The sequence below is a fragment of the Pseudomonas sp. GM41(2012) genome (assembly GCF_000282315.2).
In the GTDB taxonomy this organism is placed as follows: Bacteria; Pseudomonadota; Gammaproteobacteria; order Pseudomonadales; family Pseudomonadaceae; genus Aquipseudomonas.
Genome location: NZ_AKJN02000004.1, coordinates 1 through 52206, shown reverse-complemented (window position 1 = coordinate 52206; position 52206 = coordinate 1). Strand labels below are relative to the sequence as shown.

Sequence of the window (52206 nt, the reverse complement as noted above, 5' to 3'; positions counted from 1 at the left end):
AGAACGTCGTGAGACAGTTCGGTCCCTATCTGCCGTGGACGTTTGAGATTTGAGAGGGGCTGCTCCTAGTACGAGAGGACCGGAGTGGACGAACCTCTGGTGTTCCGGTTGTCACGCCAGTGGCATTGCCGGGTAGCTATGTTCGGAATAGATAACCGCTGAAAGCATCTAAGCGGGAAACTAGCCTCAAGATGAGATCTCACTGGGACCTTGAGTCCCCTGAAGGGCCGTCGAAGACTACGACGTTGATAGGTTGGGTGTGTAAGCGCTGTGAGGCGTTGAGCTAACCAATACTAATTGCCCGTGAGGCTTGACCATATAACACCCAAGCAATTTGACTACTCGAAAGAGCATCAGATTGCGGTGTGTGAAGACGAAATGAACCGAAAGTTCGAATCTCACAAAACACCGAAAGCTGTCACATACCCAATTTGCTGAAGCGAAGCCAACTGGCTACGACTCAGTACCCGAATTTCTTGACGACCATAGAGCATTGGAACCACCTGATCCCATCCCGAACTCAGCAGTGAAACGATGCATCGCCGATGGTAGTGTGGGGTTTCCCCATGTGAGAGTAGGTCATCGTCAAGATTAAATTCCGAAACCCCTATCTGCGTATGCAGGTAGGGGTTTTGTTTTAGTAGAAGTCACCCATTTTGCTGGCACGTTACTCTGTAACGGGCTGGTCACAGAATTTCTTGACGACCATAGAGCATTGGAACCACCTGATCCCATCCCGAACTCAGCAGTGAAACGATGCATCGCCGATGGTAGTGTGGGGTTTCCCCATGTGAGAGTAGGTCATCGTCAAGATTGAATTCCGAAACCCCTGTCTGCTAACGCAGACAGGGGTTTTGTCGTTCTGGGGTCGCTAAATGTTCAGAAACGTACGCGCAGCCACGTGTTGAGCCAACCGTGATGGCTACTGTAAAGCGCCTGTACTGCAAACTCAGGTGAGGACATGAACGCGAACAACTGTCATCACAAAAAGACTGAGCCGGAGCTCTGGCACACCGTTCGGCGGGTATTTGGCAGGAATGCCGACCATTTCCTACAAACGCCTAAGTTTTCTCCGGTTTGTGCCGACAGCCTGATGAGACATGCGTGCACCAAAGTAGAGCGGCCCCAGAGTCCTGCCTGCGCTGTTACATGGAATGTTGCAACCCGGAACGCATCCCCACTTTTTGCATAAGAAGTCCCATGAAATGAATCTCAAATTCAGCCATAAAATCCTGCTGGCCGCCTCCGGCGTCGTGGTGCTGGCTTTTGCGTTGTTCACTTTGTACAACGACTATCTGCAGCGAAACACCATCCGTCAAAACCTTGAATCGAGCGTCCAGCAGGCCGGTGACTTGACCGCCAGCAGCGTGCAGAACTGGATGAGCGGCCGCGTGCTGGTGCTGGAAAACCTCGCGCAAAACGTCGCCCATCAAGGCGCCAATGCCGACCTCCCGGGGCTGGTCAGTCAACCGGCCCTGACCTCGAACTTCCAGTTCACCTACGTGGGCCAGGCCAACGGTGTGTTTACTCAGCGCCCGGACGCGAAGATGCCTGACGGTTACGATCCGCGTCAGCGCCCCTGGTACAAACAGGCCGTGGCTGCCGACAAGACCATGCTGACCCCGCCTTACATGGCCGCCGTCGGTGGCCTGGTGGTGACCATCGCCCTGCCGGTGAAAAAGAACGGCGAGTTGCTCGGTGTGGTCGGTGGTGACCTGAGCCTGGAAACGCTGGTGAAGATCATCAACTCGGTGGACTTCGGTGGTATCGGCCACGCATTCCTGGTCAGCGCCGACGGTCAGGTGATCGTCAGCCCGGATAAAGATCAGGTGATGAAAAACCTGAAGGACATCTACCCGAACGCCGGGGTGCGCATCGAGAAGGGTAATCAGGAAGTCACCCTGAACAAGCAGGACCGTATCCTTTCGTTCACGCCGGTCAGTGGTTTGCCGAATGCCGAGTGGTACATCGGTCTGTCGATCGACAAGGACAAGGCCTACGCCCCACTCAGCCAGTTCCGCACTTCTGCGCTGATTGCGATGTTCATCGCCGTCACGGCCATTGCCGTGCTGCTGAGCCTGCTGATCAACGTGCTGATGCGTCCGCTGACCACCATGGGCCGTGCGATGCAGGACATCGCTCAAGGCGAGGGCGACCTGACTCGACGTCTGGCCGTGGAAAGCAAAGATGAATTCGGTGAGCTGGGCGGTGCGTTCAATCAGTTCGTGGAGCGAATTCACGCGTCGATTTCCGAAGTGTCGTCGGCCACTCGCCAGGTTCACGAGCTGTCGCAACGGGTGATGGCTTCGTCGAATGCCTCGATCGTCGGTTCCGACGAGCAAAGCGCCCGCACCAACAGCGTGGCCGCGGCGATCAACCAGTTGGGCGCCGCCACCCAGGAAATCGCCCGCAACGCCGCCGATGCTTCCCAGCACGCCAGCGGCGCGAGCGAGCAGGCCGATGACGGTCGTCAGGTGGTGGAGAAAACCATTCTGGCGATGACCGAGTTGTCGCAGAAAATCAGCCTGTCCTGCACGCAGATCGAAACCCTGAACGCCAGCACCGACAACATCGGGCACATCCTGGATGTGATCAAAGGCATCTCCCAGCAGACCAACTTGCTCGCGCTCAACGCGGCCATTGAAGCGGCCCGCGCTGGTGAAGCCGGTCGTGGTTTTGCGGTGGTGGCGGACGAGGTGCGTAACCTCGCTCACCGTACTCAGGAATCGGCGGAGGAGATCCACAAGATGATCACCTCGCTGCAGATCGGTTCTCGCGAAGCGGTGACCACGATGAACGCCAGTCAGGTCTCCAGCGAGCAGAGCGTCGAAGTGGCGAACCAGGCCGGTCTGCGTCTGGTCAGCGTGACCCAGCGCATCGGCGAAATCGACGGCATGAACCAGTCGGTGGCCGCGGCGACCGAAGAGCAGACGGCGGTCGTGGAAACCCTCAACGTCGACGTTAACCAGATCAACCTGCTGAACCAGCAGAGTGTGGCCAACCTCAATGAAACGTTGAAGGATTGCGATGCGTTGTCCCTGCAGGCGAACCGGTTGAAGCAGTTGGTCGACAGCTTCAAAATCTGATCGAACGATGCAAAAGAAGCCCGCTGTGGAGTCATCCACAGCGGGTTTTTTCATGCCTTACGCAAACAGCTTCAACACATTGTTCATCGCGTCATCGGCAAAGCCCTGCACGAAATCCTTGAACCCCGGCAATGCCTCGGCACCTCCCTGTGCAGGTTCAGCGATGATGGTCCAGGTCGCTCGGGATTTGCCCGTGCCCAGCGGTTCGACACTCATCGCCGCCCACAAATTGGCCACGCCCAAGGTGTTGTAAATCGTGGTCCAGGTCATGTTCAGCGCCTGGTCATCCCGGGAGTTGAGTTGCTCGACCACCAGGTTGCCGTCCTTGAAGAATTTCTTGCGCAGGGACGACACGCCTTCGCCGGTCATCTCGATGTGCGACAGCGCCGGAATGAATTGATCGAAGCCGGCAAAGTTACCGACCACTGCCCAGACCTTCTTGGCATCGGCTGGCACTTCCACCGAGGACACCACGTGGCAGCCTTGAGGGTTTTTGATCAGGGTATCGGGTTGTAGGGTTTTCATGGTTTTGCTCCGGTTGAGTGATTCAGATGAAGTTGATTTCTTTGAGGTAGTCGCAGCCGCGACGCAGCAGCGCCGGGGATTTTTCCGGGTAATGCGCGCCCATCTGCCGCACGCCCGCCTGGGCGTTGGCGTGGCCGATCATTGAGATGTCGCCGATGTCTTCCTCGAAGCCGTTGAGGTAGAAACCGAGCACGCCGAACAACGCGTTGTCGCTGTCGACCCGACCCAGTTGCTGCTGCCAGTCGGCGACGCTGACCATGGAAAACTCCCGACCCGCCTCACGGAATGACGCGACGTAGTTGTCCCAGCTCAGAGGCTCGGGGTTGTGCAGGTTGAACACCGCTTTTTCGGCTGAATAACGGCTGGCATGGAAGGCGATGAACCGGGCGAGAAAGTCCACCGGCATCAGATCGAAATTCAGCGCGAACTCAGGCACCTGGCCGAGCTGGATCGAGCCTTTGAGCATCAGCATCAAGCGATTCTTGTGCGGCTGGCAGACACCGGTGAGGCTGTTGAAACTGATGTTGCCGGGGCGATAGAGATTGACCCGTACGCCACGTTCGCGAGCGCGTTCGAGGATTCGTTCGCCAACCCATTTGGACAGGTTGTAGCCGTTCTTGATGTAGATCGGCGGGGTCTGCGCGGCGGGCAATTCCAGTACCCGGCCATCGGTGGAAATCGTGCTGGAAGCCGACAGCGTCGAGACGAAATTGAAGATCTTTTTGCTGCGCCCTTCGCACAACCGAAGGCACTCGAAAATCGGCTCGACGTTGTCCCGCGCCAGCGACTCGTAATCGAGTACGTGATTGACGTTGGCGGCGTTGTGCACCAACGCGCCGAACTGCCGATCCAGTCGCTCGTAAACATCCGCTTCGAGCCCCAATGACGGACGCGTAATGTCTGCCGCATAAACCCGCACCCGACTCAGGTCCAGATGCTCCAGACGGTTTTCCCGCAGAGCATGGGCAAACCGCTCGGCCGCCGATTGCCCACCGCCATCGCGCACCAGGCAGGCGACTTCGCTGGCGCCCCAGGCGAGCAATGCTTCAACGATGTGCACGCCCACAAAGCTGTTGGCGCCGGTAACGATCACCTTGTGCACATCGCCCATGCGGTTGACTGGCAACGGCTGGATATCCAGTTCGCGGAAGGCATCGGCCAAGGCCTTTTCGCTCAATACTTCTTCGGTGCCGGAACCGCGCACCAAGGTCGCCAGCTTGGCAATGGTCGGCAATTCGATGAAGCGGTTGATCGAGATGCTGCGACCAAATTCTTCACGCAAACGTAAAAGCATGCGCGACAGCAGGATCGAGTGGCCGCCCAGATTGAAGAAACTTTCGTCGGTGGAAATGTCGCTGGCCGGCAGCTCCAGCAGCTCGGCCCAGATCTCCAGCAGCAGCGCCTCGTCGGCACTGACGGGCAAGCGCCGTAGCGTGTTTTCGGACACATTCACGGGCATTGCCAGCAGCGCCTTGCGGTCGACCTTACCGTTGCTGGCGAACGGCATGCTCGCAAGTTCGGTCCAGGCGGTAGGCTGCATGTAATCCGGTAGAAACTGTGTCGCGTGAGCCTTCAGGGCTTCGCGAGCGGTGCCGGGTTGATCCTCCTGAGGCTGCGCGAGGAAGGCCAGAATCCGTCGATGGCTGTCGATGACCACCGCCACCTGGCGGTACAACTGACTGTCGCGCAGGCAGCGTTCGATCTCTTCCGGCTCGACGCGAAAGCCGCGAATCTTCACCTGATTATCCCGCCGTCCGCACAGCTCGATGCCGTCGCCAGTCCACTTCGCCATGTCGCCGGTGCGGTAGGCGCGCAGGCTCTGGCCATTCGGCAGGCTCAGGTTCAGATAACGTTCAGCGGTCTGCTGCGGGTTGTTCAGATAGCCCAGGCACACGCCCGGTCCGACGATGTACAACTCACCGACGGTTTGATCGGCCACCGGTTGAAAATCCTCATCGAGAATCAGCACCTGACTGTTAGCAATAGGCGCGCCGAGGGTGCGGTTGCTGTCGCCGGTGCGCAGTTGCCGCGCGGTGATCAACACCGTCGCTTCGGTCGGGCCATAGAGGTTGTAGAGGTTGCCCTGACGGGTGAGTTGCTCGATGACGTAGGGTTCGCAGACATCGCCGCCGGTCATCACGTGATCGAGGCAGTGCAATTGATCCAGCGGCAGGATGCTCAACAACGCTGGCGGCAAAAAGGCGTGGCTCAGTTGTTGATGGCGGATCAGTTCGACCAGTTGCAACGGATCGCGGCGCTGATCGTCGCCGGGCACGATCAGTTCGGCGCCCTGGAGCAGGGTCGGGAAGATATCGATCAGCGACGAGTCGAAACTCAACGACGAAAACTGCAGCACCCGACTCTGCTCGCTCAGTTGCACATAGTCGGCGTACCACGCGGTGAAGTGCGCGAGGTTGGCCTGGCTGAGCAACACGCCTTTGGGATGGCCGGTGGTGCCCGAGGTATAGAGCGCCATGCACGGCGCCTCTGGATCGGGTCGTTGGCGCATCAAGGGTTGATCGAGATCCACATCGCCAATGTCGATGCTGCTGATGTCGAGTCCCGGCATTTGCGCCGCGAGCGGATGTTCACCGTCATGCAGCAGCAACACTGCCCCGGCGTTTTCCAGAATGTACTGCTGACGTTGCAGGGGATGGCTCGGCTCCAGCGGCAGGTACACCGCGCCACTGCCAAGAATCGCCAGAATCCCCGCATACAACGCGCTGCATTTTGGCAGGCAGATCCCGATCACCAACGGCCCCTGATGCTGCGCGAGCAACGGCTGCAAACGCTGCTGGATGACGCGGCTGTGGGCGTGCAATTGCCGATAGCTCAGGGACTTGCCGGCAATGTTCAGCGCGGGTCGTTCGGCACACTGGATAAAGCGCCGCTCAAGTCGCTCGATCATCGGGATTTGACTGAGCTCCAGCAGCGCGGGCGCCGCCGTGAGGTTGAGCCGATGGAAGAACGCCAGGTTCTCCAGATAGAGCAGGTTTTCCACGTGCTCGAAGCGAGCGGGAACGGTAGGGGCGGCCAGCAGAAAATAGTCGGCATCGCGAGAGTAGCGACTGACCAGCAGCGCCACGTGATCGACCAGTTCTGCCACTGCCCGCAGGCGCAATGCCTGACCGTTGCCCGAAGGTTCGTCGGTGATCGGCACGCGAGTGAACAGTTGCGAACCGTAGGTGCACAGCAAGTCCAGCGGCGGCAGGCCAGAAACTCCAGGCACACCGATACCCAGTTGCAGCGTCAGTCGCGGTGCATCGCCGACGTCTTGAACAGGCAGGCTGGCGTCGTCGATCAGCAAATCAGCGTTACCCAACGGCTGCTCGTCGACGGCCGTCACTCGCACCAAAGAGTGACCGTGTTGTTCAAGTTCCAGCGCCAGGTCGGTCAGGGCCTGGCTTTGTCCAATGAGCAGAATGTCGAGACGTCTCATGATGGGCTCCTCGTTAAACCAGGTAATCGCTGAGGGCGTCTTGAACGCACGGCGAATCGAGCAGCGAACTGCTGCGGAAAAACCGCACGATGTTGGCGACCAGCGGGTGATGGCGATTGATCGGGAAGGCCAGCCCCGACACTTCGCTCTTGAGGGCGTGGCGTGCGGCGTCGCTGATCTGCAAGGACTCGATCAGGCGAAAGTCGAACGACTTCTGGATGTCGTTGGTCAGGTAATGGCCGATGAACACCGGCAGGATGTGCGCGATGCATTGGCGGTCGTCTTCGCTCGCGGTGTGCCAGTAGATGCGCACCAGCCGCGCCCAGAACCCGGAGTGGCGACCTTCGTCGAGCAAGTGGTCGGCCATCAGGCCCTTGATCGACTGCTTGACCGTGTCGTCCTTGGCGAACGCTGCAACATCGCCGGTCACGGTGTTCTCGGCAATGGCCACGCAGATCAATTCCACGGCGCTACGCAGGTGTTCCGGTGCGAGCGCCACGGCCGCAGGAATGGCTCGGCTGAGTTCGATTGCGTCCGGCAGTTCGATGGGCGTGATGCCGGTCATGGCGACGGTCTGTTGCATGAAATCCATTGCCACCAGCGCGTGGTAATCCTCGTCCACCACCACGGTCATGGCGTCGTAGCGGCAGGCGAACGGGAAGGCCACGGCGAAGCGATTCTTGGCGATGCTACGGGCCGTCTTGTCGACGATTTCGGTTTCGAAAATCACCACGTCGTTGATGAATTTGTAGAGCGTCTGCACCAGCGCAAAGTCGCGCTGCTCCGGGCATTCACGCAGGAAGGTTTCGCTCAGCACCAACGGTTGGCGGCTCAACGGGTAGATCAGTTTGTCGTCGTTCTCCAGCACACGCCGGGGGCGGGTACGGATGGTCGCGCGGCTTTCCCAGGCGTCGGCGAAGGATTGGTAGTCGGCGGCGTTCATGCGTTCACCTCGGCAACCGGTTCGCTCATGCTCAGGCGCAGGCCGTCCCACAAGGCTATGCGGCTTTCCACCGCAGCGAGGGCGCTGGCGTAGACGTCTTCTTCGCGTTGCGCATCGCCATCGACCAGCCGGGCGAGGAGTTTTTCAGCGGCGGGGCCGTGGTCTTCGGAATCGACTTCGATGTGCCGTTCGAGGTAGTAACGGAAGGTCGGCGCCTGTTCGATGCCGATGCCCCAGTCATCAAGAATTCGCTGGAACATCTGTGGGATGACGCTCTCGCGACCATGCAGGAATGCCGCCGCAACGCTGTGCCCCGGCGCATGCAACGCGGTGTGCAACGTGTTGCGCACGAACTGCGCTGCCGCCGGATCGACGTCCACGCTTTGCAGCGCCACGTCGTAACTCACGCCTTCTTTTTGCAGCGCGACGAAGCGTTCGACCACTGCCGTGCTGGCGCCGACTTCGCGCATGGCATCCAGGTATAACTCGAAATGGCTGTAGTGACCCTGGGCTGGGCGATCATCGGATTCTTCACCCAGCACAATTTCATTGATCAGCCGCGCCGCTTGCGGGTCACTTGGCGGTAACCAGGGCAGTTGCACGCAGGTGAGCTCCTGTTGCAGACGTTTGGTCAGCGACATGAAATCCCACACCGCAAAGACATGGGTTTCCATGAAACGTTGAAGCACCGACAGCGAATGAATTTCGGAGAAGATCGGATGTGCACTAAGTTCTGCTTTCTTCTGGTTGAGACGGTCTTTAGTCGGTTTCATGGGCGAGCCTCTAAGTGAATTGGATATGCCGTTGCGTTTTAATGAATAAGCGATCGTTAGTTAAAGCTTTCTGCTGGCGAGCAGAGGCCTCAAGTGAATTGATATGGGTAAGTTGCAATGCGTCGTTAAGTGACGGCCTGGCGCCTGTATTCAAGGCGGCGGAGAAAAACTAATACATGAATAAAGTGTCGGGCAAGTTATTTTTATATTATTTGAAAGTTCAACTTTCTCGCGCGCGAAAAGTTCCAATAAAACTTTTGATTTGAGTTTTATTTGGATGTAGTTACTCCTTCCGGCTTATATAAGTCAGAATTAAAATGAAGAGTGAATGCCTCACTCGAAGCAACTTTCTAACTGAGTCGTTGAAGTGAATTGAGGGGGCGGAAGTTGACTGGGATCAACGTCGGTTCTTCCTTTCCCGTGGCAAGACTCCTTCCGTAGGTTCTTGGTGCGGGGACTGCTCCGCCATTGCGGTGCGTCGCCCGTTCATTGTTCGTTGGCAGGCCAAGAGTGAGCGTAAATCACGACAGCCGCCATCACCGGCGCGTCATCGACTCGGAGTCATTGTTGGTCTTGAGAGGGGGAAATCTTAGGGCAGGGCTTTGGAGAGGGGCGTCGCACAGCGCGGCAAGCGAGAACGAGCAGTTCGATCTGCTCGCTCAGGTTTACCGGCGTAGTTTACCTGGAGGTTTTCTTGTTCAGCGCTTCGGGGCTGTTGAGGTAGCGTGTGATGACCTCGACGCCCCGGTTAAGGTGCTGTTCGAGCAACTTCACCGCGCGCTCGACGTCCCGGTCTTCGACGGCCAGCAAGAGCGCCCGGTGGTCTTCCTGGGACAGTTTGCCCAGGCCCATGGCTTCCAGGTTGAAGCGCAGGAAGCGCTCCTCTTCGTTCAATCCGTCTTCCACCAGCCTCAACAGCCGTTGGTTCGGCGCCTTGCAGTACAGCGCCATGTGGAAGAGCCGATTGAGTCGGCCGATTTCGGTGTAGTTGTTTTGCGTTTCCAGTTCGTCGATGTAGCGGGCAGCCTGTTCGAGATCCTCATCAACGAGTAACGGGATCGACAGGCGCAACGCTTCGGATTCCAGCAGGATCCGCAGCGCATAGGTTTCCACGGCATCGCCCTGAACCAGCGGTGCGACCACTGCACCTTTATGGGCGATGACGTTGAGCAGCGCCTGGGCTTCGAGCTGGCGCAAGGCTTCGCGCACCGGCATGCGGCTGACACCGAAAAGATCGGCCAAATCTTGCTGACGCAGGGCGGTGCCGCAGGGAATGCGACCGTCGAGAATGGCCGAACGCAGCGTTTCTTCGATCACCGAGCGTGCCAGGTGAGCGGGAATCGGCCCGTTGACCTTGATGCTGTTCAGAGGATTGGGCTTCTGTGTCACAACTACGCACCCTGTTTGAGTGAAATAAATTTGGATCCAAGGGGACACTAGTGACTGCCTGACAGGTTGTCAAACGGACAAAAAGTCGCCCTGACGTGGCCGCGATGTTTTTTATGGCGCCTGCCATACAAAGTTTAGCGCGCCAGCAGTGATCTCACCGTGCCATTGTCTTTTATCGGGCTTACCTGCACCATCGACCGATTTCCACCTGCCTGATCTGGATGCCTCGCATTGGCGGTACGTTTCGCGATCCCTCGGACTTTGCGCTGGCTGTGCTGCGCGTTGCTGCTGGCCGGCATTATGCTGGGCGGGCTGCATGCCGATTGGGATTTTTCGCTGATCAGCCGTCGCGCGCAGGCATTGTACGGGCCATTGGGCGAAGGACAGCCACGCATTGATGCCTGGCAGCACTTATTGGTAACGCAAAAGCAAGTTGGCGAGCTCGAACAGCTTAAAGTGGTCAACCAGTTCTTCAACAAACAGATGCGTTACGAGGAAGACATCGACCTGTGGCACGAGGTCGATTATTGGGAAACACCCATCGAGGCCCTTTGGAAGGGCGCCGGCGATTGCGAAGATTACGCGATCGCCAAGTATTTCAGCCTGCGTCATCTCGGCGTCGCCAGTGACAAGCTGCGTATTACTTACGTCAAGGCCTTGCGCCTGAATCGGGCGCACATGGTGTTGACCTACTACTCAAGCCCCGAGGCCATGCCGCTGGTACTCGACAGCCTGATCGATGCGATCAAACCGGCCAGCCAGCGAACCGATTTGCTGCCGGTCTACTCTTTTAATGCCGAAGGGTTGTGGTTGCCGGGCGCCAAGGGCAACAAGAAAGTCGGTGATACCAAACGCCTGTCTCGTTGGCAGGATGTGTTGAAGAAAATGCAGGCCGAAGGTTTCCCGGTCGAGACGACTAACTAGGAGCACGCGCTCAGATGTCCTTGTTCAAACAGCTGTTGATCGCTATTTGTCTGTTCCTGGTGATCGCCTTCACCGGTAGCTTCGTGGTCAGCCTGGAAAGCTCGCGCACCCAATACGTCAATCAGCTGCGCTCCCACGCCCAGGATGCCGCGACGGCATTGGCGCTGTCCCTGACACCTAACATCGACGACCCTGCGATGGTCGAGTTGCTGGTCAGTTCGATCTTCGACAGCGGTTATTACGCGAGCATCCGCGTGGTCGACCTCAAGACCGATCAGACGCTCGTCGAGCGCAGCGGCATTCCAGCGGTGAACAATGTACCGGACTGGTTCGTCAAAATGATCGGGCTGGAAGCGGCCGGTGGTGATGCCCTCGTCAGCCGTGGCTGGGAGCAGGCGGCGCGGGTCGAGGTGGTCAGCCACCCGATGTTCGCGTTGGCCAAGCTCTGGCAGAGCGCGCTGGGCAGTCTTGGCTGGTTGCTGATCTGCGGTGCGGTGAGCGCGGTGCTGGGCGCGCTGTTGTTGCGCCGGCAACTGAAGCCGCTGGATTACATGGTCAAGCAATCCCACGCCATCGCTCGCCGCGAGTTCCTCAGCCTGCCGCAACTGCCGCGCACGCCGGAACTGCGTCGAGTCGTGCAGGCCATGAACCAGATGGTCGAGAAGCTTAAGGCGCTGTTCCAGGAACAGGCCGAACGCAGTGAAAAACTGCGGGCCGAGTCCTATCAGGACAACCTGACAGGGCTGGCCAACCGTCGTTATTTCGAGATGCAATTGAACGCCCGAGTGAGCAATCCGGAGCAGGCGAGTTCCGGTTATTTGCTGCTATTGCGGGTCAGCGACCTGGCCGGATTGAACCAGCGGTTGGGCGGTCAACGCACTGACCAGTTGTTGAAAGCGGTTGGCGAGCAGTTGTCCCGAGAGTGCGCCAAATACCCGGAAACCCTGAACCTCGTGACGCGGATTCGCGGCGGTGAGTTCGCCGTGCTGGCGCCGGGGCTGGTGCGCGAAGAAGCGCTGCAACTGGCACAGAACCTCGACAGTGCCTTGGCGAGCCTGCACGCGACGGGCGCCACCGACGTGGCCTCGGTGGCCTCGATCGGGCTGGCGCCGTTTGTGTATGGCGACTCCCCGCAAGCGGTGCTCGGGTTGGGCGATCAGGCGTTGGCTCAGGCAGAAGGCCAGGGCGATTCGAGCTGGGTCTGCCTCGATCACAGCGCGTCGGCCAGCGTCGGCGATGACCATCATGCCTGGCATAAACTGCTGGATCAGGCGTTGAACCTGCGGCGTTTCGAGCTGTATTTCCAGCCGGTGGTGGCCGCCCAGGACACGCAGTTGGTGCTGCATTACAAGGTGCTGTCGCGTTTGATCGACGATGAGGGCCAGACCATTCCCGCCGGGCGCTTCCTGCCGTGGCTCGAGCGCTTTGGCTGGACCGCACGGTTGGACCGTCTGATGTTGGAGCTGGTGCTTGAGCAGATGGCCGGCCATGAAAAGTCGCTGGCGCTGAACCTGTCTTCAGCGACGCTGGCCGATCCGCAGGCATTGAATAAAGTCTTCGAAATCCTGCGTGAGCATTCGGATCTCGGGGAGCGATTGACCCTGGAAATCGGTGAGGAGCAGTTGCCGGAGCAAGTCATGCTGGAAGAGCTGACGCGACGTCTGCACGAACTCGGGTTCTCCCTGAGCCTGCAACGCTTTGGCGGGCGCTTCAGCATGATCGGCAACCTGGCGCGGCTTGGGTTGGCGTATCTGAAGATCGACGGCAGTTACATCCGGGCGATTGATCAGGAGAGCGACAAGCGCCTGTTCATCGAGGCGATTCAGCGGGCGGCGCACAGCATCGATTTGCCGTTGATTGCCGAGCGGGTCGAGACGGAAGGGGAGTTGATGGTGATTCGCGAGATGGGGTTGTATGGGGTTCAGGGGCAATTGTTTGGTGAGCCGAAGCCTTGGCAGTAAGGCTTTATAGCTGAGTCGTCAATCAGTCCGCCTTCGCGAGCAAGCCCGCTCCCACATTAGATCTTCAGCGAACACAACATGTGTGAGCAGCCGAGATTCAATGTGGGAGCGGGCTTGCTCGCGAAGGCGTCCGAACAGACAACAACAATGGGGGCCTTAGATCAACCCCGTCTCATCATCATCGATCAATTGACTCAATCCGCCCAACGCCTCACGGGCCTGGTTCCGGTCCATCAGCTTGGCTTGTGCGGCCGGCGGCAGGTCGGTGACGCGGATCACGCCTTTGCTGGTCAGCACCTGGATCAAGTCGTCGAGTACCCGGATCATTTCCAGGTCGCTCTGCTTGAGCTGTTTGAGGCTGGTTTCCACTACTTCATGGGCATACCAGGCCTGGATTTCATGGTGGTCGGCCGGCAGTGTTTCCGTGGCCTCGGCGTAGGCCGTGGCTTCCACGCGCACTAACTGACCTTGCGCATCGCGTTGCACGTAGAACATTGAACATCCCTCGGAAATGGACCCGCATCATGCTGTCAGCAGCATAGGCCAACTGAACGCGAGTATGCGGTGCGGCGACGAAATCGTCACCGGGGTGATGGACGCAAACGTGACGGCCGCCCCATAAGGGCGGCCGCTTTTCGTTGGATCAGCTGTTGTTGTGATCGATTTTGATGGTCGGGTCACTGCCGGCAATCAACGAGTTGATGTTGGCGCTGGACCAGTTGTTGCCTTCCAGTTTGATCGTCACATCGGGTTGCGCCGCTGCAGCGTCGGCGCCGTTGAACTTGCCGGCGGAGCTGACTTGCAGGGACGAAACGCCATCCACGGTGGTGATCTTCAGGAAGTTGTCGATGGTGCTGCCGGTTTCGCCCTGCAGCAGATCGCGCAAGTCGATGCGATCACCCTCGCTGGCCTTGAAGTCCTTGATCACGTCGCTGCCAGTGTCGCCGGCCTTCCAGACGAAGGTGTCGGCACCTGAGCCGCCGATCAGAATATCGTTGCCCTGACCGCCCATCAGCGAATCGTTACCGTTGCCACCGAGCAGGATGTCATTGCCCTTGCCGGCGTCGAGAAGGTCGTTGCCACCCTGGCCGAAGAGAATGTCATTGCCGGCACCGCCCAGCAGCGAGTCATTACCGTCATGCGCCCCGGATACATCGAACGCGGTGTAGTGCTCGGTGATGAACTGGTGCACGTTGCTGGTGGTGACTTTGCTGACGTCCACGCCGGTTTGCTGGGCGACGAACGCCTGCATGGCCTGATAACCCTCACCGGCGACACCGTTGAAGCTCACCAGATCGCCGAACAGGATGTCGTTGCCGTCGCCGCCATTGACCGTGTCGGAACCTGGTTGCGTCGCTTCGGTGTGACCGATGATCGAGTTGGCCAGGTTACTCGGATCAATGTTGGTTTGCGGCGTATGGTCCGAGTCGTACGGTCTCAGGTCGGCAAGGGTGACGCCCTTGTTCAGACCAATGGCTTCAACGTTGGACACATTGCTCAGCAGCGCGAAGCTGGAGGCGGAGTTGTCGATAATCGTCTGATCACTGCCGCTGCCCGTCGTGTAGGACAACTCGTAAGTACCATCGCCCTGCGCGTGAACGGTACCCACCTCACTGGCTTTCCAGTTCTTGGAGCCGTTTAAGGTGTACAGCGTCGCGTTCCCGTCACTGTCGATGGTCAGTTTGTGAGTACTGTCGATTGTCGTGGAGAAGGTATCTCCCGGCTTGTAATTGCGGGTGTTCACCACGTCATCGAGCTTCACGCTGCCGTACAGCGTCGGGTTGGGCTGCTCGCCACTCTGGTAGTAGTTCGGCTGGCCGTCGGTGATGAAGTACGTGAGGTTCTTCGCCCCGGTGTTGGCCACGGCGGCAGCGCTCTGGAACCAGTTGGCCGTGGTTTTGAACACATCTTCGTAGTTGGTCACACCGCCGGACGACATCGAGTCCAGTACCGATTTAAGCAAGGTCAGGGCGTTCGGATCGTTCAGGTTGACCGATACCGATTTGTTGACCTGGGTATCGAAGTCCACCAGGAAGATATTCACCGTCCCCGAGTTGCCGCCCATGCTCTGCTTGAGGGTGTTGAACACCGAGGTCAACGAGTCCTTGGCTGAGTTGATCGACGACGCGCTCATACTGCCCGAAGTGTCGACCATGAACGCAATGTTGTAATTGGTACCCGGCACCACGGTCAGCCCGCCGATGTCGGCGACCATGATGTCGTTGCCGTCAGTGCCGGTGATGGTGTCGTCAGCCGACGTGGCGGTGGTGGCGTTGTAGATCGCCGGGTAAACCGTGACCGGGATCGTCGCGGTACTTTGCGCCGAACCGCCGAGTGACTCGGTGGAGGTCGAGGTCACGGTCAGGTTGAACTGGCCATTGTAGTAAGGCGGCGGAGTGACGGTCAGGGTGCCAAGGTTCCAGCCCGTAACGTTGGCTTCGCCGGACGTCGCGCTGGCGGTGAACGTGTGGCCGGCGCCATCGGTCAGTACCGAGCCCGCTGGAATCCCGCTGATTTTCACGCTCAGGCTTTCGGAGCCGTCGATGTCAGTCAGGGCCGTCTTGATCGCGGACAGGTGAACGCTGGTGCCTTCCGCGGCCTCATTGAGTTTGTAGCCTTCGTAGTAGCCTTCGCCGCTGGTGCCGTGCAAATCGGACACCGTCACGCCGGACGCGGCAAGGTCTGCCACGCCGGTGTACAGCGGCACGCCGGCGCTGCTCAGGTCGACCGCTGCACTGCCGTTGACCGACAGGTTGACGTCATAGCTACCCGGGCCGCTCTGGTTGTGGTGGTAAATGTCCAGGGTGTAATAACCGCTGGTGATCGGGGTGAACGAACCGTTCAGTGTGCCGCCCGCGCCCCACGTCGTGGCCGCCACGTTTTTACCGCCGATGGTCACCAAAAGGCTGTCATCGCCGGTGCCGCTGAAGGTGTAAGTCTTGCCGGCTTCGAGGTAGATCAGGCCGGAGGTTTTCGAAGCCGTGCCAGCCGTGACGCTGCCGTCGGACTGCACGTTGGTCACCGTGTCGCTGGAGTTTGGTTTGCCTGCGCCGTCGATGACACTTTTCAGGGTGCCGGTGGCTGCGCCGCTGCCATCGGTGCCGAGCGGCAGGCCGGTCCAGACTTCCTTGATCAGGCCTGTGGATTTGACGCTGTTGTCGGTAACACTCAGGGACGGAGCGTCGGCCACGGGCGTGATGTCGACTTTGATTGTGCCGGTGTTGCCCAGCAGCGAGCCGTCGGTTGGCTGGAATTTGATCTGTGCGTAGTCGGCCTTGATGTTACCCAGGCCGGGGTTGTAGCCGTCGCTGCCGGATTCATTGGTATCAGGCAGGAAGCGCAACTTGCCAGCGTCGATGTCAGCCTTGCTGAACGTCTGGTTGTTCGTAACATCGGTCCAGGTCTTGCCGTCGGTGGCCAGGAATTGCAATTTGCCTTCGCCCGGCAGCTGGGTGATTTTCACGCCGAGGTTGGTGGCGGCGCTGTCGACATCACTGACGCCGAAGGTCGACCAGCCGAGGATCAGCGGCGTATCTTCGGTGCCGGTGACGTTAACCGGTGCGGCGATCGGTGCGTCGTTCACGCCGACCACGTTGACGGTGGTGGTCGCGGTGTTGGAGTAGTTGCTGCCATCAGTGACCGTCACGGTGATGATCCGCGGCACGCTGCTCGGATCCTCACTGTTGTTGGTGAAGCTGATGTTCTTGATCTGTTGCATGTAGTCGGCGAGCGTCGCGTTGCCGGACAGTGTCAGCGTGACCGTGCCATTCGTGCTGTTGGCATTGATGGTGATGCCGTTGACGCTAAGGCCCAGGTTCAGAGCATCGCCATCTTGACGGTTGGTCAGCACGATCGTCGCGCCGGTCAGCAGGGTGCTGTCCGGGTCGGTGATTTTCAGATCGGTGTCGCCGATCGATACGCCCTGGCCGGTGGTGCCTTCGGTGAAGGTCACGTTGTAGTTGGCACCCGTGGCGCCGCTGGAGTTGTTGGCGTCCAGGTCGAGGACCGGTGGTGCATCGTTGTCGATGATCGAGGTGCTGACGCTGCCGTTGGAAGCACTGATCGCCAGGTTTTCGAAGTTGCCGCCGGTGGCCGAGTCGATCTTGACCACGAAGTTTTCAGTGCCTTCGGTGAACCTGTCGTCCAGGGTTGCGACGTTGAAGCTCGCACTGCTGCCGCCCGCCGGGATCTTCACGGTGTACACACCGGTGAAGTCCGAACCGTCGGCGGCGGTGCCGCTGTAGACGATTTTCAGGGTGACTTCGGTCTGCGCCGGGTTAGTCAGGCTGACGGTGTAGCTGGCGGCCTGGCCTTCGGTTACCGAGGTGCTGCCGGTGATGCTGACTTCGGTCTTATCGAAGGTGTCGGTGACGTTGGTCTCTGCCGGAACAGTACTCGGCACCAGATTCTCGAAGTTGCCGCCGGTGGCCGTGCTGATCGTGGCGCTGACTTTGCCGGCGTCGATGTAGGCATCGTCTTTCGGCGCATCGACGGTGACGGAACCGCTGGTGGCGTTGGCGGCGATGGTGATCACTGCACCGTTGCTCAGGGTGACGGTCACGGGCGTGCCGGCCGCGTGGGTCAGGTTTGCGGTGTAGACGATCGAGCCGCCTTCAGCGACCGAGTTGCTGGCGCTCAGCGTCAGATTGGTCGTGTCGGTGGTGTCTGTCACGGTGGTGCTGACCGGCGTTTTGTCGGCGACCAGGTTTTCGTAGTTGCCGCCGCTGACGTTGGTGATCGAGTTGGTCAGTGGAGCGTGACCGATCAACGCGTCGTTGGGAGCGAGGGTGCTCACGGTGCCGGTGGTTTGCCCGACTGCGATGGTGATGGTCTGACCGTTGGCCAAAGACACAGTCACTGGCGAACCGGTTACCGGCGCGCCGACGGTCGCGGTGTAGGTGACGGTGCCACCTTCAGTGGCCGACTCGGTGGCTTTCAGGGTCACGGTCGACGTGTCGAGGGTGTCGGTGACGTTGGTCACTGCCGCCGCCGGGTCTTTGACCAGGTTTTCGAAGTTGCCACCGCTGGCGTCCTTGATGGTCGCTTCGATTTTACCGGCGTCTTTGTAGACGTCATCGGCAGGCGCCTTGACGGTCACGGAACCGCTGGTAGCGTTGGCGGCGATGGTGATCACCGCGCCGTTGCTCAGGGTGACGGTGACCGGCGTACCGGCCGCATGGGACAGGTTTGCGGTGTAAACGATCGAACCACCTTCAGCCACCGACTCAGTCGCGCTGAGGCTGAGGGTGGTGGTGTCAGGCGTATCGGTAATCGAGGTGTTCGCCGGCTTGCTGTCGACTTCCAGCTTCTCGTAATTACCGCCCTTCGCATCATCAATCTTGACGCTCAGCGAACCGCCGCCGACGAGGGCATCGTTCGGTGCGGTGAAGTTCACGCTGGCGCTGCTGGCGCCAACCGGAATGGTGATGGTCTGGCCGTTAGACAAGGTCACGACGACCGGTGAACCGGTGACTTCAGCAGACACAGACGCGGTGTAAACCACGGTGCCGCCTTCGGCCACAGAGTCATTGGCGGTCAGGCTGACTGTCGAAGTGTTGATCGTATCGGTCACCTCAGTGACTGCCGCCGCCGGGCTGGTCACCAGGTTTTCGAAGTTGCCGCCGGTAGCGTCCTTGATGGTCGCTTCGATTTTACCGGCGTCTTTGTAGACGTCATCGGCAGGCGCCTTGACGGTCACGGAACCGCTGGTAGCGTCGGCCGCGATGGTGATCACCGCGCCGTTGCTCAGAGTGACGGTCACGGGAGTGCCGGCCGCATGGGTCAGGTTCGCGGTGTAGACAATCGAACCACCTTCAGCCACCGAGTCAGTCGCGCTGAGGCTAACCGTCGTGGTGTCTGTCGTATCGGTAATCGAGGTATCCGCCGGCTTGCCGTTAACTTCCAGCTTCTCGAAGTTGCCGCCCTTCGCATCATCAATCTTGACGCTCAGCGAACCGCCGCCGACGAGGGCATCGTTCGGTGCGGTGAAGTTCACGCTGGCGCTGCTGGCGCCAACCGGAATGGTGATGGTCTGGCCGTTAGACAAGGTCACGACGACCGGTGAACCGGTGACTTCAGCAGACACAGACGCGGTGTAAACCACGGTGCCGCCTTCGGCCACAGAGTCATTGGCGGTCAGGCTGACTGTCGAGGTGTTGATCGTATCGGTCACCTCAGTGACTGCCGCCGCCGGGCTGGTCACCAGGTTTTCGAAGTTGCCGCCGGTAGCGTCCTTGATGGTCGCTTCGATTTTACCGGCGTCTTTGTAGACGTCATCGGCAGGCGCCTTGACGGTCACGGAACCGCTGGTAGCGTCGGCCGCGATGGTGATCACCGCGCCGTTGCTCAGGGTGACGGTCACGGGAGTGCCGGCCGCATGGGTCAGGTTCGCGGTGTAGACAATCGAACCACCTTCAGCCACCGAGTCAGTCGCGCTGAGGCTAACCGTCGTGGTGTCTGTCGTATCGGTAATCGAGGTATCCGCCGGCTTGCCGTTAACTTCCAGCTTCTCGAAGTTGCCGCCCTTGGCGTCGTCGATTTTGACGCTCAGCGAACCGCCGCCGGCCAGTGCATCGTTCGGTGCGGTGAAGTTCACGCTGGCGCTGCTGGCGCCAACCGGAATGGTGATGGTCTGGCCGTTGGACAAGGTCACGACGACCGGCGATCCAGTGACTTCAGCAGACACGGACACGGTGTAAACCACGGTGCCGCCTTCGGCCACAGTGCCGTTGGCGGTCAGGCTGACCGTCGAGGTGTCGAGCGTGTCGGTCACCTCGGTCACTGCCGGAACAGTGCTCGGGACCAGGTTCTCGAAGTTGCCGCCGCTGGCGTCCTTGATAGTCGCTTCAACTTTGCCCGCGTCTTTGTAGACGTCGTCTTTCGGCGCATCGACGGTGACGGAACCGCTGGTGGCGTTGGCCGCGATGGTGATCACGGCGCCGTTGCTCAGGGTGACGGTGACCGGCGAGCCCGCCGCGTGGGTCAGGTTCGCGGTGTAGACAATCGAACCACCTTCAGCCACCGACTCAGTCGCGCTGAGGCTAACCGTCGTGGTGTCAGCGGTGTCCGTCACTTTGGTCACGACGGCCGAGCGATCGGTATCCAGTTTTTCGAAGTTGCCGCCAGTGCTGTCCGCGATCGCGGCCGTGACGGGCGACGCGCCGGTGTAGACGTCATTCGGCACGGTGTATGGCGCCGAACCGCTGGACTCGCCGGCCTTGATGTTGATCACCAGACCGTTGTTCAGCGTTACGGTCATGGCGGTGTCGGCCGGATGGCTCAACGTGGCGGTGTAAACAATCTGGCCACCTTCGCCGACGGTGCTCACATCGGCACTGAGCTTCAGCGTTGTGGTGTCGGTGGTGTCATTGACGGTGGTGGTGTGAGTGGTTTTGCTGACGTCGAGCTTCTCGAAGTTGCCGCCGTCGGTGCTGGCGATGCCAACGGTGATCTTGCTGCCGTCCTTGTAAACGTCATCGGCCGGAGCCTGGACTGTGATGAAACCCGACTTGTCGCCGGCCTTGATCACGACGCTCTCGCCATTGCTCAGTTTGACCGTCATGTCAGTGCCGGCGGCGTTGCTGAGGTTAACGGTGTAGGTGATCGTGCCGCCCTCGACCACGTAGTCGCTGGCGGTCATGGTCACTTGGGTGGTGTCCACGGTATCGCTGACAGAGGTGTCCGCCGATTTGCCATCGATTGCCAGTTTTTCGAAGTTACCGCCCTTCGCATCGTCGATTTTGACGCTCAGGGAGCCGCCACCGGCGAGGGCATCGTTCGGCGCAACAAAGTTCACGCTGGCACTGCTCGAACCGACCGGAATGGTGATGGTCTGGCCGTTGGACAAGGTCACGACCACCGGCGAACCGGTGACTTCAGCAGACACGGAGGCGGTGTAAACCACGGTGCCGCCTTCGGCCACAGTGCCGTTGGCGGTCAGGCTGACGGTCGACGTATTGATCGTGTCAGTGACTTCCGTCACCGCCGCCGTCGGGCTGGTCACCAGGTTTTCGAAGTTGCCGCCGCTGGCGTCCTTGATGGTCGCTTCGATTTTACCGGCGTCTTTGTAGACGTCATCGGCAGGCGCCTTGACGGTCACGGAACCGCTGGTGGCGTTGGCGGCGATGGTGATCACGGCACCGTTCGACAGGTTCACGGTCACGGGCGTGCCGGCCGCATGGGTCAGGTTCGCGGTGTAGACAATCGAACCGCCTTCAGCCACCGAGCCTGTAGCGCTCAGGCTCAGGGTGGTGGTGTCTTTGACGTCGGTTACCGACGTGACTGCCGGGGTTTGATTCGCCACCAGGTTTTCGTAGTTGCCACCGGTGGTGCCGTCGATTTTCACGCTCAGCGAACCGCCGCCGGCGAGGGCATCGTTCGGCGCGGTGAAGTTCACGCTGGCACTGCTCGATCCAACCGGAATGGTGATGCTCTGGCCGTTGGACAAGGTCACGACGACCGGCGAACCGGTGACTGGCGCGGTGACGGAGGCGGTGTAAACCACAGTGCCGCCTTCGGCCACAGTACCGTTGGCGGTCAGGCTGACCGTCGAGGTGTCGAGCGTGTCGGTCACCTCGGTCACTGCCGGAACAGTGCTCGGGACCAGGTTTTCGAAGTTTCCGCCGCTGGCATCCTTGATAGTCGCTTCAACTTTGCCCGCGTCTTTGTAGACGTCGTCTTTCGGTGCGGCAACGCTGACATGGCCGGACATTGCATCCTTGAGGATGGTGATGGTCGCGCCGTTGCTCAGCTTCACGGTCATGTTGCTGCCGGCGGCCTGGGACAGGGTCGCGGTGTAGACGATTTGGCCGCCTTCCTGCACCGAGCCGCTAGCGCTCAAGGTCAGGCTGGTAGTGTCAGCAGTGTCGGTGACTTTGGTGACGACGGTAGAGGGAACGGTGTTCAGTTTTTCGAAGTTGCCGCCGGTAGCCTCTTTGATCGAGGTATGGATGTCCGCTGCGCCGATGTAGACGTTATTCGGTACGGTGAAAGACGCCGAACCGCTGGACTCGCCGGCCTTGATGTTGATCACCAGACCGTTGCTCAGGGTCACGGTCATCGCCGTGTCCGCTGGGTGGCTCAGGGTCGCGGTGTAGTTGATCTGACCACCTTCGCCGACGGTGCCCACGTCTGCGCTGAGTTTCAGCGTGGTGGCGTCGATCGTATCTTTGACGGTCGTGGTGTGCGCGGCTTTGTTGACGTCGAGCTTCTCGAAGTCGCCGCCGCTGGTGCTATCGATGCGGACGGTGATTTCGCTGCCGTCCTTGTAGACGTCATCGGCCGGTGCAGGAACGGTAATGGAGCCCGACTTGTCGCCGGCCTTGATCACGATGCTTTCGCCGTTGCTCAACTTGACCGTCATGTCGCTGCCGGCCGCATTCGTCAGGTTGGCGGTGTAGGTGATGTTACCGCCTTCAAGCACCTGACCGCTGGCGGTCATGGTCACTTTGGTTGTGTCCAGGGTGTCGCTGATGGCGGTTGAGGTCGGGGTCTTGTCGGCGACCAGATTCTCGTAGTTGCCACCGGTTACATCCTTGATGGCGTTGGTCAGCGGTTCGTGGCCGACCAATGCATCATTCGGGGCTTTAACGGTGATCGAGGCAGTGCTTTCACCGACCGGAATGGTGATTTTTTCACCGTTGGCCAGGGTAACGACCACGTCCTTTCCGGTGACCTTCGAGGTCACGGAAGCGGTGTACACCACGTTGCCGCCTTCGGCTGCGGTGAGCGTTGCCTTCAGGCTGACTGTCGAAGTATCGAGGGTGTCAGTCACCGCAGTGACTGCCGCCGTCGGGCTGGTCACCAGGTTCTCGAAGTTACCGCCGCTGGCGTCCTTGATGGTCGCTTCGATTTTGCCGGCGTCTTTGTAGACGTCATCGGCAGGCGCCTTGACGGTCACGGAACCGCTGGTAGCGTCGGCCGCGATGGTGATCACGGCGCCGTTGCTCAGGGTGACGGTCACTGGCGTGCCGGCCGCATGGGTCAGGTTCGCGGTGTAGACAATCGAACCACCTTCAGCCACGGACTCAGTCGCGCTGAGGCTAACCGTCGTGGTGTCCACCGTATCGGTAATCGAGGTGTCCGCCGGCTTGCCGTTAACTTCCAGCTTCTCGTAATTGCCGCCCTTGGCGTCGTCGATTTTGACGCTCAGCGAACCCCCGCCGGCCAGTGCATCGTTCGGTGCGGTGAAGTTCACGCTGGCGCTGCTGGCGCCAACCGGAATGGTGATGGTCTGGCCGTTGGAAAGGGTCACCACCACGGGCGATCCGGTGACTTCAGCAGACACGGACGCGGTGTAAACCACGGTGCCGCCTTCGGCCACAGAGTCATTGGCGGTCAGGCTGACCGTCGAGGTGTTGATCGTGTCGGTCACCTCAGTGACTGCCGCCGTCGGGCTGGTCACCAGGTTTTCGAAGTTGCCGCCGCTGGCGTCCTTGATGGTCGCTTCGATTTTGCCGGCGTCTTTGTAGACGTCATCGGCAGGCGCCTTGACGGTCACGGAACCGCTGGTAGCGTCGGCCGCGATGGTGATCACGGCGCCGTTGCTCAGGGTGACGGTCACTGGCGTGCCGGCCGCATGGGTCAGGTTCGCGGTGTAGACAATCGAACCACCTTCAGCCACCGACTCAGTCGCGCTGAGGCTAACCGTCGTGGTGTCCACCGTATCGGTAATCGAGGTGTCCGCCGGCTTGCCGTTAACTTCCAGCTTCTCGTAATTGCCGCCCTTGGCGTCGTCGATTTTGACGCTCAGCGAACCGCCGCCGGCCAGTGCATCGTTCGGTGCGGTGAAGTTCACGCTGGCGCTGCTGGCGCCAACCGGAATGGTGATGGTCTGGCCGTTGGAAAGGGTCACCACCACGGGCGATCCGGTGACTTCAGCAGACACGGACGCGGTGTAAACCACGGTGCCGCCTTCGGCCACAGAGTCATTGGCGGTCAGGCTGACCGTCGAGGTGTTGATCGTGTCGGTCACCTCAGTGACTGCCGCCGTCGGGCTGGTCACCAGGTTTTCGAAGTTGCCGCCGCTGGCGTCCTTGATGGTCGCTTCGATTTTGCCGGCGTCTTTGTAGACGTCATCGGCAGGCGCCTTGACGGTCACGGAACCGCTGGTAGCGTCGGCCGCGATGGTGATCACGGCGCCGTTGCTCAGGGTGACGGTCACTGGCGTGCCGGCCGCATGGGTCAGGTTCGCGGTGTAGACAATCGAACCACCTTCAGCCACCGACTCAGTCGCGCTGAGGCTAACCGTCGTGGTGTCCACCGTATCGGTAATCGAGGTGTCCGCCGGCTTGCCGTTAACTTCCAGCTTCTCGTAATTGCCGCCCTTGGCGTCGTCGATTTTGACGCTCAGCGAACCCCCGCCGGCCAGTGCATCGTTCGGTGCGGTGAAGTTCACGCTGGCGCTGCTGGCGCCAACCGGAATGGTGATGGTCTGGCCGTTGGAAAGGGTCACCACCACGGGCGAACCGGTGACTTCAGCAGACACGGACGCGGTGTAAACCACGGTGCCGCCTTCGGCCACAGAGTCATTGGCGGTCAGGCTGACCGTCGAGGTGTTGATCGTGTCGGTCACCTCAGTGACTGCCGCCGTCGGGCTGGTCACCAGGTTTTCGAAGTTGCCGCCGCTGGCGTCCTTGATGGTCGCTTCGATTTTGCCGGCGTCTTTGTAGACGTCATCGGCAGGCGCCTTGACGGTCACGGAACCGCTGGTAGCGTCTGCCGCGATGGTGATCACCGCACCGTTGCTCAGGGTGACGGTCACGGGCGTGCCGGCCGCATGGGTCAGGTTCGCGGTGTAGACAATCGAACCGCCTTCAGCCACCGACTCAGTCGCGCTGAGGCTAACCGTCGTGGTGTCTGTCGTATCGGTAATCGAGGTGTTCGCCGGCTTGCTGTCGACTTCCAGCTTCTCGTAATTACCACCTGTGGTGCCGTCGATTTTCACGCTCAGCGAACCGCCGCCGGCGAGGGCATCGTTCGGCGCGGTGAAGTTCACGCTGGCGCTGCTGGCGCCTACCGGAATGGTGATGGTCTGGCCGTTGGACAAGGTCACGACAACCGGCGAACCGGTCACTGGCGCGTTGACCGAAGCGGTGTACACCACGGTGCCGCCTTCAGCCACAGTGCTGTTGGCCGTCAGACTGACTGTCGACGTATTGAGGGTGTCGGTCACGTCGGTAACCGCTGGTGTCTTGTCGGCCACCAGGTTCTCGAAGTTGCCGCCGGCAGTTTTGGTGATGCTGGCTTCGACTTTGCCGGCGTCTTTGTAGACGTCATCCTTCGGTGCGGCGAAATTCACCGAACCGGTGGTGGCGCCCTTGGCAATGTGGATCACCGCGCCGTTGTTCAACGTCACGGTCATGGCGGAGCCAGCGGCATTGGTCAGGGTCGCGGTGTAGACGATCGAACCGCCCTCGGCGACCGAACCGGTGGCGCTCAGGCTCAGGCCGGTGGTGTCTGCCGAATCGGTGACGGTGGTCACCGCCGGCGAATGGTCGGTGATGACTTTTTCGAAGTTGCCGCCGCTCTGGCTGGCAATCGTAGCCTGGACTTTGCCGCCGTCGATGTACGGGGTATTGGCCGGCGCAGCGAAGTTGACCGAACCAGTGGTGGCGCCGGCGGCGATGTTGATCACGGCGCCGTTGCTCAATTTCACGGTCATGGCCGTGTCTGTCGGGTTGCTCAGGGTCGCGGTGTAGGTGATCTGGCCACCTTCGCTGACGGTATCGCTGGCCGACAGCGACAGAGCCGTTGAGTCGACCGTGTCTTTGACGGTGGTGGTCACTGACGCTTTGCTGATGTCGAGTTTTTCGAAGTTGCCACCGCTGGCATCCGTCATCGTTACGGAGAGCTTGCCGGCATCTTTGTAGACGTCATCGCTTGGCGCCGCGATGGTCACCGAACCGGTGGTTTTTCCGGCGTCGATGGTGATGGTTTCGCCGTTGCTCAGCTTGACGGTCACCGGCGTTTGCGCGGCGTTGGTCAGGGTCGCGGTGTAGGTGATGTGCGAACCTTCGAGCACCGACTTTTCAGCGCTGAGGGTCAGGTGCGTTGTGTTGATGGTGTCCGCTACGTTGGTCACGGCCGGGGTCGGGCTGGTGACCAGGTTTTCGAAGTTGCCGCCGGTGGCGTCCTTGATGGTGGCTTCGACTTTGCCGGCATCTTTGTAGACGTCGTCGACCGGTGCCTTGACGGTCACGGAACCGCTGGTGGCGTCGGCGGCGATGGTGATCACCGCGCCGTTGCTCAAGGTGACGGTCACTGGCGTGCCGGCAGCGTTGGTCAGGTTCGCGGTGTAAACAATCGAGCCGCCTTCAGCAACCGAATCAGTCGCGCTCAGGCTGATAGTCGTGGTGTCAGCTTTATCAGAAACCGAGGTGTCAGCCGACTTGCCGTCCACGTCCAGTTTCTCGTAGTTACCGCCCTTCGCATCATCAATCTTGACGCTCAGCGAACCGCCGCCCGCCAAGGCATCGTTCGGTGCGGTGAAGTTCACGCTGGCGCTGCTCGAACCGACCGGAATGGTGATGGTTTGACCGTTGGACAAGGTCACCACCACTGGAGAACCGGTCACTGGCGCGGTGACGGAGGCGGTGTAAACCACGGTGCCGCCTTCGACCACAGTGCCGTTGGCCGTCAGGCTGACTGTCGACGTATTGATCGTGTCAGTCACTTCAGTGACCGCGGCCGCTGGGCTGGTAACCAGGTTTTCGAAGTTGCCGCCGTTGGCTTCCTTAATGGTGACTTCAACTTTGCCGGCATCTTTATAAACATCATCGTCCGGTGCCGGGACGCTCACGCTGCCAGTGGTCGCGCCGGCCGCGATGGTGATCACCGCGCCGTTGCTCAAGGTGACGGTCACGGGCGTGCCGGCCGCGTTGGTCAGGGTCGCGGTGTACAGAATCTGACCGCCCTCGGCCACTTCGGGGGACGCCGAGAGGCTCAGGCCGGTGTCATCCTTGGAATCGGTGATGGTGGTCAGCGCCGGCTCGGTGCTTGGGGTCAGCTGCTCGAAATTGCCACCGGTGGTCCCGGTGATGGTGGTGCTGACAGTGCTGCCGTTGTTGTAGACGTCGTTGGCCGCCGTATCGACGGTCACGCTGCCGGTGGTCTTGCCCGCTTCGATGGTGATGACCGAGCCATTGCTCAAGGTGACGGTCACTGGCGTACCGGCCGTATTGGTCAGGGTGGCGGTGTAGGTGATCTGGCCGCCTTCGACGACGGTACCGGTGGCGGTGAGGCTCAGGCCGGTGTTGTCTTTCGAATCGGTGATGGTGGTCAGCGCTGGCTCGGTGCTTGGGGTCAGCTGCTCGAAATTGCCACCGGTGGTCCCGGTGATGGTGGTGCTGACAGTGCTGCCGTTGTTGTAGACGTCATTGGCTGCAGTATCGACGGTCACGCTGCCGGTGGTCTTGCCCGCTTCGATGGTGATGACCGAGCCATTGCTCAAGGTCACGGTCATCGGCGTGCCGGCCGGGTTGGTCAGGGTGGCGGTGTAGGTGATCTGGCCGCCTTCGACGACGGTACCGGTGGCGGTGAGACTCAGGCCGGTGTTGTCGACCGAGTCGGTAATGGTGGTAATCGCCGGCGTGGTGCTCGGTACCAGGTTCTCGAAGTTACCACCGGTAGCGCCAGTGATCGTGGTGCTGACGGTACTGCCGTTCTGATAAACATCATTGACCGGGGTGTCGACGTTCACGCTGCCTGTGGTTTTGCCGGCTTCGATGGTGATGGTCGAGCCGTTGGACAGAGTGACAGTGACCGGTGTTTGAGCCGGGTTGGTCAGGGTTGCGGTGTAAGTGATCTGGCCGCCTTCGGTGACCGTCGAACCTGCCGTCAGGGTGACGGTGGTGGTGTTCGGGGAGTCGGTGATGGTGGTCACGGCCGGGGCCGGGTTAGGCACCAGGTTCTCAAAATTGCCGCCGGTAGCGCCGGTAATGGTGGTGGTGACCGTGCTGCCGTTGTTATAGACATCGTTGGCCGGTGTCGGCACGTTCACGCTGCCGGTCGTGTTGCCGGCATCGATGGTGATGATCGAGCCGTTGGACAGCGTGATGGTGACCGGTGTCTGCGCCGGGTTGGTCAATGTCGCGGTGTAGGTGATCTGGCCGCCTTCGGTAACGTTGGCGCCGGCAGTCAAGGTGACCGTGGTGGTATCGACGGTGTCGGTGACCTGGGTCACGGCCGGGGTTGTCGGCGGGGTGACGATGATGCCGCTGCCGCCCGTGGTGCCGGTGACGGTCACGTTGATCTGGGTCGGGTCGTTATAAACAGAATCGTTCGGAGCAAGCGGAACGCTGACGGTGCCGGTGGTCTGGCCTGCTGCAATCACGATCACCGAGCCATTGGACAGGGTAATGGTCAGGTCGGTCAGCGGAGCCTGGGTCAACGTGGCGGTGTAAACCAGTACGCCACCGGCCTCGGTGATGGTCGGCGTGGCGCTCAAGGTCAGGTTCGATTCGCGCTGCACGTTGGCGCTGGTATCGGCGGTCTGGCCGCCGATGGTGTTCTGTGCTGCCAACGCGGCAGTGCCGATGCCCGCGGTCGGGAAACCAATGGTCGGGTCGACCCGGCCAGCGGTTGCATCCAGCATCACGAAGCTATGGCCGCCACCTGCCGCGCCGCCTGTGCCGGCAGCTGTCGGGCCGGCTGCGGTGGCTTCAAGGTCTGTGGTCGGGTCGGCGCCGGCAACGATGGCTTGCTGCAGTTCTTCAACCGATGGCGCGGCTTGTGCAGTGGCTTGTGCCAGGTCAGCGCTGGAGTCCGGATCGCTGCCGCTCCACTGAGTGTCGCGGCCCAGGTCCAGGGTCCGGCCGTCAGCCAGTTCAAGCGTAACGGCGCCCGCCGCGCCGGTGTCTACCTGATCGCCGACAAACAACCGATCGCCTTCAACGAGTACGCGGCGAATGCCCTCTGGGGACACAGCGAAAACCTGACCGACAATGCTTTTGACGATGGCCACAACACTGCTCATTGAAGACTCTCCGGGTGTCGCATTCAGTTGACTTCCATGTACCTGGCGGCGTGTTTGCCAAACAGTCTGGACGTTCTTTCAAGATATTAGGCACAACTTTGACGCGGTCATTCGTCAATAAATTGGCTATATTTTTTCGCTATAAACTTTATGCCAAACTATTGACCTTCTGCATGCCATCCTAAACACTCGCATCCGTAATGTCACATTGATATTTAAGTGCTGGCCCGTGCCAGAGAGTTTGATCCAGTTCCAAAATACAACTTTCCGACATACGGTCATTCCGGATGTCATCATCCGATGCAGCGGCACGTTCTGCAGTGATTCAAGACAAGTAAATCCTGGAAACTCCAACCATGCGTTTGCACCTGCTCAAGGCTTTACCCTTCGCCCTTGCCGCCAGTTTTGTTCAGGCGCAGTCCCTTCCAGAAGCCATGCAACAGGCACTGGATGTCCATCCGGAGATCCAGGCAGGGGTTAACAGTCGATTGGCCGCGGATTATCAGTTAAAGGCAGCAAAAGGGGGATACCTCCCACGGGTCGATCTGCTGGGCGGTTATGGTCGCGAAGGCACTGACAACGTCACCACGCGTGCCGCCGCCAACAACAATCACTGGGAAACCCTGAATCGCAGCGAGTCGAGCGTGCGGTTGTCGCAAATGGTGTTTGACGGTTTTGCGACGTCGAGTGAAGTGGGGCGTCAACAAGCCACCGTTAATTCACGCGCCTACTCGTTGCTGGGCACCTCCGAACGCACCGCGCTCACCGTCGCCCAGGTGTATCTCGACGTGCTGACCCGCCGTGAGTTCGTGCGCCTGGCGACCGACAACCTGAAGAACCACGAACGGACTTTCGACCAGATCAAACTGCGCACCCAGCGTGGCGTGGGCAGCGGCGCCGACCTTGATCAGGCCGAAGCGCGCATGGCCCAGGCCCGCAACAACCTGATCACTGAACAGACCAACCTGGCTGACGCCGAGACCAACTTCCTCAGCGCCGTCGGCCAGATGCCCGATCAGTTGGAGCGTCCTTCCGATTTCATGGCGCTGTTGCCGGCCAACCTGAATGAAGCCCGGGCGCAGATGCTGGAAAACAGCCCGATCCTGCGTTCCGCCGAATCCGACATCGTCGCTGCCGAGAAACAGTACGCAGCGGCCAAGTCGACCTTCTACCCGCGCTTCGACGCCGAGTTGGGTCGCACCGTCGATAACGATATCGACGGCCAGAACGGTCACAGCAATGAATGGCAGGCCATGTTGCGCATGCGCTTCAATCTGTATGCCGGTGGCAGCAACAAGGCTGATCTGGAATCCAAGTCCTACCTGTCCAACCAGGCACTGGATATTCGCAACAACGCCTTGCGCGTATTGAACGAAGAGCTGGGCCTGGCCTGGAATGCCTTGAACAATGCCAATGCCCAAGTGCCGATCGCCCAGCAATATGTCGATCACAGCACCCGCGTACGCACCGCCTATCAGAAGCAGTTCAGTCTCGGCGAGCGCACCTTGCTCGACCTGCTGGACAGTGAAAACGAACTGTTCTCGGCTTCTCGTCGCCTGGCGGAGATCAAGAACATTCAGTTATTTACTCAGTACCGAATCAAGGCGACCATGGGCGAGTTGCTCAAGAGCCAGGGAGTGGTCGCACCGATGGCATCCGTTGTGCAAAACGACGTGAAGCCTAAGGTTCAATTGCCCGGTATGAATTGAGTAGAACCTTCATTGTTCAATTGTTAGCCAAGAGTGTGCCGAGCGTGGAATCAGAAGTCAGTCGAGTTCAACTCATTCATGATCCACGCGCGCTGCACGACGATCCGCTACTGGACGGCTTGCTGGCTCTTTGCACCCTGCATCAGAAACCCGCCAGCGCCGCGATGTTGACCACCGGCCTGCCGTTGCCCAAGCAGCGTCTGACTGTTGAGCTGCTGCCCCGCGCGGCCGCTCGCGCCGGCCTGCAAGGTCGGGTGCTGGTGCGCAAACTGGAGCAGATCCCGGCGATTGCCATGCCGGCGCTGTTGCTGCTCAAGGATGGTCGCAGTGCCGTCCTGCTCGGTTGGCACGGTGACGACCAGGCGCGCCTGCTGCTCAGCGAAAGCGACGGCGGCGAAAGTGTTGTCAGCCGCGAACTGCTGGCCGATGACTACATCGGCAAAGTGTTCTTCGCTCAACCCCAGCACAAATTCGACGTCAATCACGGCACGCTGATCCCGCGCGCGCGCTCGTGGTTCCGCGACACCCTCAAACGTTCGCGCTGGCTGTACGCCGACGCCATCGCCGCCAGTTTCCTGATCAACATCATTGCCATGGCCGCGCCGCTGTTCGTGATGAACGTCTACGACCGCGTCGTACCGAACCAGGCCGAATCGACCCTGTGGGTGTTGGCCATCGGCATCACCGGGGCTTATCTGTTCGACCTGATCCTCAAGAGCCTGCGCAGTCTGTGCCTGGACCTGGCCGGGAAGAAAACCGACCTGATCATCTCGGCCACGTTGTTCGAGCGCATCGTCGGCATGGCCATGAAGTACCGCCCGGCGCGGGTCGGCAGCTTCGCCCAGAACATCCATGAGTTTCAGAGCCTGCGCGACTTCCTCGCCTCGCTGACCCTCACCAGCCTGATCGACCTGCCGTTTACGCTGCTGATCTTCATGGTCATCGCGATTCTCGGCGGGCATCTGGTGTGGATTCCGGTGCTGGCGTTCCCTATTGCCCTGCTGATCGGTTATGCGCTGCAGAAGCCGCTGGTGGCGACCATGGAGCGAACCATGGCCCTGGGCGCCGAGCGGCAGTCGAGCCTGATCGAAACCCTCGCCGGCCTTGATGCAGTGAAGGTCAACAACGCCGAAAGCGAACGCCAATATCAGTGGGAGCAGACCATCGGCACCCTCAGCCGCCTCGAGTTGCGGGTGAAAATGCTCTCCGGTCTGGCGATGAACATCACCTTGCTGATCCAGCAACTGGCCGGGGTGATCATGATCGTCTTCGGCGTGTACCAGATCATCGACGGTCACCTGAGCATGGGCGGTTTGATCGCCTGCTACATGCTCAGTGGCCGCGCACTCAGCCCGCTGGCCTCGCTGTCTGGCCTGCTGACGCGTTACCAGCAAGCGCGAGTGACCATGACCTCGGTCGATCAGATGATGGAGCTGCCGCAAGAGCGCAACTTCGATGAACGCCCACTGAGCCGCAATGTGCTGCAAGGCGCCATCGAATGCCGGCAGATGAACTTCACCTACCCGAACCAACAGAACGCAGCGCTGAAGAACATCAACCTGATCATCAAGCCTGGCGAGAAGATCGGCATCATCGGTCGCAGCGGCTCGGGGAAAAGCTCTCTGGCCAAACTGCTCGTAGGCCTCTACCAGCCGGACGATGGCGCGCTGTTGGTGGATGGCGTCGATATCCGTCAGATCGATGTCAGCGAATTGCGCCACAACATTGGTTACGTGGCCCAGGACATCCAGCTGCTGGCCGGGACCTTGCGCGACAACCTGGTGTCGGGCGCGCGCTATGTCGAAGACGAAATGGTGCTGCAAGCGGCCGAACTGGCCGGCGTCCACGAATTCGCCCGCCTGCACCCACAGGGTTATGAGCTGCAAGTCGGCGAGCGCGGGCAGAACCTGTCTGGCGGTCAGCGCCAGAACGTTGCCCTGGCCCGTGCGTTGCTGCTCAACCCGCCGATCCTGCTGCTCGACGAACCGACCAGCGCCATGGACAACACCGGCGAAGAACGCCTCAAGCAACGCCTCGCGGCGGTGGTTGAAAACAAAACCGTGGTGCTGGTGACGCACCGGGCTTCGCTGTTGTCGCTGGTGGATCGTCTGATCGTCATCGACCGCGGGCAGATACTCGCCGACGGCCCGAAAGCCGCGGTGATGGAAGCGTTGAAGAAGGGGCAGATCAGTGTTGCTTAAGTCGGGTTTCAAGAATTCGATCGGCCGTTATTTCAAAGGCTCCGATTCGCTGCATGGCCAGCCACTTCCTGAGGTCAACAAAGCGCTGATCGAAGACGCCCCGCGTGTGGTGCGGCTGACCATCTGGGCGATCATCGGCTTCTTCGTGTTCCTGATGCTCTGGGCCAACTTCGCCGTGATCGACGAAGTCACCAAGGGCGACGGCAAGGCGATTCCCTCGTCCAAGATCCAGAAAATCCAGAACCTTGAGGGTGGTATCGTCTCCGAGTTGTTCGTGACCGAAGGGCAGATCGTCGAAGCCGGCGCGCCACTGATTCGTCTGGACGACACGCGATTCGCCTCCAACGTCGGCGAAACCGAGGCCGATCGACTGTCGATGCTGCTGCGAGTCGAACGCTTGAGCGCGGAAGTCGACGACCGTCCGCTGAATTTCCCGGCTGACGTGCTCAAGGCCGTGCCCGGTCAGGCCGCCAGCGAAGAGTCGTTGTACATCAGTCGCCGTCAGCAGTTGCACGATGAAATTGGCGGTTTGGAGGAGCAGTTGATCCAGCGTCAGCAAGAGCTGCGCGAGTTCAGCTCCAAACAGTCGCAGTACCGTAGCGGTCTTGCGTTGCAGCGTCAGGAAATCAACATGTCCGAGCCGTTGGTGGCCCAGGGTGCGGTATCGCCGGTTGAAGTGCTGCGACTCAAGCGCGCCGAGGTTGAAACCCGCGGGCAACTGGACGCGACCACCCTGGCCATTCCTCGCGCCCAATCGGCGATCAAGGAAGTGCAGCGCAAGATCGACGAGACTCGTGGCAAATTCCGCAGCGAAGCACTGACTCAACTCAATGAAGCGCGCACTGATCTGAACAAGGCCCAGGCCACCGGCAAGGCGCTGGAAGACCGGGTCAGCCGGACGCTGGTCACCTCGCCGGTGCGCGGTATCGTCAACAAATTGCTGGTGAACACCATTGGCGGTGTGATCCAGCCGGGCAGCGATCTGGTGGAAATCGTGCCGCTGGACGACACCTTGCTGGTGGAAGCGAAAATTCGCCCGCAAGACATCGCCTTCCTGCATCCGGGGCAGGAAGCGACGGTGAAGTTCACGGCGTATGACTACACCATTTATGGTGGGCTGAAGGCCAAGCTTGAGCAGATCGGTGCTGACACCATTACCGATGAAGACAAGAAAACCACCTACTACATCATCAAGCTGCGCACTGATCGCAGTCACCTGGGGACGGATGAAAAGCCGTTGCTGATCATCCCGGGGATGGTGGCTTCGGTGGATATCATCACGGGCAAGAAGACCATTCTCAGCTACCTGCTCAAGCCGATTATTCGCGCCCGCGCCGAAGCTTTGCACGAGCGGTAGTTCTCGGCTGGGGCTGATGGCCTCATCGCGAGCAAGCTCGGCTCCTACAGGGATTTTGTCGACCACGCGATCTCCTGTAGGAGCCGAGCTTGCTCGCGATGGCGGCAGCAAAATCACTGCAACTCAAAAGCCATATCGTTATTCGCTAACGGTATTTAAATTTCAGTTCTTATATCTATAAAGTCATTCTCCTGCGTACCTGCCGACCAATCGGCGCGCCGCACGACACGAACCAACACGGGACCTCCGTGAGTTTCTTGATCGACGCGCGCGCCCTTGAGCGTGCCGTGCGTGGGAGTGATTTATGTCTGCAGCAACGGCTTCCCCAAGCGTCGCGAACATCGCGCCGCAAACCTTCGACATCCGCCCGTTCAGTGGCGCCGTCGGTGCCGAAATCATCGGCCTCGACCTGTCCCGCCCGATCAATGATCAGGACTTCGCCCGCATCCACCGCGCGCACCTGGATCATCACGTCGTGGTGTTCCGCGACCAGCGCATTACTCCCGAGCAACACATTGCCTTCAGCCGCCGCTTTGGCGTGTTGCAGATCCACGTGCTCAAGCAATTCCTGCTGGCCGGGCATCCGGAAATTCTCATCGTTTCCAACATCATCGAAAACGGCCAGTCCATCGGCCTCGGCGACGCCGGCAAGTTCTGGCATTCCGACCTTTCCTATAAAGAGCTGCCAAGCCTGGGTTCGATGCTGCACGCCCAGGAGCTGCCGTCCGAGGGTGGCGACACGCTCTTCGCAGACATGCACAAAGCCTGGGACAGCCTGCCCGAAGCGCTGCGCAAAGCCGTCGAAGGCCGCTCGGCCGCGCACTCCTACACGGCGCGGTACAGCGAAACCAAATTCGAAGGCAACTGGCGCCCGACGCTGACCCCCGAGCAGCTCGCTCAGGTTGCAGAAGTCGTCCACCCGATCGTTCGGACTCACCCGGAAAACGGCCGCAAGGCGTTGTTCGTCAGTGAGGGTTTCACCACCCGCATCGTTGGCCTGCCGGAAGACGAGAGCAAGCAACTGCTCGATGAGCTCTACGCCCACAGCGTGCTGCCGCAAAACATCTACCGCCATCAATGGCAGGCCCACGACCTGGTGTTCTGGGACAACCGTTCGCTGATTCATCTCGCCGCCGGATGCCCGAGCTACCTGCGCCGCAAGTTGTATCGCACCACCATCCAGGGCGACGCGCCTTTCTGATTTGTCGGAGAAACTCTCATGTCCAAACGTCTTCCATTTGCACCGCTGGCCGCTGCCATCGGCCTGGGTTTCAGCCTGATCGCCGGCAGCCTGGTGGCGCCGACCGTGGCCCACGCTGAAGGTGAAATCCGTATCGCCGAGCAGTTCGGCATTGTTTATCTGTTGCTCAATGTGGTGCGCGATCAAAACCTGATCGAGAAGTACGGCAAGCAGGAAGGCATCGACATCAAGGTCGACTGGACCCAGCTCTCCGGCGGGGCGGCGGTCAACGATGCATTGCTCTCCGGTTCCATTGATATTGCCGGTGCAGGCGTCGGTCCGCTGCTGACCATCTGGGACCGCACCCACGGCAAGCAAAACGTCAAAGCCGTGGCTTCCCTCGGCAACTTCCCGTACTACCTGGTGAGCAACAATCCCAAGGTTAAAACCATCGCCGACTTCACCGAGAAGGACCGCATCGCGGTGCCGGCGGTCGGCGTGTCGGTGCAGTCGCGCATCCTGCAATATGCGGCCGCCAAGCAGTGGGGCGACAAGGAATTCAATCGCCTCGACAAGTTCACCATCGCCGTTCCACACCCCGACGCCACAGCGGCGCTGATTGCCGGCGGCACCGAGTTGACCGGGCACTTTTCCAACCCGCCGTTCCAGGATCAAGAGCTGGCTAACCCTAATGTCCACGTTGTGCTGAATTCCAATGACGTGCTCGGCCCGAACTCGCCAACGGTGCTGTTCGCTACCGAGAAATTCCGCGACGAGAACCCGAAAACCTATAAGGCGTTCGTCCAGGCACTGACTGAGGCGGCCGAGTTTGCCCAGAACGATAAAGGCGCAGCGGCGGACACCTACATCCGCGTCACCAAGGCCAAAATCGACCGCGCTGCGCTGCTGAAGATCATCGATAACCCGCAGTTCGAATTCAGCGTTACGCCGAAAAATACATACCCGTTGGCCGAGTTCCTCTACCGCGTCGGCGCGATCAAAAACAAACCGGACTCGTGGAAGGACTACTTCTTCCAGGACGCCAAACCGCTGCAAGGGAGCTGACTGAGATGAACGCCCCTTTGCAAGGCCACACGGTCAGCAAACCGATCGCGGCAGCCCAAGCGCTGCTGTCGGTCGACAATGTCAGCCTCGAATACCGCACGCCTCAGCGGGTGGTTCGTGCGACCCATCAGGTCAGCTTTGAAATCGATCCGGCGGACCGCTTTGTGCTGCTCGGCCCATCCGGTTGCGGCAAATCAACGTTGCTCAAGGCGGTTGCCGGGTTCATCCAGCCGTGTGAAGGCGAGATTCGTCTTCAGGGGCAAACCGTTCATGCCCCGGGGCCGGACCGGATCGTGGTGTTCCAGGAATTCGATCAACTGCCGCCGTGGAAAACCGTCAAACAGAACGTGATGTTTCCGCTGCTGGCCTCGAAAACCCTCAAGCGCAAAGAAGCCGAGGAACGAGCGCTGCACTACCTGGACAAGGTCGGCCTGGCGGCGTTTGCCGATGCCTACCCGCATACCTTGTCCGGCGGCATGAAAGCGCGGGTGGCGATTGCTCGTGCACTGGCCATGCAGCCGAAAATCCTCTTGATGGACGAACCCTTCGCCGCCCTCGATGCACTGACCCGCCGCAAGATGCAGGAAGAATTGCTGCTGCTCTGGGAAGAGGTGCGTTTCACACTGCTGTTCGTCACGCACTCCATCGAGGAAGCGCTGGTGGTGGGCAATCGAATCCTGCTGCTGTCGCCGCATCCGGGGCGGGTGCGGGCGGAAGTCCACAGCCATCAATACGACTTGCACAGCCTCGGCGGCGTGGCCTTTCAGGAGTCGGCGCGGCGTATTCATCGGTTGTTGTTCGATGAAGGTCAGTCCCCGGAAACCGAGCATGAGCTGGATTTCTCCGACATCCGCATCGCTTATTGAGCCATTGAGAGGAGTGTCCGATGAGCCTTTTATCATCCCCGCGTGAAGAGTTTGAAACGGTGTTGCAGCCGCTGACGAGCGTGCCGCTGGAGCGTGAATTACCGCTCGGTCAACGCCTGTGGCAACAAGGCTGGTTACGCAAAAGCCTGATCCTGATTTTGCTCGCGGTCCTGTGGGAGGTAGTTGCCCGCGTTCAGGACAACGACCTGCTGCTGCCGAGTTTTCTGCAAACCGCGAGCGCGCTGTACGACGGTTTGCTCAGTGGCGAGTTGCTGGGCAAGGTGTGGATTTCGCTGGTGGTGTTGCTCAAGGGTTACCTGATCGGCATCGTCCTGGCGTTTGCCCTGACCACGCTGGCGGTGTCGACGCAGTTCGGTCGCGACCTGTTGAGTACGTTGACCTCGATGTTCAACCCGCTGCCGGCGATTGCGTTGTTGCCGCTGGCGCTGCTGTGGTTCGGCCTGGGGCAGAACAGTCTGATTTTTGTGTTGGTGCATTCAGTGCTGTGGGCATTGGCGTTGAACACTTATGCCGGGTTCCTCGGTGTCTCGGAAACCCTGCGCATGGCCGGGCGCAATTACGGCCTGAAAGGCATGCGTTTCGTGCTGTTCATCCTGATCCCGGCAGCGCTGCCATCGATTCTCGCGGGGCTGAAAATCGGCTGGGCCTTCGCCTGGCGCACGCTGATCGCCGCTGAATTGGTGTTCGGCGCCACCAGTGGCAAGGGCGGCTTGGGCTGGTACATCTTCCAGAATCGTAATGAGCTGTACACCGACAAGGTGTTTGCCGGGTTGGCGGTGGTGATCCTGATCGGCTTGCTGGTGGAAAATTTGGTGTTCAGCACGTTGGAGCGGGTGACGGTGAAGCGGTGGGGGATGCAGCGCTAAGTTCTGCGGTGTCTGGTTCGACCCCATCGCGAGCAGGCTCGCTCCCACAAGGATCTTCAGTGGATGCACATTTTTCGTACGACAAAGAACCCTGTGGGAGCGAGCCTGCTCGCGAAGAGGCCGGCAGCCTCAACTCACCCTTTGTGCCTTGCTCGTTATGGGACTTTCAGCCTGCACCGTCGGCCCGGACTTTCAAGGCGCGTTGTTGGCGACTCAAGAGCAGTTTGTGGAGAGCTCGACCGGGGTGTCGCTGGCGATGGTCGGGTTGTATAAGGCCTTGGGTGGGGGATGGGAGTCGGTGTATCCGTTGGCTAGCGTCGTTACCAGTAATCCGGTTTGATGGCAGGTGTTTTACGGGTAGGCACGCGTTCCGGGAACTGGTGTGACTGCAACTCTTCTGCAGAGATAACTCGACGCATCCAATGGGAATGTTCCTTCAGCGAACCTGGTGAAGGACAGTTCAATTCAGCTCGATGAGGAAGAATGACCCCGATAGTTATGTCAGGAAAATCTTCGCGAATAGCTTTAAGGGCTGGAGTCATGTCTGTGTCGCTGGAAACCAGTACGAGTTGTTCAATACGGTCATGCACTTCAAGAGCGGCTTGCTTGGTAGCAGTGCGGTACATGCTGATCGCGATGTGTACATCCGTCTCTTTCTCTTCAAGCTTCCAAATGTCGACCTTGTCTTGACGGGAAGCACCTGTTTTCCTGTCGATAAAGCGTGGAGCTTTCGCCGGTTCGAGCGAGTGCCGACCATAGTGCACTGCTACTTTGGTAGCTTTCAGTGCTCGCACATAGGAGTCTTGAGCCTCTTTCGAGATTTTTCCCCGAGTGGCGAGTATCGGTTTTACGGAAGAAGTGAAGTAATCAACGGAGATGATTGAGCTTTGCGGGTTTTCGATATATGTGACATGGGCCAGCAGGCCTTTGAGGTTGAGCCACTTATAGGGAGTGCCCGCGAGCAACCCGTAAAACAGATTGTAGCCATCAACAAAAAAAGCGGTGCGCACGAACTTAATCCTCAAAAACGAAAAAACCGGCCTAGGCCGGTTTCTTCACCCCAACTGCCAGAGAACTGAATCTCTGCGTACGGGGTTGAGTTGGAGCAATCCTAAGTCGTGCTCGCCACGCACGTCAACCACCGATTGACCAGGAGCTACACGACGGCATGCACTCCAGCGCCGACGAGTCAGTTTTGATCACCGACCTAGGTGATGGTCAAGGCGTTGTTGGCCTGAGTTATTAGTGATTGCTACAGGAAGAGTGTTGAAGTGCTGCATTTCGATATAAGTTTGAAGTGTCGACCGCTGCTCTCCGTATCGATTGAATGTATGTTCCCAATTTGATGTGGGATTTATTACCGAGGGGTGCTGAAGGAAAGCCTAAGTATCTGTGCTGAGAAATTTGGCTATTTTGAAACATTACATTTCTATCCAATGACGCCCCTCCGCTTGACGTCCACCCACGCTGTCATAGACTCCGCTCATCCGTCAGGGAGTTACGGTTATGCGGCGTGTTTGTATGTGGGTTATTGGATTGACCTTTGTAACGTGCGTAGTACAGGCGCAAACGCCTGCGCCCGATGATCCGCTGCTGGACAGCAGCGGCAGTGCAAACGCCAGCAGTGAGGCCCGTGGCGTGCTGCGTGCGCGGGATCAGGCGGTGCTCGCCAGTGAGTTGTCCGGGCGTATTGTCGAGTTGCCGTTCAGTGAGGGCGAGTCGTTCAAGAAGGGCGACACCTTGGCGCGTTTTGACTGTTCGGCTTATCAGGCCCAGCTCAATGCGGCCCAGGCTGCCAGCCGTGGCGCCGGTGAAGAGCTGTCCCACAACAAACAATTGGCGGCGTTGAATTCGGTCGGGCGTTTTGAAGTGGCGCGGGCCGAGGCCAAGGTCAGCGAGACTCAGGCGCAATCCCAGGTTTATCAGGTTCAGGTCAAACGCTGCAGCGTGCTGGCACCGTTCGATGGTCAGGTCGTCGAGCGCAAGGTCAAGCGTTATGAAAGCGTCGCTGCCGGCACGCCGTTACTGGACGTGGTCGACAACCGCACCCTGGAAATTCATCTGCTGGTGCCGTCACGCTGGATGGCCCGGCTCAAGCCTGGCCAGACCTTCAGTTTTGTTCCCGATGAAACCGGTCAGCCACTGGATGCCACGGTCAAACGCCTCGGCGCGCGGATTGACGAAGGCAGTCAGACCTTGCTGCTGGTGGCGACGCTTCCCAACGCCAACGGTTTATTGGCCGGCATGAGTGGCACGGCGCGTTTCGCGGAGTTCAAGTGAACGCTCCGGTCACAGGTGGCGCTGAACAGGTGTTCGCAAGGTTTCTGGATCTCGAACGGCTGACCCGCGCTGCTCGCACGCCTGCGCAACTGGCCTACAGCCTGGTCAATGACGGTCAGGCGCTGTTCGGCTTTCGTCACGCGGCGTTGTTGATCGCCGGCAAAGTGCAGGCCGTGACGGGCGTCAGTGCGGTAGAGCCGAATGCGCCGTTCGTGGCGTTTGTCGAGCAGGCCGTGGCGCAGTTGTTCAAGCTCGAGGTGCTGAAACAGGCGCGGGTGATTCCGGCGAATGTTCTCAGCGAATCGATTCAGGCGGACTGGCAAAGTCTTTCCGCGGCTCAGGTGTTCTGGCTGCCGCTGATCGATCACCAAGGTGAGGTGTTTGGCGGTCTGTGGCTGGCGCGGGATCTGCCGTGGAATCCTTCCGAGCAAGTGTTGCTGTCGCAATTGGGTGACACCTACAGCCATGCCTGGCTGGCGCTGCAACCACGCAAACCGTGGCGGCTGCGCTGGACGCGAAAACGTCAGGTGGCGCTGGTCGCGGTGGTGTTGCTCGGGCTGCTGATTCCGGTGCGCCAATCGGTGCTGGCACCGGCCGAGGTTGTTCCGCTGGGCGGCCGAGTCGTTGCGGCGCCGCTGGACGGGGTGATCGCCGAATTCCTGGTCAAACCCAATCAGACGGTGAAAGCCGGGGACCTGTTGTTGCGCTTTGAAAGCACCACGCTCAGGGCCCAGGCCGATGTGGCCGAGCGCGCCTTGGGCGTTGCTGAAGCGGAGCTAAAGGCCAATTCCCAGCGCTCGTTCGCCGATGCTGAATCGAGCTCGAAAATCGATCTGTTGGCCGCACGAGTCGAGCAAAAGCGCGCTGAACGGGATTACGCCCGCGAACTACTCAAGCGCAGCGAAGTACGCGCCGAACGGGGCGGTATTGCGGTGTTCGCCGATGCGGAACGCTGGACCGGTAAACCGGTGCAGACCGGCGAGCGGCTGATGGAAATCGCCGACCCGACCCAGGCTGAGTTGCGCATCGAACTGGCGGTGGGCGATGCGATTGCGCTGGAGCCGGGCGCGCAGGTCGCGCTGTTTCTCGACAGTGATCCGTTGCAACGGCATCTGGCCCGGCTCGAACGCGCAGCTTACGAAGCACAACCCACGGCCGGCGGTCAGCTGGCTTATCGTCTCGACGCCAGTTTCCAGCAGACGCCACCGCGTATCGGGTTGCGCGGGACGGCGAAAGTCTTCGGTGACCGTGCGCCGCTGGCGCTGTACCTGTTACGTAAACCCCTGGCCGGTTTGCGCCAGAGCGTGGGGCTTTAGATGAGCCTGCCGAACCTGCGCGCAGATTTGCAGCTGACGCCTGCGTCACCGGCGCTCGATGGCTCGCCGCGCTGGACCCTGGCCGATCCGGTGCGCGGTCGCTATTTCAAACTCGGCGTGGCGGCGATGCGCCTGCTACGCCATTGGTCCTTGGGTGATCCCGAGCAAGTGCTGCGTGCAGCCAACCGCGAGCCAGGTTTGCCGCTCGATGGCGCGGAGCTTGAGCAATTGCTGGGCTTTCTGCGCAGCCACGACCTGATCACCGCCCTCGATCCGCAACAGCGCGCCAGTTACAGCCTCAAAGCGGCCGCTCAACGCCAGTCGCTGTGGCAGATCTTGCTGCACCAATACCTGTTTTTCCGTATTCCGCTGTGGCGCCCGGACGCTTTTCTCAATCGCGCCTGGCCATGGCTGGAGCGCTTCGGCCCGCGAGCATTACGCTACGGATTGCCGGCAACTCTGGGGCTCGGCGTGTTTCTGGTGTCCCGGGACTGGCAGCGCTTTATCGCGACCTTCCCGCATTTGTTCAGCCTCGGTGGCGCGCTGGCGTTCGGCGTGGCGCTGTTCTTTGCCAAGCTCTGCCACGAGTTCGGTCACGCTTTCATGGCCAAGCGCGCCGGTTGTCGAGTGCAGAGCATGGGCGTGGCGTTCATGGTGTTGCTGCCGATGTTTTACACCGATGTCAGCGACGCCTGGCGGGTCAATGATCGCCGCGCGCGGTTGCTGATTGGCGCCGGTGGCGTGCTGGCGGAATTGCTTTTGGCGAGCCTCGCGCTGCTCGCCTGGTCGCTGCTGCCAGACGGTCCCGGACGCACGGCTGCCTTCATGCTCGCCAGTGCTACCTGGATGACCACGCTGGTGATCAACCTCAACCCGTTCATGCGCTTTGATGGCTATTTTTTGCTCAGTGACTATTGGCAAGTCGACAACCTTCAAGGGCGTGCGTTTGCCCTTTGTCGTTGGCGCTTGCGCGAGTTTTTATTCGGTTACGGTGCGCCGGCGCCGGAGCCCTGGTCGCCGAAGATGCAACGGCGTTTGCTGATCTGGGGTTACGGTTCGTGGCTGTGGCGTGCGGCGTTGTTTTTCGGGATTGCGCTGGCGGTCTACCACCTGTTCTTCAAGGTGTTGGGGATTTTCCTGATGCTGGTGGAACTGGTGTGGTTCATTTTCCTGCCGATCATGAGTGAGTGGCGGCAATGGTGGACTCGTCGCGAACAGGCGCATGCGCCTCGGGTGCTGCTCAGTGGTCTGGCGTTGCTTGGGTTGTTGCTGATGCTGGTCGTGCCGTGGCGCAGCGCCGTGGAGTTGCCGACGATGCTGGAGGCGGGCCGCGCCAGTGCCTTGCATGCGCCAGTCGCGGCGCGGGTCAAAACGGTGAATGTTCACGATGGTGAAGCGGTTGCCCAGGGCCAGGTGTTAATCGAGCTGGAATCCCCGGACCTGGATTCGCGTCAGGCCATCGTCCGTCGCGAAATCCAGATCCAGCAGTTGCAGATGCGCCGCCAGGCCAGCCGCAGTGAAACCGCCGCCGACGCCGGTATCGTCGAACAGCGCCTGGCCGAAGCGGTGGCTGAATATCGCGGATTGGCCGCCCAGCGTGAGCGCCTGCTGCTGCGGGCGCCCCACGCCGGCAAGGTGCGCGATCTGTTGCCGCAGTTGGCAGTCGGTCGCTGGTTGTCGAGCAAAGATCCGCTGGCGCGGGTGGTCGAAGACGGCGCGCGGTTGCGCGGTTATCTGGCCGAGGTCGAGCTCTGGCGTGTCGCCACTGGCGCCAGCGGGCGCTTCATCGCCGACGATCCGATGCACCCGGCGATCGCCGTGCAACTGAGCGAAATCGACACCAACGGCGCGGAATTTGTCGATCAGGAAGCGTTGACCTCCGATCACCATGGGCCGATTGCCGTGCGCCGGGATCAGCATCAAAGAGCGGAGCCGGTACAGGCTCAATATGGGGCGCGGTTGAGCGTCCTCGAAGAGGTACCGACGCCGGTGCAACCCTTGCGCGGCATTGTGGTGTTGCAGGGGCGCGGCGAGTCGTTGCTGGGTGTCGCCTGGCGGCGGTTGGCGGCGCTGGGCGTAAGGGAAAGCGGTTTTTAGGGAGAGCAACGATGGCAAATACCGATTCAGTGGCGGCCGACGGCTTGGTGGTTCGGCCTTCACGGGCCAGCGATGGGGCTTTTCTGCACAGCCTCTATCAGTCGGCGCGGCCGGATCTGCAATGGATCGATGGTGAGCAAGAGGTGGTTGAGCAGGTGGTGGCCCAGCAGTTTCGAGTGCAGGAACAAGGTCTGGGGGAACGCTTCCCCAACGCGATGCATTACGTGATCGAGAAGCTCGACACGGCCATCGGTGCGCTGACCACCGATTTTGGCCCAAATGAAATTCGTGTGTTGTACCTGGCGTTCATTCCCCAGGCTCGCGGCCAGGGCTATGGCCGCAAGGTGCTGCAAGGTGTGCAGAAAGCCGCGCAACAGGTTCGTTGCCCGGTAGCGACGGTGGTTTGGGCCAACAATCCCCACGCGCGCCAGCATTACCTGGCGCTGGGGTTTCAGGTGGAAGAGCGCAACCCGGCGGCGGAGCGGTTGGTGTGGTATCCAATAGTTTGAAAACACCACTAAACCCCTGTGGGAGCGAGCCTGCTCCGGGCGGCGTTCCGACGATAGGGCCATCACATTCAACATCAACTTTGAATGATCCACCGCAATCGCGAGCAGGCTCGCTCCCACATTTTCAGATTATGTGTATTCAGTTGAACGCGATGTAGAAATACCCCAAGCCCGGGTCACGTCCCATGGCCGGCACTCGGGAAACAAAGATGTTTTCCACCTGACCCAGTTCCGGCAATTCCAGCGTACACAACCCATCGACAAACTCTGTGGGTTTCAAGCTGTTGAACTCGACGCTGAACGGCATGCGCTCGTTGTTGGGCATCCGCGAGCGGGGTGTTTCTTCAAGGCTGCCGATATGGATCGGCAATTCACTTCCATCCGGCAGTCGCAGCGTCCCCGTCTTGCCCAGCAGCTTCTGAAAGTGTTGGCTTTGAACCTGTTGCAGCATGGTGTCACTCCAGAATTGAAAGTGGCCGGGGGATTTGAATCCCCCGGCGGCTCCTCAGTTGCGCGAAGGGAACAACCCGTTCAAGGCGATGCTGAAGTTGAGCACCAGGAAGGGGTTCATCGTTTCCATGGGCAGGCCGTTACCGGCGGACGAGATTTCCCCGGTGACCGTGGTGGCCACGCCTTTAAGTGGCACGGCTGAAGCGCCTTGCGCGTCGGAGTAGATGCTCGCCGAACCCGGGCCGCCGCCCGAGGCACCGATGTACGAGTTGGTCGCGGTCGGGTTGGTGACCGGGTTGCTCGCCGGGCTGGCCAGTTGCAGGGTGGTGGCGGCCGTGAGCCCGGACAAGGCGTGGGTGTGATTGGGCAGGTTGGTGATGGTGGCGGTAACGTTCTCGGTCCCGGAGAATTCGCCGATGACGCGCGGGGTCAGGTTCAGGCCGTTGCCCATACAGACCGGCATCCGGCCTTGCAGGTTGGGCAGCATGAAATTGGTGGTGCCATTGCCTCCGAAGTTGACGCCCAGCAGTGCAAAAACCGTGTTGTATTGCGCGATGCTCAGCGTCTGGCCATTGCACAGGGCCCAGCCGTTGGGCGCGTAGTTAAAGGCGAAAGGTTGGATAGTGCCGATAAATACTTCCATAAGTCCTCATCCCTCAGGTTAGTTGTCTGGCGCGCCACGCGGGTGGCCCGGGCCCCCGGGCAGATCGTTGCGAACAGCCGATTCCTTTCATCTCCGTGGCTGGGTCACGCCACGCCAGAGCGTAGTAGATCCACATGGAATGCCGAATGTCGTTGGTCGCAAAGCCAGCATCGACGACGGCGCTCTCGCTGTCCTACAGTGATTACAAGCTTCAAGGTTTTTCACCGGCAGTCTCGAGGGGGGGCAATGGAGGCGCGCAGAGAAACGCCGCTTGACGGCACCCAAGGCCCCCACGCCGCACCCGGCGCCTGGGCGAGTGTTCAACGCTTGCTTCGATGGGTGCGCGAGCATTGGCTGCTGCCGATCCTGGCACTGGCCGCGCTGGTGCGTTTTTATGACCTGACCGCGGCGGCGGTCTGGGGCGATGAAGGTTCCAGTCTGCTGCTGAGTCAGTATTCGCTGGCCGGGATCTGGGTGCATGCCGCCCATGATGTGCATCCGCCGCTGTATTTCATGCTGCTGCATGGCTGGATCGAGCTGTTCGGCGATGGCATTTTTTCGATCCGAAGCCTGAGCGCTTTACCGGGGATTGCCACCGTGGCGCTGGGCGTCTGGCTGGTGGACTTGCTCGCCACTCGCCGCGCCGCGTTGTTGGCCGGTGTCCTGTTGGCGCTGCTGCCTACCGCCGTGCGTTACAGCCAGGAAGTGCGCATGTATTCGTTGCTGGGGCTGTGGCTGATCGCTGCCACGATTGCCCTGGTCTACTGGATCAAACACCCCGGACGTAAACGTTATCTGGTGATTTACGCACTGCTGATGAGTGCGGCGTTCTACACCCATTACTTCACCGCCCTGTGCGTGCTGTGTCACTGGCTGTATCTGGGACTGATCCGCGTACAGCCGGGCTATCGTTTGCGGCATATCCAGCAGCCCGGCTGGTGGTGGGCGAACGTGGCGATTGTGTTGGTGTACTTGCCGTGGGTGCCCAACCTGATCGATCTGATTCAACACATGGATCAACTCAAAGCCAATGGTGATGTGGGGTGGGAGACACCGGTCACGTTCGCCTCGTTGCCTTCGATGATCTGGTCGTTCCTGATCCAGGACGATGGCGAGTCCCTGACTGCACCGATTTTCAGCATGTTGCCTTTGGCGTCGCTGGCCCTGGTGTGGGTGGCGCTGGCGCGGGATCGCAGTGTCATTCGTGGCAGTGCATTGGTGGTGATCTACACCGTTTTGCCGTTGTTGCTGGTGTTTTCGGTGTCGTTCATCTCGCCGGTGTTCATCGAGCGTTACCTCACCGCGTACGCCCTTGGTCTGCCGATGATTGCCGCGTTGGCCATCGATCGCCTGTACGCGGTCTTTCGGGTGCTGGCCGTGACGGTGCTGGTGTTGTTTGTCGGCGTCGAACTGGTGGGGCTGAACAACAACGCCACGGTCGATACCAACGATCAAATCAGCGTCATGGTCGACTACGTGAACCAGCACTTCGTTGCCGGTGACCGGATCGTCACCAGCGACTTGCTCTGGTACCTCAGTTACGTCTATTACAACCGCACCGACGCCAAACCACTGCTGTACACCCCGCCGTTGGCCAATGGCGCTTCGAGCCGGCCGAATGCCTATGGTTTCGGCACGCTGGTGACCCAGGACATTTACCTCGACAGCCTCGGTGATTTGCCCAAAGGCACTGGCCGAGTGTGGTTGATCGGTACCGTCGATGTGCCTGACGAATTCGCGCCGTTGCCCGCAGGCTGGCAGAACGTTGGCGTAACACAGGCGGGAGGCGCCAACGCGCGGTTGTTCGTGTTGCATTGAGCCTGTAACTAAAATCGCGTTTCCCAGACGATTTAGTTTCGATTTGATATCAAAACACCATTACCCCTCAGGCCATTCATGGTCTAGGCTCCGTCATACATAAAGGACTTATGACCAGGGTGAAGGGATTGTCACAGTTCCATTTTATTTCCGGCTTGCCGCGCTCAGGCTCGACCCTGCTTTCTGCGATCCTTTTGCAGAACCCGCGCTTTCATGCCGGCATGACCAGCCCCGTTGGCGCCCTGTTTTCCGGTGTTCTGGAACAGTGCAGCGCCGGCAGCGAGTTCGGTGCGGTGATCGATACCGATCTGCGCCGCCGTTTGCTTCGCGGACTGTTCGACTCCTTCTACGCCGACAAGGCCGACAAACCGGTGGTGTTCGACACTAACCGGTTGTGGAGCTCGCGACTGCCGGCCATCAGCGATCTGTTCCCGCAAGCCAAGGTCATTGCCTGCGTGCGCAATGTTGCCTGGGTCATGGACAGCATCGAGCGTTTGTATCGCGCCAACCCCTTTGAAAACACCAAGCTGTTCGGCGACGCAGTCGAGCGCAACACGGTCTACAGCCGTTGCGAAACCCTGGCGCAGCGCAATCGTCTGGTGGGGTTTGCCTGGGCAGCGCTCAAGGAAGCCTATTACGGCGAACACGCCGACTCATTGCTGATTGTCGATTACGACTTGCTGACCCAGGCACCTGATCGGGTCATGCGGCTGGTCTACGACTTCATTGGCGAGCCGTGGTTCGAGCATGACTTCAACAACCTCGCCTACGATGCGCCAGAGTTCGATCAAGCCCTCGGCGTCTCCGGTCTGCACAAAGTCAAACCCAAGGTCGAGCTGCAATCGCGGCGCACGATCCTGCCGCCGGATTTGTTCAAGCAATATGCAGAATTGTCCTTTTGGCTCGATGGCTCAGCCAGCGCCGCCAATGTCATTCGTATGAAGGCCGACGCCGCGATCAGTTGATCGCGGCGTTTTCATTGACGCATCAAGCAAGTTCGAGTCCGGGTGAGCAGCATGTGGTGGAGCAACGGCAAGTCGCGAGTTACCGAAGGCGCACGGGCGCTGGCCTCACCCATGATCATGTCCCTGGAACCGCGAATGCTGTTCGACGGCGCGGTGGCGGCCACGGTGGCCGATACCGCTCAGGCGGACAGCCACAGCACGGCGGATGCCGCCAAGACGCCAACGGCCGACCAACCGGTCGCCAGCAAGGACACCCACGGCCAGGCCGATGCCACACCTGCACCAGCCCCCGTTGCAGTGCCGGGCCAGAGCGTGGTGTTCGTCGATTCGCGGGTCAAGGATGCCGATAGCCTGCTCAAGGGCGTGGCACCTGGCACCCAAGTGGTCCAGCTGGACGCGAGCAAGGACGGCTTGCAGCAAATTGCCGCCTATCTGGACACGCATCAGGGCATCAGTTCGGTACAGATCATTGCCCACGGCAACGCGGGCGATCTGTGGCTGGGCAACAATTATCTGTCGGCTGACAACGTCGCGGCCCGCAGCGCCGTGCTGGCGGAAATCGGCAAGGACATGAACGTCGGCGGCGACATTTTGATCTACGGCTGCTACACCGCCGAAGGTGAACGCGGCTTGAGTTTTGTCGACTCGCTGGCTCAATTGACCGGCCGCGATGTGGCTGCTTCCAGTAATCGCACCGGGATCGGTGGCGACTGGAATCTGGAAATTGCTACCGGCAACATCGAAAGCGCCAACGTCCTCTCGACCACGGCCATGAGCGAGTATCAGTGGGGCCTGGCAACCTGGACGGCCACCAACAACGCCAACACGGGCGTCGGCTCACTGCGTGCCGCCATCGCCTCGTCGCAGAACGGCGATATCGTTACCTTCAGCACTGGCATGACAGTACAGCTGACGTCCGAACTGCTGATCAACAAGAACATCACCGTTGATGGCGACTTGAACAACGACGGCGTGGCTGACGTGATTCTCGACGGTCAGTACAGGACCCGAGTGATTGAAGTGTCGTCTGGCAGCATCGTGACGCTCGATGGCCTGGTGATCACCCGTGGCCTGGTGTCGGGCACGGGCGGCAATGGCGGTTACGGTGCCACGGGTTCGATGGCTGGGGGCATTTTCAACGCAGGGATTCTGACCCTGAACAACGTCAGCGTGACCTCTAACGGCGCTTCCGGTGGCGGCGGCGGCGGCGGTGTGACGGGCGCTTTTTACGGCGGCGGCGGTGGTGGCGGCGGCGGTTTGGGTGGCCAGGGCGGCGGGCATGGCGGTTCGTCGGGGCCGGGCACCGGCACGCTGGGCGGCCAGGCGGGCAGCGGTGGTGTCGGCGGTTACGGCGGCGGTTATGACGCCACCCACATGGGCGGTCGCGGCGGTACCACCACGGGCGGGGCTGGCGGCGTAGGCGTTTCCTATTACAGCAACGGCGGTAACGGTTCGACGGCCACCAATGGCACGATTTCCATTGGTGGCGGGGGCGGCGGGGCCGGTTGGGACAAGGTCGGTGGCGCCGGCGGCAACGCGGTGGGCGGGATCTACAACGCCAGCACCGGTACCCTGACCATTGTCGGCACCTCCACCATCAGCAACAACATTGGTGCCGGCGGCGGTGGCGGCGGTGGTGGTGGCCAAGGCAGCAATGCCAGCAATGGCGGCATTGGTGGCCGGGGCGTCGGTGCGATCTGGAACAAAGGCACGCTGCTGATCACAGCCGCCAACTTCGCCGCCCTGGCCGGTAATGCCGCGGCCAGTGGTGCAGGCGGTACCGCGCAGGGCGGTGGCAGCCCCGGCACTTCGCCAACCGCCGTCGCGACCATCTACAACGACGGTGGCATACTCAACACCGCGTATTCACCACCGCCGACCGCGACCATTGTGGTCGCTGACACCACACTGAGCATCGGCGAAACGTCCCTGGTGACCATCACCTTCTCCGAAGCCGTGACCGGTCTCACCAATGCGGACCTGACCATCGCCAACGGCACGTTGACCTCGGTGAGCAGCGGCGATGGCGGCATCACCTGGACGGCAACGTTTACGCCGTCCGCCAGTATTTCCGATACGACCAACGTCATCACCCTGGACAACACCGGGGTGATCAACATTCTGGGCACCGCCGGCGTCGGCACCACCAACTCCAATAACTACACGGTCGACACCGTACGCCCGACCGCCACCATCGTGTTTACCGACACGGCGCTGAGAATCGGCGAAACCTCCCTGGTGACCATCACGTTCGACGGGGCCGTCACCGGTCTCACCAACGCCGACCTGACGATTGCCAACGGCACCTTGACCTCGGTGAGCAGCGCCGATGGCGGTATCACCTGGACGGGGACTTTCACGCCAAGCGCGAGCATCACCGACACGACCAACCTGATCACCCTGGACAACACCGGGGTCAACGACCTGGCGGGCAACGCCGGCAGCGGCACCACCGATTCGAACAATTACGCCATCGATACCGTGCGGCCAACGGCGACCATTGTGGTGTCAGACAATGCGCTGAAAATCGGCGAAACCTCGCTGGTGACCATCACCTTCAGTGAAGCGGTCAGCGGTTTCACCAACGCCGACCTGACCATCGCCAACGGCACCTTGAGCGCGGTCAGTAGCAGCGACGGCGGCATCACCTGGACCGCGACCTTCACACCTTCCGCGAGCACCAACGACGCGACTAACCTGATCACCCTGAACAACACCGGGGTCAGCGATCTGGCGGGCAATGCCGGCAGCGGCACCACCGATTCGAACAATTACGCCATCGATACCGTGCGACCAACGGCAACCATCGTGGTGACGGACAATGCGCTGAAAATCGGCGAAACCTCGCTGGTGACGATCACCTTCAGTGAAGCGGTCAGCGGTTTCACCAACGCCGACCTGACGATTGCCAACGGCACCTTGAGCGCGGTGAGCAGCAGCGATGGTGGTATCACCTGGACGGCGACGTTTACCCCGACTGCCAGCATCACCGACACGACCAACCTGATCACCCTGGACAACACCGGGGTCAGCGACTTGTCGGGCAACGCCGGCAGCGGCACCACCGATTCCAACAACTACGCCATCGACACTGTGCGGCCAACGGCAACCATTGTGGTGACGGACACGGCGTTGAGAATCGGCGAAACCTCGCTGGTGACGATCACCTTCAGTGAAGCGGTCAGCGGTTTCACCAACGCGGACCTGACCATTGCCAACGGCACCTTGTCGGCGGTGAGCAGCGCCGATGGCGGCATCACCTGGACCGCGACGTTCACACCTTCCGCCAGCATCAACGACACGACCAACCTGGTCACCCTGGACAACACCGGCGTCGCAGATCTGGCCGGTAACGCCGGCAGCGGCACCACCGATTCCAACAACTACGCGATCGACACCGTGCGCCCGACCGCTACGATTGTGTTGGCCGATTCTTCGCTGACACAGGGCGAAACCTCGCTGGTGACCATTACCTTCAGCGAAGCGGTCAGCGGTTTCACCAACGCCGACCTGTCGATTGCCAATGGTACGTTGAGCGCGGTCAGCAGCAGCGACGGCGGCATTACCTGGACGGCGACCTTCACGCCGACCGCAGGCATTAACGACGCCACCAACGTTATTACTCTGGCCAATACCGGCGTGGCCGACATCGCGGGCAACACCGGCAGCGGGACCAGTTCTTCGGGCAACTACGCCATCGACACCGCCCCGCCGACCGCGACCATCGTGGTGGCGGACAACGCCCTGAAAATCGGTGAAACGTCACTGGTGACCATCACCTTCAGCCAGGCCGTGAGCGGTTTCACCAACGCCGACCTGACCATCGCCAACGGCACGTTGAGCGCGGTGA

General features: G+C 60.3%; 28 protein-coding genes, 3 rRNA genes and 1 pseudogene. 21 read left to right on the top strand and 11 right to left on the bottom strand.

Annotated features, from left to right (window positions below; all coding sequences use genetic code 11):
* The 3 genes from PMI27_RS0229045 to rrf (PMI27_RS0229035) all read left to right on the top strand — a co-directional run.
* Positions 1 to 318, top strand: a 23S ribosomal RNA gene (locus PMI27_RS0229045); the annotation flags it as partial.
* Between the two features lie 157 nt (positions 319 to 475).
* Positions 476 to 591: ribosomal RNA gene (rrf, locus tag PMI27_RS0229040) — 5S ribosomal RNA — on the top strand.
* Between the two features lie 106 nt (positions 592 to 697).
* Positions 698 to 813: ribosomal RNA gene (gene rrf / locus PMI27_RS0229035) — 5S ribosomal RNA — on the top strand.
* A 72-nt stretch (positions 814 to 885) separates the two neighbouring features.
* On the opposite strand, the pseudogene PMI27_RS30975 reads toward rrf (PMI27_RS0229035), so the two are convergent.
* Positions 886 to 963 (bottom strand): annotated as a pseudogene (locus PMI27_RS30975) (sigma-70 family RNA polymerase sigma factor); the annotation flags it as partial.
* A 242-nt stretch (positions 964 to 1205) separates the two neighbouring features.
* Between PMI27_RS30975 and PMI27_RS26770 the strand changes: the two are divergent.
* Positions 1206 to 3086 carry a methyl-accepting chemotaxis protein gene (locus PMI27_RS26770; RefSeq protein ID WP_008154520.1) on the top strand — a complete coding sequence of 627 codons (1881 nt, stop codon included), beginning with the start codon at positions 1206 to 1208 and terminating at the stop codon, positions 3084 to 3086.
* Between the two features lie 57 nt (positions 3087 to 3143).
* On the opposite strand, the gene PMI27_RS26775 is transcribed toward PMI27_RS26770, so the two are convergent.
* The 5 genes from PMI27_RS26775 to PMI27_RS26795 form a co-directional block, all read right to left on the bottom strand.
* On the bottom strand, positions 3144 to 3611 hold the full coding sequence (locus tag PMI27_RS26775; RefSeq protein WP_008154518.1) for an SRPBCC family protein: 468 nt from the start codon (positions 3609 to 3611) through the stop codon (positions 3144 to 3146).
* 22 nt (positions 3612 to 3633) lie between these two features.
* Complete coding sequence (locus tag PMI27_RS26780; RefSeq protein WP_008154517.1) at positions 3634 to 7050, bottom strand: non-ribosomal peptide synthetase; 3417 nt, start codon at positions 7048 to 7050, stop codon at positions 3634 to 3636.
* A gap of 13 nt (positions 7051 to 7063) precedes the next feature.
* Complete coding sequence (locus PMI27_RS26785; protein ID WP_008154515.1) at positions 7064 to 7993, bottom strand: diiron oxygenase; 930 nt, start codon at positions 7991 to 7993, stop codon at positions 7064 to 7066.
* On the bottom strand, positions 7990 to 8766 hold the full coding sequence (locus tag PMI27_RS26790; RefSeq protein ID WP_008154512.1) for a DUF3050 domain-containing protein: 777 nt from the start codon (positions 8764 to 8766) through the stop codon (positions 7990 to 7992). Before PMI27_RS26790 ends, PMI27_RS26785 begins: the two co-directional genes overlap by 4 nt.
* A gap of 678 nt (positions 8767 to 9444) precedes the next feature.
* Positions 9445 to 10155 (bottom strand): GntR family transcriptional regulator, encoded by a 711-nt coding sequence (locus PMI27_RS26795; RefSeq protein WP_008154511.1) that lies wholly within the window; start codon positions 10153 to 10155, stop codon positions 9445 to 9447.
* Positions 10156 to 10386: 231 nt separating this feature from the next.
* Between PMI27_RS26795 and lapG the strand changes: the two genes are divergently transcribed.
* Together lapG and lapD are read left to right on the top strand one after the other, a co-directional pair.
* The gene (gene lapG / locus PMI27_RS26800; RefSeq protein ID WP_008154509.1) at positions 10387 to 11079 is read left to right on the top strand and encodes a cysteine protease LapG; all 693 of its coding nucleotides are present in this window, start codon (positions 10387 to 10389) and stop codon (positions 11077 to 11079) included.
* Between the two features lie 14 nt (positions 11080 to 11093).
* Positions 11094 to 13040 carry a cyclic di-GMP receptor LapD gene (lapD, locus tag PMI27_RS26805; protein WP_008154508.1) on the top strand — a complete coding sequence of 649 codons (1947 nt, stop codon included), beginning with the start codon at positions 11094 to 11096 and terminating at the stop codon, positions 13038 to 13040.
* Between the two features lie 156 nt (positions 13041 to 13196).
* On the opposite strand, the gene PMI27_RS26810 is transcribed toward lapD, so the two are convergent.
* A complete protein-coding gene (locus PMI27_RS26810) occupies positions 13197 to 13535 on the bottom strand; it encodes a hypothetical protein (RefSeq protein WP_008154506.1) in 339 nt (112 codons plus the stop codon).
* 148 nt (positions 13536 to 13683) lie between these two features.
* Complete coding sequence (locus PMI27_RS26815) at positions 13684 to 29013, bottom strand: LapA family giant adhesin (RefSeq protein WP_024164517.1); 15330 nt, start codon at positions 29011 to 29013, stop codon at positions 13684 to 13686.
* Positions 29014 to 29369: 356 nt separating this feature from the next.
* Between PMI27_RS26815 and PMI27_RS26820 the strand changes: the two genes are divergently transcribed.
* The 8 genes from PMI27_RS26820 (at position 29370) to PMI27_RS32370 (ending at position 38618) form a co-directional block, all read left to right on the top strand.
* Positions 29370 to 30722: a TolC family outer membrane protein gene (locus tag PMI27_RS26820; RefSeq protein ID WP_008148078.1), complete on the top strand. Its 1353-nt coding sequence runs from the start codon at positions 29370 to 29372 to the stop codon at positions 30720 to 30722.
* A 44-nt stretch (positions 30723 to 30766) separates the two neighbouring features.
* On the top strand, positions 30767 to 32923 hold the full coding sequence (locus tag PMI27_RS26825) for a type I secretion system permease/ATPase (protein WP_033053004.1): 2157 nt from the start codon (positions 30767 to 30769) through the stop codon (positions 32921 to 32923).
* On the top strand, positions 32913 to 34280 hold the full coding sequence (locus tag PMI27_RS26830) for an HlyD family type I secretion periplasmic adaptor subunit (protein ID WP_008148083.1): 1368 nt from the start codon (positions 32913 to 32915) through the stop codon (positions 34278 to 34280). The genes PMI27_RS26825 and PMI27_RS26830 overlap by 11 nt, the downstream gene beginning before the upstream one ends.
* A 304-nt stretch (positions 34281 to 34584) precedes the next feature.
* Complete coding sequence (locus PMI27_RS26835; protein WP_008148085.1) at positions 34585 to 35481, top strand: TauD/TfdA dioxygenase family protein; 897 nt, start codon at positions 34585 to 34587, stop codon at positions 35479 to 35481.
* 18 nt (positions 35482 to 35499) lie between these two features.
* Positions 35500 to 36525: an ABC transporter substrate-binding protein gene (locus PMI27_RS26840; RefSeq protein WP_008148088.1), complete on the top strand. Its 1026-nt coding sequence runs from the start codon at positions 35500 to 35502 to the stop codon at positions 36523 to 36525.
* Between the two features lie 5 nt (positions 36526 to 36530).
* Entirely contained in the window at positions 36531 to 37391 is an 861-nt protein-coding gene (locus PMI27_RS26845) for an ABC transporter ATP-binding protein (protein WP_008148090.1), read from the top strand.
* 20 nt (positions 37392 to 37411) lie between these two features.
* Complete coding sequence (locus PMI27_RS26850; protein ID WP_008148092.1) at positions 37412 to 38278, top strand: ABC transporter permease; 867 nt, start codon at positions 37412 to 37414, stop codon at positions 38276 to 38278.
* 157 nt (positions 38279 to 38435) lie between these two features.
* Positions 38436 to 38618 (top strand): hypothetical protein, encoded by a 183-nt coding sequence (locus tag PMI27_RS32370; RefSeq protein WP_008148094.1) that lies wholly within the window; start codon positions 38436 to 38438, stop codon positions 38616 to 38618.
* Here PMI27_RS32370 and PMI27_RS26855 read toward each other — a convergent pair.
* On the bottom strand, positions 38599 to 39288 hold the full coding sequence (locus PMI27_RS26855) for an NYN domain-containing protein (RefSeq protein WP_008148097.1): 690 nt from the start codon (positions 39286 to 39288) through the stop codon (positions 38599 to 38601). The genes PMI27_RS32370 and PMI27_RS26855 overlap by 20 nt on opposite strands.
* A gap of 496 nt (positions 39289 to 39784) precedes the next feature.
* On the opposite strand from PMI27_RS26855, the gene PMI27_RS26860 reads away from it, so the two are divergent.
* The 4 genes from PMI27_RS26860 to PMI27_RS26875 are packed head-to-tail and all read left to right on the top strand — an operon-like array spanning position 39785 to position 44480.
* Positions 39785 to 40558, top strand: coding sequence for an efflux RND transporter periplasmic adaptor subunit (locus PMI27_RS26860; RefSeq protein WP_008148099.1), 774 nt, complete (start codon positions 39785 to 39787; stop codon positions 40556 to 40558).
* Complete coding sequence (locus PMI27_RS26865; protein WP_008148102.1) at positions 40555 to 41874, top strand: efflux RND transporter periplasmic adaptor subunit; 1320 nt, start codon at positions 40555 to 40557, stop codon at positions 41872 to 41874. The genes PMI27_RS26860 and PMI27_RS26865 overlap by 4 nt, the downstream gene beginning before the upstream one ends.
* Positions 41875 to 43971, top strand: coding sequence for an efflux RND transporter periplasmic adaptor subunit (locus tag PMI27_RS26870; protein WP_008148104.1), 2097 nt, complete (start codon positions 41875 to 41877; stop codon positions 43969 to 43971).
* A gap of 11 nt (positions 43972 to 43982) precedes the next feature.
* A complete protein-coding gene (locus PMI27_RS26875) occupies positions 43983 to 44480 on the top strand; it encodes a GNAT family N-acetyltransferase (protein ID WP_008148107.1) in 498 nt (165 codons plus the stop codon).
* A gap of 139 nt (positions 44481 to 44619) precedes the next feature.
* Here PMI27_RS26875 and PMI27_RS26880 read toward each other — a convergent pair whose 3' ends face one another.
* Positions 44620 to 44931, bottom strand: a complete 312-nt coding sequence (locus PMI27_RS26880) for a DUF6916 family protein (RefSeq protein WP_008148109.1) — start codon at positions 44929 to 44931, stop codon at positions 44620 to 44622.
* A gap of 54 nt (positions 44932 to 44985) precedes the next feature.
* Entirely contained in the window at positions 44986 to 45573 is a 588-nt protein-coding gene (locus PMI27_RS26885) for a phage tail protein (protein ID WP_008148111.1), read from the bottom strand.
* Positions 45574 to 45819: 246 nt separating this feature from the next.
* Between PMI27_RS26885 and PMI27_RS26890 the strand changes: the two genes are divergently transcribed.
* The 3 genes from PMI27_RS26890 to PMI27_RS26900 all read left to right on the top strand — a co-directional run.
* Positions 45820 to 47391 carry a glycosyltransferase family 39 protein gene (locus tag PMI27_RS26890; protein ID WP_008148112.1) on the top strand — a complete coding sequence of 524 codons (1572 nt, stop codon included), beginning with the start codon at positions 45820 to 45822 and terminating at the stop codon, positions 47389 to 47391.
* A 119-nt stretch (positions 47392 to 47510) separates the two neighbouring features.
* Complete coding sequence (locus tag PMI27_RS26895; RefSeq protein ID WP_033053006.1) at positions 47511 to 48356, top strand: sulfotransferase family protein; 846 nt, start codon at positions 47511 to 47513, stop codon at positions 48354 to 48356.
* Between the two features lie 51 nt (positions 48357 to 48407).
* On the top strand, positions 48408 to 52206 hold a 3799-nt coding region (locus tag PMI27_RS26900), incomplete at its 3' end, for an Ig-like domain-containing protein (protein ID WP_024164516.1).

What these genes read in the sequence shown, in the direction of transcription:
- PMI27_RS26770 (WP_008154520.1), top strand. Translation starts at nt 1,206, where the DNA reads ATGAATCTCAAATTCAGCCATAAAATCCTGCTGGCCGCCTCCGGCGTC.
- PMI27_RS26775 (WP_008154518.1), bottom strand. Translation starts at nt 3,611, where the DNA reads ATGAAAACCCTACAACCCGATACCCTGATCAAAAACCCTCAAGGCTGC.
- PMI27_RS26780 (WP_008154517.1), bottom strand. Translation starts at nt 7,050, where the DNA reads ATGAGACGTCTCGACATTCTGCTCATTGGACAAAGCCAGGCCCTGACC.
- PMI27_RS26785 (WP_008154515.1), bottom strand. Translation starts at nt 7,993, where the DNA reads ATGAACGCCGCCGACTACCAATCCTTCGCCGACGCCTGGGAAAGCCGC.
- PMI27_RS26790 (WP_008154512.1), bottom strand. Translation starts at nt 8,766, where the DNA reads ATGAAACCGACTAAAGACCGTCTCAACCAGAAGAAAGCAGAACTTAGT.
- lapD (WP_008154508.1), top strand. Translation starts at nt 11,094, where the DNA reads ATGTCCTTGTTCAAACAGCTGTTGATCGCTATTTGTCTGTTCCTGGTG.
- PMI27_RS26810 (WP_008154506.1), bottom strand. Translation starts at nt 13,535, where the DNA reads ATGTTCTACGTGCAACGCGATGCGCAAGGTCAGTTAGTGCGCGTGGAA.
- PMI27_RS26815 (WP_024164517.1), bottom strand. Translation starts at nt 29,013, where the DNA reads ATGAGCAGTGTTGTGGCCATCGTCAAAAGCATTGTCGGTCAGGTTTTC.
- PMI27_RS26820 (WP_008148078.1), top strand. Translation starts at nt 29,370, where the DNA reads ATGCGTTTGCACCTGCTCAAGGCTTTACCCTTCGCCCTTGCCGCCAGT.
- PMI27_RS26835 (WP_008148085.1), top strand. Translation starts at nt 34,585, where the DNA reads ATGTCTGCAGCAACGGCTTCCCCAAGCGTCGCGAACATCGCGCCGCAA.
- PMI27_RS26840 (WP_008148088.1), top strand. Translation starts at nt 35,500, where the DNA reads ATGTCCAAACGTCTTCCATTTGCACCGCTGGCCGCTGCCATCGGCCTG.
- PMI27_RS26845 (WP_008148090.1), top strand. Translation starts at nt 36,531, where the DNA reads ATGAACGCCCCTTTGCAAGGCCACACGGTCAGCAAACCGATCGCGGCA.
- PMI27_RS26850 (WP_008148092.1), top strand. Translation starts at nt 37,412, where the DNA reads ATGAGCCTTTTATCATCCCCGCGTGAAGAGTTTGAAACGGTGTTGCAG.
- PMI27_RS32370 (WP_008148094.1), top strand. Translation starts at nt 38,436, where the DNA reads ATGGGACTTTCAGCCTGCACCGTCGGCCCGGACTTTCAAGGCGCGTTG.
- PMI27_RS26860 (WP_008148099.1), top strand. Translation starts at nt 39,785, where the DNA reads ATGCGGCGTGTTTGTATGTGGGTTATTGGATTGACCTTTGTAACGTGC.
- PMI27_RS26870 (WP_008148104.1), top strand. Translation starts at nt 41,875, where the DNA reads ATGAGCCTGCCGAACCTGCGCGCAGATTTGCAGCTGACGCCTGCGTCA.
- PMI27_RS26875 (WP_008148107.1), top strand. Translation starts at nt 43,983, where the DNA reads ATGGCAAATACCGATTCAGTGGCGGCCGACGGCTTGGTGGTTCGGCCT.
- PMI27_RS26880 (WP_008148109.1), bottom strand. Translation starts at nt 44,931, where the DNA reads ATGCTGCAACAGGTTCAAAGCCAACACTTTCAGAAGCTGCTGGGCAAG.
- PMI27_RS26885 (WP_008148111.1), bottom strand. Translation starts at nt 45,573, where the DNA reads ATGGAAGTATTTATCGGCACTATCCAACCTTTCGCCTTTAACTACGCG.
- PMI27_RS26890 (WP_008148112.1), top strand. Translation starts at nt 45,820, where the DNA reads ATGGAGGCGCGCAGAGAAACGCCGCTTGACGGCACCCAAGGCCCCCAC.